At 49.7% G+C, this 57,438-nt stretch carries 51 protein-coding genes and 2 pseudogenes; 42 read left to right on the forward strand and 11 right to left on the reverse strand.

Going from position 1 to position 57,438, the window contains the following annotated elements:
* The 8 genes from dcm to ACFFK0_RS29475 form a co-directional block, all read left to right on the forward strand.
* On the forward strand, window positions 1–1,483 hold a 1,483-nt coding region (dcm, locus tag ACFFK0_RS29440; protein ID WP_377474799.1), incomplete at its 5' end, for a DNA (cytosine-5-)-methyltransferase.
* Window positions 1,476–1,931: a very short patch repair endonuclease gene (locus ACFFK0_RS29445; RefSeq protein ID WP_377474801.1), complete on the forward strand. Its 456-nt coding sequence runs from the start codon at window positions 1,476–1,478 to the stop codon at window positions 1,929–1,931. The genes dcm and ACFFK0_RS29445, both read left to right, overlap by 8 nt.
* A gap of 28 nt (window positions 1,932–1,959) precedes the next feature.
* Window positions 1,960–3,174 carry a type II restriction endonuclease gene (locus ACFFK0_RS29450; RefSeq protein ID WP_377474803.1) on the forward strand — a complete coding sequence of 405 codons (1,215 nt, stop codon included), beginning with the start codon at window positions 1,960–1,962 and terminating at the stop codon, window positions 3,172–3,174.
* Between the two features lie 233 nt (window positions 3,175–3,407).
* Window positions 3,408–4,385, forward strand: coding sequence for an AAA family ATPase (locus ACFFK0_RS29455; RefSeq protein WP_377474805.1), 978 nt, complete (start codon window positions 3,408–3,410; stop codon window positions 4,383–4,385).
* A gap of 7 nt (window positions 4,386–4,392) precedes the next feature.
* Window positions 4,393–6,972 carry a S8 family peptidase gene (locus ACFFK0_RS29460; RefSeq protein WP_377474807.1) on the forward strand — a complete coding sequence of 860 codons (2,580 nt, stop codon included), beginning with the start codon at window positions 4,393–4,395 and terminating at the stop codon, window positions 6,970–6,972.
* 247 nt (window positions 6,973–7,219) lie between these two features.
* The gene (locus ACFFK0_RS29465; RefSeq protein WP_377474810.1) at window positions 7,220–9,004 is read left to right on the forward strand and encodes a GmrSD restriction endonuclease domain-containing protein; all 1,785 of its coding nucleotides are present in this window, start codon (window positions 7,220–7,222) and stop codon (window positions 9,002–9,004) included.
* 366 nt (window positions 9,005–9,370) lie between these two features.
* Entirely contained in the window at window positions 9,371–9,997 is a 627-nt protein-coding gene (locus ACFFK0_RS29470) for a type 1 glutamine amidotransferase family protein (RefSeq protein WP_377474812.1), read from the forward strand.
* A 129-nt stretch (window positions 9,998–10,126) separates the two neighbouring features.
* Window positions 10,127–11,071 (forward strand): helix-turn-helix transcriptional regulator, encoded by a 945-nt coding sequence (locus tag ACFFK0_RS29475; RefSeq protein ID WP_377474814.1) that lies wholly within the window; start codon window positions 10,127–10,129, stop codon window positions 11,069–11,071.
* Window positions 11,072–11,367: 296 nt separating this feature from the next.
* Here ACFFK0_RS29475 and ACFFK0_RS29480 read toward each other — a convergent pair whose 3' ends face one another.
* Window positions 11,368–12,168: an NADH:flavin oxidoreductase gene (locus ACFFK0_RS29480; protein ID WP_377474892.1), complete on the reverse strand. Its 801-nt coding sequence runs from the start codon at window positions 12,166–12,168 to the stop codon at window positions 11,368–11,370.
* 152 nt (window positions 12,169–12,320) lie between these two features.
* On the opposite strand from ACFFK0_RS29480, the gene ACFFK0_RS29485 reads away from it, so the two are divergent.
* The 4 genes from ACFFK0_RS29485 to ACFFK0_RS29500 all read left to right on the forward strand — a co-directional run bounded on the left by ACFFK0_RS29485 (window position 12,321) and on the right by ACFFK0_RS29500 (window position 15,703).
* The gene (locus tag ACFFK0_RS29485) at window positions 12,321–13,025 is read left to right on the forward strand and encodes a LysR substrate-binding domain-containing protein (protein WP_377474816.1); all 705 of its coding nucleotides are present in this window, start codon (window positions 12,321–12,323) and stop codon (window positions 13,023–13,025) included.
* A 239-nt stretch (window positions 13,026–13,264) separates the two neighbouring features.
* Window positions 13,265–13,720: a MarR family winged helix-turn-helix transcriptional regulator gene (locus ACFFK0_RS29490; RefSeq protein ID WP_377474818.1), complete on the forward strand. Its 456-nt coding sequence runs from the start codon at window positions 13,265–13,267 to the stop codon at window positions 13,718–13,720.
* Between the two features lie 86 nt (window positions 13,721–13,806).
* Entirely contained in the window at window positions 13,807–14,790 is a 984-nt protein-coding gene (locus ACFFK0_RS29495) for an aldo/keto reductase (protein WP_377474820.1), read from the forward strand.
* Between the two features lie 34 nt (window positions 14,791–14,824).
* Window positions 14,825–15,703 (forward strand): SDR family oxidoreductase, encoded by an 879-nt coding sequence (locus tag ACFFK0_RS29500; RefSeq protein WP_377474822.1) that lies wholly within the window; start codon window positions 14,825–14,827, stop codon window positions 15,701–15,703.
* A 251-nt stretch (window positions 15,704–15,954) separates the two neighbouring features.
* Here the strand turns inward: ACFFK0_RS29500 and ACFFK0_RS29505 are convergent, their stop codons facing one another.
* The gene (locus tag ACFFK0_RS29505; RefSeq protein WP_377474894.1) at window positions 15,955–16,839 is read right to left on the reverse strand and encodes an SDR family oxidoreductase; all 885 of its coding nucleotides are present in this window, start codon (window positions 16,837–16,839) and stop codon (window positions 15,955–15,957) included.
* Between the two features lie 181 nt (window positions 16,840–17,020).
* Here ACFFK0_RS29505 and ACFFK0_RS29510 point away from each other — a divergent pair, with 181 nt between their 5' ends.
* From ACFFK0_RS29510 to ACFFK0_RS29560, 11 genes and pseudogenes are all read left to right on the forward strand, one after another.
* On the forward strand, window positions 17,021–17,662 hold the full coding sequence (locus ACFFK0_RS29510; RefSeq protein ID WP_377474824.1) for a TetR/AcrR family transcriptional regulator: 642 nt from the start codon (window positions 17,021–17,023) through the stop codon (window positions 17,660–17,662).
* 537 nt (window positions 17,663–18,199) lie between these two features.
* A pseudogene (locus ACFFK0_RS29515) lies at window positions 18,200–18,499 on the forward strand (ATP-binding protein); the annotation flags it as partial.
* A 169-nt stretch (window positions 18,500–18,668) separates the two neighbouring features.
* Window positions 18,669–19,778 (forward strand): GGDEF domain-containing protein, encoded by a 1,110-nt coding sequence (locus ACFFK0_RS29520; protein WP_377474826.1) that lies wholly within the window; start codon window positions 18,669–18,671, stop codon window positions 19,776–19,778.
* Between the two features lie 291 nt (window positions 19,779–20,069).
* Complete coding sequence (locus ACFFK0_RS29525; RefSeq protein ID WP_377474828.1) at window positions 20,070–20,237, forward strand: hypothetical protein; 168 nt, start codon at window positions 20,070–20,072, stop codon at window positions 20,235–20,237.
* Window positions 20,230–20,703 (forward strand): EVE domain-containing protein, encoded by a 474-nt coding sequence (locus ACFFK0_RS29530; RefSeq protein ID WP_377474895.1) that lies wholly within the window; start codon window positions 20,230–20,232, stop codon window positions 20,701–20,703. The genes ACFFK0_RS29525 and ACFFK0_RS29530 overlap by 8 nt, the downstream gene beginning before the upstream one ends.
* The gene (locus ACFFK0_RS29535; protein WP_377474830.1) at window positions 20,684–21,127 is read left to right on the forward strand and encodes a MarR family winged helix-turn-helix transcriptional regulator; all 444 of its coding nucleotides are present in this window, start codon (window positions 20,684–20,686) and stop codon (window positions 21,125–21,127) included. Before ACFFK0_RS29530 ends, ACFFK0_RS29535 begins: the two co-directional genes overlap by 20 nt.
* A gap of 208 nt (window positions 21,128–21,335) precedes the next feature.
* Window positions 21,336–22,007, forward strand: a complete 672-nt coding sequence (locus ACFFK0_RS29540; RefSeq protein WP_377474831.1) for a TetR/AcrR family transcriptional regulator — start codon at window positions 21,336–21,338, stop codon at window positions 22,005–22,007.
* The gene (locus ACFFK0_RS29545) at window positions 22,004–23,416 is read left to right on the forward strand and encodes an MATE family efflux transporter (protein ID WP_377474833.1); all 1,413 of its coding nucleotides are present in this window, start codon (window positions 22,004–22,006) and stop codon (window positions 23,414–23,416) included. The genes ACFFK0_RS29540 and ACFFK0_RS29545 overlap by 4 nt, the downstream gene beginning before the upstream one ends.
* 421 nt (window positions 23,417–23,837) lie before the next feature.
* Window positions 23,838–24,476 (forward strand): CGNR zinc finger domain-containing protein, encoded by a 639-nt coding sequence (locus ACFFK0_RS29550; RefSeq protein ID WP_377474834.1) that lies wholly within the window; start codon window positions 23,838–23,840, stop codon window positions 24,474–24,476.
* Between the two features lie 143 nt (window positions 24,477–24,619).
* Window positions 24,620–25,537: a pyridoxamine 5'-phosphate oxidase family protein gene (locus tag ACFFK0_RS29555; protein ID WP_377474836.1), complete on the forward strand. Its 918-nt coding sequence runs from the start codon at window positions 24,620–24,622 to the stop codon at window positions 25,535–25,537.
* Window positions 25,538–25,625: 88 nt separating this feature from the next.
* Complete coding sequence (locus ACFFK0_RS29560; protein WP_377474838.1) at window positions 25,626–25,991, forward strand: hypothetical protein; 366 nt, start codon at window positions 25,626–25,628, stop codon at window positions 25,989–25,991.
* Between the two features lie 119 nt (window positions 25,992–26,110).
* Here ACFFK0_RS29560 and ACFFK0_RS29565 read toward each other — a convergent pair whose 3' ends face one another.
* Entirely contained in the window at window positions 26,111–26,989 is an 879-nt protein-coding gene (locus ACFFK0_RS29565) for a DUF2935 domain-containing protein (RefSeq protein WP_377474840.1), read from the reverse strand.
* Window positions 26,986–27,945, reverse strand: a complete 960-nt coding sequence (locus ACFFK0_RS29570) for a DUF2935 domain-containing protein (RefSeq protein WP_377474842.1) — start codon at window positions 27,943–27,945, stop codon at window positions 26,986–26,988. The genes ACFFK0_RS29565 and ACFFK0_RS29570 overlap by 4 nt, the downstream gene beginning before the upstream one ends.
* Window positions 27,946–28,158: 213 nt before the next feature.
* Between ACFFK0_RS29570 and ACFFK0_RS29575 the strand changes: the two genes are divergently transcribed.
* The 3 genes from ACFFK0_RS29575 to ACFFK0_RS29585 all read left to right on the forward strand — a co-directional run bounded on the left by ACFFK0_RS29575 (window position 28,159) and on the right by ACFFK0_RS29585 (window position 31,213).
* Window positions 28,159–29,484 (forward strand): hypothetical protein, encoded by a 1,326-nt coding sequence (locus ACFFK0_RS29575; RefSeq protein ID WP_377474844.1) that lies wholly within the window; start codon window positions 28,159–28,161, stop codon window positions 29,482–29,484.
* Window positions 29,485–29,955: 471 nt separating this feature from the next.
* Entirely contained in the window at window positions 29,956–30,747 is a 792-nt protein-coding gene (locus ACFFK0_RS29580) for a hypothetical protein (protein WP_377474846.1), read from the forward strand.
* A gap of 4 nt (window positions 30,748–30,751) precedes the next feature.
* Window positions 30,752–31,213, forward strand: a complete 462-nt coding sequence (locus ACFFK0_RS29585) for a hypothetical protein (RefSeq protein ID WP_377474848.1) — start codon at window positions 30,752–30,754, stop codon at window positions 31,211–31,213.
* Between the two features lie 138 nt (window positions 31,214–31,351).
* On the opposite strand, the gene ACFFK0_RS29590 is transcribed toward ACFFK0_RS29585, so the two are convergent.
* Together ACFFK0_RS29590 and ACFFK0_RS29600 are read right to left on the reverse strand one after the other, a co-directional pair.
* On the reverse strand, window positions 31,352–32,170 hold the full coding sequence (locus tag ACFFK0_RS29590) for an Ig-like domain-containing protein (protein WP_377474897.1): 819 nt from the start codon (window positions 32,168–32,170) through the stop codon (window positions 31,352–31,354).
* Between the two features lie 60 nt (window positions 32,171–32,230).
* A pseudogene (locus tag ACFFK0_RS29600) lies at window positions 32,231–33,685 on the reverse strand (lamin tail domain-containing protein); the annotation flags it as partial.
* Between the two features lie 301 nt (window positions 33,686–33,986).
* Between ACFFK0_RS29600 and ACFFK0_RS29605 the strand changes: the two are divergent.
* Complete coding sequence (locus ACFFK0_RS29605) at window positions 33,987–35,189, forward strand: macrolide family glycosyltransferase (protein WP_377474850.1); 1,203 nt, start codon at window positions 33,987–33,989, stop codon at window positions 35,187–35,189.
* 2 nt (window positions 35,190–35,191) lie between these two features.
* On the opposite strand, the gene ACFFK0_RS29610 is transcribed toward ACFFK0_RS29605, so the two are convergent.
* Window positions 35,192–35,569, reverse strand: coding sequence for a CcdC protein domain-containing protein (locus ACFFK0_RS29610; RefSeq protein WP_377474852.1), 378 nt, complete (start codon window positions 35,567–35,569; stop codon window positions 35,192–35,194).
* Between the two features lie 180 nt (window positions 35,570–35,749).
* Here ACFFK0_RS29610 and helD point away from each other — a divergent pair, with 180 nt between their 5' ends.
* Window positions 35,750–38,170 (forward strand): RNA polymerase recycling motor HelD, encoded by a 2,421-nt coding sequence (gene helD, locus ACFFK0_RS29615; protein ID WP_377474854.1) that lies wholly within the window; start codon window positions 35,750–35,752, stop codon window positions 38,168–38,170.
* A gap of 65 nt (window positions 38,171–38,235) precedes the next feature.
* Here the strand turns inward: helD and ACFFK0_RS29620 are convergent, their stop codons facing one another.
* Both ACFFK0_RS29620 and ACFFK0_RS29625 read right to left on the reverse strand, forming a co-directional pair.
* Window positions 38,236–39,807: a type 2 periplasmic-binding domain-containing protein gene (locus tag ACFFK0_RS29620; RefSeq protein WP_377474900.1), complete on the reverse strand. Its 1,572-nt coding sequence runs from the start codon at window positions 39,805–39,807 to the stop codon at window positions 38,236–38,238.
* Between the two features lie 105 nt (window positions 39,808–39,912).
* Window positions 39,913–42,234, reverse strand: coding sequence for an AraC family transcriptional regulator (locus tag ACFFK0_RS29625; protein ID WP_377474856.1), 2,322 nt, complete (start codon window positions 42,232–42,234; stop codon window positions 39,913–39,915).
* 216 nt (window positions 42,235–42,450) lie between these two features.
* Here ACFFK0_RS29625 and ACFFK0_RS29630 point away from each other — a divergent pair, with 216 nt between their 5' ends.
* Window positions 42,451–45,039 carry an S-layer homology domain-containing protein gene (locus ACFFK0_RS29630; RefSeq protein WP_377474857.1) on the forward strand — a complete coding sequence of 863 codons (2,589 nt, stop codon included), beginning with the start codon at window positions 42,451–42,453 and terminating at the stop codon, window positions 45,037–45,039.
* 90 nt (window positions 45,040–45,129) lie between these two features.
* Here ACFFK0_RS29630 and ACFFK0_RS29635 read toward each other — a convergent pair whose 3' ends face one another.
* On the reverse strand, window positions 45,130–46,473 hold the full coding sequence (locus ACFFK0_RS29635) for an aminotransferase-like domain-containing protein (RefSeq protein WP_377474859.1): 1,344 nt from the start codon (window positions 46,471–46,473) through the stop codon (window positions 45,130–45,132).
* A 166-nt stretch (window positions 46,474–46,639) separates the two neighbouring features.
* Here ACFFK0_RS29635 and ACFFK0_RS29640 point away from each other — a divergent pair, with 166 nt between their 5' ends.
* Entirely contained in the window at window positions 46,640–47,587 is a 948-nt protein-coding gene (locus ACFFK0_RS29640; RefSeq protein ID WP_377474861.1) for a DMT family transporter, read from the forward strand.
* A 163-nt stretch (window positions 47,588–47,750) separates the two neighbouring features.
* Window positions 47,751–47,981 (forward strand): hypothetical protein, encoded by a 231-nt coding sequence (locus ACFFK0_RS29645; protein WP_377474863.1) that lies wholly within the window; start codon window positions 47,751–47,753, stop codon window positions 47,979–47,981.
* 112 nt (window positions 47,982–48,093) lie between these two features.
* On the opposite strand, the gene ACFFK0_RS29650 is transcribed toward ACFFK0_RS29645, so the two are convergent.
* Entirely contained in the window at window positions 48,094–48,834 is a 741-nt protein-coding gene (locus tag ACFFK0_RS29650) for an SDR family NAD(P)-dependent oxidoreductase (protein ID WP_377474865.1), read from the reverse strand.
* A gap of 122 nt (window positions 48,835–48,956) precedes the next feature.
* Here ACFFK0_RS29650 and ACFFK0_RS29655 point away from each other — a divergent pair, with 122 nt between their 5' ends.
* The 11 genes from ACFFK0_RS29655 (at window position 48,957) to ACFFK0_RS29705 (ending at window position 57,353) form a co-directional block, all read left to right on the forward strand.
* Window positions 48,957–49,907, forward strand: coding sequence for a LysR family transcriptional regulator (locus tag ACFFK0_RS29655; RefSeq protein ID WP_377474867.1), 951 nt, complete (start codon window positions 48,957–48,959; stop codon window positions 49,905–49,907).
* A gap of 4 nt (window positions 49,908–49,911) precedes the next feature.
* A complete protein-coding gene (locus tag ACFFK0_RS29660) occupies window positions 49,912–50,376 on the forward strand; it encodes a MarR family winged helix-turn-helix transcriptional regulator (RefSeq protein WP_377474869.1) in 465 nt (154 codons plus the stop codon).
* 52 nt (window positions 50,377–50,428) lie between these two features.
* Complete coding sequence (locus tag ACFFK0_RS29665) at window positions 50,429–51,247, forward strand: alpha/beta fold hydrolase (protein WP_377474871.1); 819 nt, start codon at window positions 50,429–50,431, stop codon at window positions 51,245–51,247.
* 80 nt (window positions 51,248–51,327) lie between these two features.
* On the forward strand, window positions 51,328–51,969 hold the full coding sequence (locus tag ACFFK0_RS29670) for an HlyD family efflux transporter periplasmic adaptor subunit (RefSeq protein ID WP_377474874.1): 642 nt from the start codon (window positions 51,328–51,330) through the stop codon (window positions 51,967–51,969).
* A gap of 11 nt (window positions 51,970–51,980) precedes the next feature.
* Window positions 51,981–53,564 carry a DHA2 family efflux MFS transporter permease subunit gene (locus ACFFK0_RS29675; RefSeq protein WP_377474876.1) on the forward strand — a complete coding sequence of 528 codons (1,584 nt, stop codon included), beginning with the start codon at window positions 51,981–51,983 and terminating at the stop codon, window positions 53,562–53,564.
* Window positions 53,565–53,578: 14 nt separating this feature from the next.
* Window positions 53,579–54,124 (forward strand): NAD(P)H-dependent oxidoreductase, encoded by a 546-nt coding sequence (locus ACFFK0_RS29680; RefSeq protein WP_377474878.1) that lies wholly within the window; start codon window positions 53,579–53,581, stop codon window positions 54,122–54,124.
* A gap of 17 nt (window positions 54,125–54,141) precedes the next feature.
* Complete coding sequence (locus tag ACFFK0_RS29685; protein WP_377474880.1) at window positions 54,142–54,684, forward strand: hypothetical protein; 543 nt, start codon at window positions 54,142–54,144, stop codon at window positions 54,682–54,684.
* A 25-nt stretch (window positions 54,685–54,709) separates the two neighbouring features.
* On the forward strand, window positions 54,710–54,883 hold the full coding sequence (locus tag ACFFK0_RS29690; RefSeq protein WP_377474882.1) for a hypothetical protein: 174 nt from the start codon (window positions 54,710–54,712) through the stop codon (window positions 54,881–54,883).
* A gap of 264 nt (window positions 54,884–55,147) precedes the next feature.
* Complete coding sequence (locus ACFFK0_RS29695; RefSeq protein ID WP_377474885.1) at window positions 55,148–55,624, forward strand: hypothetical protein; 477 nt, start codon at window positions 55,148–55,150, stop codon at window positions 55,622–55,624.
* Window positions 55,621–56,817 carry a LuxR C-terminal-related transcriptional regulator gene (locus ACFFK0_RS29700; protein WP_377474887.1) on the forward strand — a complete coding sequence of 399 codons (1,197 nt, stop codon included), beginning with the start codon at window positions 55,621–55,623 and terminating at the stop codon, window positions 56,815–56,817. Before ACFFK0_RS29695 ends, ACFFK0_RS29700 begins: the two co-directional genes overlap by 4 nt.
* 80 nt (window positions 56,818–56,897) lie before the next feature.
* Window positions 56,898–57,353: a DUF2269 family protein gene (locus ACFFK0_RS29705; RefSeq protein WP_377474889.1), complete on the forward strand. Its 456-nt coding sequence runs from the start codon at window positions 56,898–56,900 to the stop codon at window positions 57,351–57,353.
* Window positions 57,354–57,438 lie beyond the last annotated feature (85 nt).

The following is a 57,438-nucleotide window of genomic DNA, read 5'->3' on the forward strand; positions in this document are numbered from 1 at the left end:
TCTACTAGGCCCTGGATTCTGCCACCTAATTTTCAAAAACGGAATTATGCAAAATGCTCATATATATACAGCTTATTTATTCCTTCTCATGTCTGATTTTCAGTTTGCGAAAATGTGTTCGTTCGTGGTATGCTTATGTCAAAAACGTTCCCCTGGGAATATTTTTGACAGGGAGGCTTACTTTATTATGAAGACTTGCAAAAACACCGATTTCGGTTACATAAGAGAATTGGCAGGGTTATCAATCAAGGAAGTTGCACAACTCCTTGGGAAAAGTGAACGGACAATCTATCGCTGGGAAAATGGAGAATCTACTCCAGACAGCAACATTCTTAAAGAATTAAAAACGATATACGAGGTTCGTTCGGGGAATATGTCCGGTGGCTCCGCAAACTTCAGATTCATTGATTTGTTTGCCGGTATCGGCGGATTAAGAAAGGCATTTGAATCTATTGGCGGAAAATGCGTCTTTACCAGCGAGTGGGATTTGGCATGCAGAAAAACCTATCAGGCAAACTATACCTGCGATCATCCGGTTCATGGAGATATTCGTGAAATCGACCTTGATAACATGCCTGAATACGATGTGCTGCTTGCCGGTTTCCCCTGCCAGCCTTTTTCTATCGCAGGGGTATCCAAAAAGAATTCATTAGGCAAGCCTCATGGGTTCCATTGTGATACTCAGGGGACTCTATTCTTTGATGTTGCACATATGCTGGAGCGTCACCGGCCTAAAGCATTTATGCTTGAGAACGTCAAAAACTTGGTTAGCCATGATAAAGGAAAAACCTTCAAAATTATCATGAGAACACTTAAGGAAGAGCTTGGATACCACGTTGATTATCGGATAATAGATGCCAGATTTTTTGTACCGCAACATCGGGAGCGGATTTTTATTGTCGGGTTCCGGGAAGACGTTGGCTTTTCGTTTGACGATCTGAAACTGCCAGATACAAGCCCTAAACTTGGAACAATACTGCACCCTGAAGACGGTACCGAACAGCCGGAACCCCCCTATACGGAAGGTATAACAGCGACTGTTGCAGATAAATACACTCTGAGTGACAGGCTTTGGCAATACCTTCAAAACTATGCTGAAAAGCACCGGGCCAAAGGGAACGGATTTGGATATGGATTATTCGGGCCTGAAGATGTTGCCAGAACTTTATCCGCTCGTTACTATAAGGACGGCTCTGAAATCCTGATCAGACAGGAAGGGAAAAACCCGCGGAGATTGACCCCGCGTGAATGTGCACGTCTAATGGGTTTCGACAAGCCGGGTCAAAGTAAATTTGTTATTCCTGTTTCGGATACACAGGCATACAAACAGTTTGGGAATTCCGTTGCAGTCCCAGTGGTTGAAGCAGTAGCCAGACACATGCTCCCTTATCTTCACGCTACACTCGGAACGGGGGTTCCTGTTGGAATTACAAGAAAGCCGGAGCAACTCACATTGTTCGAAAAGGAAGCAGCATATGTCTGATATTGTTTCACCAGAAGTTCGTAGCCGGATGATGGCGGGAATTAAAGGGAAAGATACGAGACCTGAAATGATATTGCGTCAAGGGTTACATAAGCTTGGCTTTCGTTATCGCCTTCATGACCGACGATTACCGGGGACGCCTGACATGGTGTTCCCCCGATATCGGGCGGTCATTTTTGCTCACGGATGCTTTTGGCATGGTCATGAATGTTATTTGTTCAAGTGGCCCTCTACTCGTGAAGAGTTCTGGCATGAGAAGATAAGTCGAAACAAGGAAGTTGATGCAACCAACATATCCCGACTTCAACAGTTGGGTTGGAGAATCGGAATCGTATGGGAATGTTCTTTGAAAGGAAAATACAGAATCAATAGAGAAGAAGTAATAGAACTTTGTGCCCAATGGCTTACGTCAGACATTCAGTCAATCGAAATCGGCGGGCAATGCTGACAAAACACGAATGTGAGGATGTTATCTCATGCAGAGAGGATTTCTTTCGCAGTATTTTGAAGGGGTCGCAATCAAGCGGCTCAGTGCGGTCGAGGTCAATACATCTGTGTCTAACCAACATGAGTTTAACGGAAGCAGACCTCTGCGTAACTTGTTTGGTGATGAGCGTAGAACTCACAATGCCCGTTTTCTCTGGTTAGCTGGTGAAAATGAGGGCATTTCTTCGGACGGCAGGATTACTTGGTATGATGCCAGAGAAAATCATCCAACACGTTCCGAATATCGATTGTATTTTAACAGTAACGATGTAATGGATGCGGCCAAGGAAAACGATCTGTTGATTGTTGCAAAAAGGCCTGACGAGGAAATCTACATGATTGTGGTTCCGGCTGACAGTACACTTGAAAACCAGTTACTCTGGCTATTCGGTATCGAACAAATCGGATTCAATTTCAACTTTCAGGCAATCGAAGATGGACATAACCCTGAAGTTGATTATGCTGTTCGGTACATTCTGGAAGAGCTCGGTATTGAGATCGAAGAACCCGATACTGATTTTCTGGATACTGTACTCGAACCTTATATTATTACTGGGCGGTTCCCAACTACGTCCGAATTCTCTACACTTGCTCGACGGACGTTAAGAGATGTTTCACCTATTGAGGAACCGGATTCGACACTGTTGAAATGGATGGAGCATGAAGAAAAACTTTTCAAACGTTTGGAGCGTCATATTATTTCCAAGAAACTGGAACATGGTTTCCGCGATGACGAATCAATAGACGTGGAAGGATTCCTTCAGTTTTCTTTGAGTGTCCACAACCGGAGAAAATCACGGGTAGGCTATGCCTTGGAAAACCATATCGAAGAAATTTTCAAAGCCCACAGTGTTACTTATTCACGTACTGCGATAACCGAAAACAGATCGAAACCGGATTTTCTGTTTCCCGGGATCGATTTTTATCACGATCCTGCCTTCCCGCCTTCACGTTTGACAATGCTCGGTGTCAAATCAACGTGCAAGGACAGGTGGAGACAGGTGCTGGCCGAGGCGAATCGCATTCAGACAAAGCATCTCTTTACCCTTGAACCCGGCATCAGTGAGAATCAGACCGATGAAATGCAGGCAAATAATCTTCAATTGGTATTGCCGCAACGGTTACATGAGACTTACAAACCCAGTCAGAGAGGTTGGTTAATGAACATGCAGTCATTTATCCAACTGGTAAAGGATCGCCAATAAGAATTTTTATGGAAAGGCATGCTAATGGCATGCCTTGAATTTTATGAATTACTGATCAGATAAGACAGTATAGTTAAGGGAACGACTACAAAAAATGTTCTTTGTGAAGGAAATGAAAAGTTAGTGTCGAAAATAAAAGGGTTGCCGTAGTCGATTCTGGTTTGAAGCCATTGAATATAAGAGTTTTGTTATCCCCATAATGTAAGCAGGTCGGATTAAAAGGGGTGTGAGGAATGGCACGTGCCGATTTGCTTTTAAAATTAGTGGTAGCAGGAAAGAGTGGAGACTCCAAGTTATTCCAGCAAACCGTGGAAGCACTGATTGCTGAAGAAAGAAGTAAACAGCATCATGTATTGGCTGATCGTTTAGCTGAAAGTCTGCGATCGGCGACTCCACCCAAACAATCTCCTTCATTTATTAATGATAGTATAAGGAATTTTGTTCATGAGATTATTCCAAACAGACATCTCGATGATCTTATAATATCGGACGCTGTACTTGAAGCTTGTAGGGAATTGATTGAAGAACAGCATCGAAGCGAGCTGTTACGTTCATATAATCTGGAGCCACGTAACCGTGTTTTATTGACAGGGCCTCCGGGGAACGGGAAAACGTCCCTTGCTGAAGCAATAGCAACATCTTTGATGGTTCCAATGTATACAATAAGATACGAGGGTATAATAGGTAGTTACTTGGGTGAGACGGCCTCAAGACTAAATAAAATGTTTGAATACATTCGTTCAAGGAAGTGCGTATTATTTTTTGATGAATTCGATGCAATCGGGAAAGAAAGAGGAGACGAACACGAGACAGGCGAAATAAAACGAGTAGTCAGTTCATTGCTTTTACAATTCGACGAGCTTCCAAGTCATGTGGTTGTAATAGTAGCAACAAACCATCCTGAATTACTCGACAGAGCGGTATGGCGGCGGTTTCAACTGAGATTATTGTTGTCAAAGCCAGAGCGTCAGCAAATCGAGGAATGGTTTAAGAGATTTCAAAAAAGATTTGAACAACCTCTTGGTCACTCACTTAAAACATTAAGCGAGAGATTAACAGGTCTCAGTTTTGCTGAAGTTGAGGAATTTGGTCTGGATATTCAAAGACGTTATATATTGTCGATGCCTGCTTCTGATCTAAAATCTATCATCCGAGATCGACTGAAACAATGGGAAGCAAAATATAAGCTGAAGTCAGAAGAGTCGGAGTGATAACTGCATGGTTGAAAGACCCTTGTTAATTTTCCCCCGTGCAAGCAATGCGGAGAGGGAGAAGAGAAACAACAAATTTAAGCCCGCTAAAGCGAATGTTCCTTCAATAGAGAGACAGACAGAACGATTGGAACCCAAGTTTCTCAGGATTGAGCAGGCATTTGAAAAGCAAAGGGCTACTATTCAAAAAAGTATAACAGGAGCTTTGCCTGAGCAAGCCTTGGTCTTGGAAACAGTAAATACCATAGATGATTTTATCAAGGCTGTTCAAAAAATCGATGGACTTGAGTGGTTGACCGAATGGGAAACAGATATTGCACCGGATGAAGACTTCTTTTTTCAAGACGAGAAAGGCATTCTGTCTGATAAGGTAATTGGTGGACGCCTTTTTTTGGTTATGTCAGATCAGCAAGCCATGAAAGAATTGCGATCATTATGGAAAATGTATCAAAATCAGGAGACCTTCCCCCGGGGCAAAACCAAATGGAGAGATTTATTCAAACAATTAAAAGAAATTCGTCCTTGGAGTATAAGTGATCGATTCCGGGATACAGGCTTCTTGGAAGATTGGGAGGAACGAGTTGCCGCTGCTCAGGAAACTATCAGATTTGAGATTGAACTTTGGTATAGAACTAATGATGAGAAGCGACGCGAGGCGTCCCAAAGCATACGAGCTCTGATTAAACAAGCAGAAGGTAAAGTAATAACTGAATCTGTGATTCCTGATATTTCTTATCATGCGATACTCGCTGAAACCCCAATTACGTTATTTAATGATCTAAGTGATAATACAGAAGTTCAATTTATCCGCTCTGATTACGTTATGTTTTTCCGCCCAGTTGGACAGGCCATGATGGTTATTCCAGAAGCAGAAATATCAGATGGCACGTTTGAAGATAAATCTAGTCCGATATACGATAAGCCGGTTATTGCTTTATTTGATGGCCTGCCACTGGAAAACCACGAATTGTTGCGGGGCAGGTTGATTGTAGATGACCCTGACAATATTGCAGACCGATATCGTGCTCATGAACGTGTTCATGGTACTGCTATGGCTTCATTGATAATTCATGGCGAGTTAGACAGGCAGGATGATCCGATTTCACGCCCACTTTACGTTCGACCAATCATGGCACCAGATAACAGAGACTGGAGCGACACAAGAGTTGAATGTATTCCAATAAATGAGTTGCCTGTTGATTTGATCCATAGAGCGGTCAGAAGGTTGTTTGAAAGTATTGATGGACAAGCTCCGGTCGCTCCAACAGTAAAAGTCATTAATTTTTCCATTGGAGATGGAGCCAGACCATTCGATTACACAGTGAGCCCATGGGCAAAATTATTAGACTGGTTGTCGTACAAATACAAAGTTCTGTTTATTGTTAGTGCTGGTAACTTCACTGACGGCATAGATATTGATGTGCCGAAAGAGCAAATAGCAACATTGACACCAGAAGAGTTGTCGGAAAGAGTAGTGAAGTCTGTTTATAATAATGCTCACGAAAGAAGAATCCTTACTCCATCTGAAGCGATCAACTGTATTACGGTCGGTGCATTGCATGATGACTCATCTTCAATAACTTATATGGGGCCCAGAAAAGATCTTCTAACTATCCGACCTATTTTGAGTCCTGCCAGCAGAGTTGGATTGGGTTATCGACGATCAATCAAGCCTGATATTGTCATGGATGGGGGGAGACAACTTTATTCCGATGACTTCAGGGGAATAAACCATTTTGTGGTTAATGCCTCTACCCTTGCTCCGGGCCATAAAGTTGCTCACCCCGGTAAACAAGGTGAATTATCTTCAACCATTTATATGCGAGGAACAAGCAATGCAACTGCACTGGCAACCCGGACTTCATCACAGATTTATGATATGATTGATTACCTGAAGCAATCCCAAACTGGTGGGGAAACTATCTCTGATGATTTGATTGCTGTATTGATAAAATCATTGCTGGTACACGGAGCCAGTTGGGGTGATATGTATCAAACATTTGAAAGAATGCTTGGACCTGAAAGCAGTCGCATCAAGGATAGAGTAATTCCAAGACTTATAGGATATGGATCAGTCGATCCAACAAGAGTATTGGAGTGCAACGCTCAGAGGGTCACTTTGTTTGGAAGCAATTATTTAAAAATGGACGAAGCACACATCTATACTGTGCCATTGCCACCTTCATTAAGTAGTAAAAAAATATGGAGGAGATTGACCATAACCTTGGGATGGTTTTCACCTATAAACGCAAATGCTCAAAAATATAGACAAGCTCACCTTTGGTTTGACCCGCCGAGAACAGAGTTGAATGTTGATCGATTTGAAGCTGATGCAACTTCAGTTAAGCGGGGCACCATCCAACATGAAATTCTGGTCGGAGATCAAGCTACGCCATTCATTGACGGCGATGTGTTGGAGATTAAAGTAAATTGCCGGCAAGATGCGGGTGGGCTGAATTCGGAAGTCCCCTATGGCTTGGTTGTTTCGTTGGAAGTAGCTGAAGGGGTCGATGTTCAGGTTTACGATGAGGTACGAAGCAGAATCCGTCCAGCAGTACAAATTCAATCAAATCCAGATTCACGGTAAAGAGAGGGAGAACGATCCCTCTCTTTTCATTCAGATGCATTTCCACTGAGTCAGTTTACCCTATCAATAGATACGGTGAACCGTACCATAAATAATGGATAATTTGGGGTAACTTTATGCATGTATCTTTTTTCAGTAGTTCCAAGATAAAAAAGGGTATTCGAAAATTATCGCTAATTATTATTGTAGTTAGTCTACCCCGATTACAACACAAACAAAGTGTTGATTACTATTTTGGAGGTTACGAATGGCCACACAACCCATAATTAATGGAAAAGTAGTTGAACGTTCATATGAAGATTATCGTAATAATTTTTACCTGGTTAATAGAAGATATCAAAGAAAGCTTGTATGGAGCGTGTCGGAAAAAAGAGCATTTATTGATTCCTTGGCCAACGGGTATCCGGTACCATTGTTCTTATTTTCAATAAATAAATATAAGGACATTGTAAGAAACGAAATAATTGATGGGATGCAGCGTTTAAACGCTATTTTTTCATTTATAGAAAACGAATACCCTCTTGAGAATGGGCATTATTTTGATCTCACGGCAACCGCGACAACAAAAGATTTGCTAGATAGGGGAATTTTGGAACAAAAGGAACCCATTCTTGATCGTTCAGTATGTGTCAGGATTGTTAGTTATGAGTTACCTTATTCAATTTATAACGAAAGTGACCCCAATGTTATTGATGAAGTATTCAGAAGAATTAATTCTAATGGCCAGCACTTATCCCGGCAAGAAATAAGGCAAGCAGGAGCTACTAGTGAATTTGCTGAATTGGTAAGATTGCTTTCAACACAGATTCGCGGCGATGTCTCCCATGATGATATTTTATTGCTCTCACAAATGAAGGGTATAAGTATCAATCAAGATACAAATGGTTCAGGAATAAATGCAGATTCTGTATTCTGGGTGAAGGAGAATATAATAAATAAAGAAGACTTACGTCAATCGATGGATGAGGAACAAGTAGCAGATTTGTTAGCCGCAATGGTTTTAAATCCATTACCCCCGTCAAATGTAAGTGTATTGGATGAATACTACGGGTTTAGGAATGTTGATTCCGAAGTAAGAGGAAAAAGGTTAGAAGAAGCTGTGTTAGCAGTAAATCCTGAAAGACTTTCAGAGCAATTTTTATATGTGCTTGATGAGATTAAGAGGATTTTCCACAATCGTCCAAAAACAATAATTGGACATGTTGTTGGTCCAAGAATTTATAAGGGGCCAAGATACTTTCAAGTTTTGTTTTTAGCACTTTATGAATTATTGGTAAAACAAGAGAAAAAGATTATAGATTATGATCGTTTGTATAATCAACTTGATTCTATTAGTAGCCGAACAATGAATATTGCTTCAGGTGGGGGTTGGTGGACCAGTAGGGAAAAAACTGACCTAGTGGCGGCGACTGTTGGTGTTCTTGCCTCTAGTTTTGTAAGTCGAACTGATGGTGACCCTATGTATTATTCATATACCACCGAGGTTGAAACATTGCTCAAACAATCTAATACCGAAAATAGCCAATACGATTTTAAACAAGGTATTTATAACTTAGCCACAGGGGAACGCAACGATGATCTAATAAAGAAAATATATAAGACTCTTACAGCAATGGCCAACGCTGGGAAAAATGCAGTGGGATATGTTCTTGTTGGTGTGGCTGACAATGTTGAAGATGCAATAAAAATATCAGAAAGATATAAAACTGATTATATAAAAGTAGGCTCTTTTTATATAACTGGTGTCGATGGGGAAGTAAACGAGTTTAATAAAGGAAATTATGACGACTATTTTGCATTATTCAAAAATGCTATTAGCACTATGCCTATATCTGAGCATTATAAGAGACAAATTGGATCAAAAATAAGAATGGTTAACTATTATTCCAAATCTGTTGTTATTATCAAAATAACTTGTGATAATGGAGCCGCGATTTTTGAAAATGGATATTACACTAGATCAGGTGCAAGTAATGATCCAGTTCCTGTTTCGCCGGAAAGCATGCCTTCCTTCTTTGCTCGATTCATATAGAACGGCATGAAAGCATTAATACATCACCCAGCGATTCCATACTTCCTCCCGAGCAATAAAATTATCGGGAGGTCCTTTTTTTATACGATTAACTTTATAGCATCCTAAGTTGGTCACAAGCTGATTGTTCTCAATAGAATTAGCTGATAAACCCGTTACGCTGAACCGTACCATAAGTAGAGGCAAAATTTTATTGAAAATAACTTGCGAAACTCTTTGAGTGTCTACCCTTATTAAGCAATACTCAAATTTAATAGCTTCGCTGACAGTAGATGTCAGCGAAGTTGTTTTATAATGATGACAATCATTGATTACCGATTGATAGTTGGTATCACTGATGAATCGTACAATAGGGAGAAATTGCAAATGAAGAATACAGTATATCTTTATGTGTTTAACACAATGGCAGACTGGGAAATAGGTTACTTAACTGCCGAACTGAACTCGGGAAGATATTATAAAAAGGGGCTGGCCCCATCCCAAATAGTCACCGTTGGAATGGAAAAGACTCCTGTAACTACAATGGGCGGATTGAAAATACTGCCTGACATTAAACTGGATGAGTGCAGCATTGAAAGCACAGATGCATTGATTTTACCCGGTGGAGATACATGGACAGAAGCCATTCACCAACCTATCTTAAAAATCGCTCAGAGGTGTTTAAAGGAAGGTATATTGGTTGCAGCGATTTGTGGTGCAACAATGGGACTTGCCCAGGCAGGATTGCTGAATTCTCGCCCGCATACAAGCAATGATCTGGAATACCTTAAAATGATCTGTCCTACTTACACAGGTAAAGAGTATTACAAAATGGAGTCTGTTGTAACTGATGGAAAATTGATCACTGCATCTGGAATAGCCCCGTTGGAATTTTCTGTACACGTCTTGAAAGCTCTGGGCGTGTTATCTTCACAAACATTAGATGCCTGGTATAGTCTTAATAAGTCTCAAGAACCCAAACACTTCTATGAGTTGATGAATTCAATCCAGTAAGGGTTTAAGCATAGGATTGAGGATTTGTCAGAAGTAGAAAGTAGATTAAATACGCAAAGCTCAAATCAGTTTCATTTTTTCGAGAAAAAGAGGGTGCTTCCGATAGCGAAATGGGATAACATGCTCTCGATGCTTTGGATACTTAGAACCGGAAGGAAGCTCACCGCCACGCAGATCGCGGACAGTTTGGAGATCAGCGTTCGCACCGTGTACAGATATATCGACGCATTATGCGCCAGTGGTGTGCCGGTCATCGCGGAATCGGGCCATGACGGTGGCATTCGTATTCTGGAAAGCTTCAAGGAGACGCCATTATTCTTCAACTCCGTAGAGGTGAAGGCGCTTGTGGATGCGTTTAAATTTGCGCAAGGCGCTGGTTATCCTTATACAGAGGAGCTGGAAAGCGCGCTGAAGAAGGTAGAGAATGGGTTGCACGAAGAGCAGCGCCACGATCTGTCCCGTCGGTCGAATGGCTTGGATGTGATTTCTCCGTCGCGTCTACCTTCCGTCGTTCCGTTGTTACGTGACCTAGAGCAGGCGGCGAAGGACGGGTTAACGGTTCGCATCACCTATCGCAAAGCGAATGCGGAGAAGGACGACGGACGAGAAGTTGATCCGTACGGGCTGGCTTACGACCGAAACGAATGGTACGTTGTCGCGTTCTGCCATCGGTCGCAGGCGGTGCGGACGTTCCGCGTGGACCGCATTGCGCGGCTGGAGCCGACTGAAGCATGCTTCGAAAAGCCGGAGCGTTTCTCCGCGTCCGTCTATTTCAGTGACCAGTCCGAACGGGAACGGGAGGCAGACGGACCAATGACGGTCATCCGCATCGAGGGAGAACCCGACACGCTGAACGCGGTTTGCCGCCACTGGCATATGCGCCACTATTTGACGGAACGAACCGATCGGGAGGTGTGGTTTTTGCTCGACGTCCCGACAATGAACAAGTACCTTCCGATGTATCTAATGACGTTCGGCACAGCCATTCGCATTCGGGAGCCGCTGGAACTGAGGCGTCAGATCCAGGAGTTGGCCTATGGAATCGCCAAACATTACGACGAAGATTCCGATTGAACTTCACTGGCTAAGTTCGAACCTAGTTCTACTTCTACAGAAGGACGTAGTTGTCATGAAGTCTATGATGATAAAATGAATGTAAATGTTGCATTGTATGCTGAACAATGACAATAAGCGTTTTATAAGAAGTTCTAGGATGGAGACTGTCGCGTGCATGGTGGCTGCTCCATCCTTTTTTTCAATTGAAGGCGAAATTCGCCGTTAGCCCGTTACGGTGAACCGTACCATAAGTAACGGCAAGTTTTACTCAAATCTTTCAATGTGCCTGTAGCAGCAAACGGGAAATCAGAAAGTCAGAGGGTGTCGACGACGAGTTCTTCTTCCTTGATCGTTGCGATAGGGTGCAGATAACGATGGTCGAAAGAGTTTAATTTGTTTCCTTCCCTCACTTTGTTCACCCAGTCCGGATTAACGAGCGCGCTCGTTCCGATTGCAATCAGTTCGGCGTCGCCTTTCTCCAACAGATCTTCCGCTTGTTCTGGTTCACCCAACTTGCCATTCGCGATAACTGGCAGGCCGCTGAATCGTTTAGCCAACTCGGCAAGGGTGGATCCGCCTTCCGCAAATGCCGGTGCAAATGCCTTATATTCAGTAGTATGGATGTAGCTTGGAGAAGCTGTTTTCAATTGCTCGAAAATAATCCTGGCATCCTCTTCTCCATTTGCCCATTTGTGGTGAAAATCGTTCACTTTCCCTTGCGAGATTCGAACGCCAACCAGATAATCAGGACCAACGAGAGAACGAATAGCTTCTAATGTTTCCACGACGACACGGATTCGCCGCTCCACGGAACCGCCGTAAGCGTCTGTTCTTTGATTCGTATAATCCGTAATGAATTGATCGAGAAGGTACCCATTGGCAGCATGGACTTCAACGCCGTCAAATCCGACTTGCTTCGCGCGAAGAGCCGCTTGTGCGAAGCTATCGATCACACCGCGGATCTCCTCGGGGGTCATCGCTTTTGGAACAGCGAATGCTCCGCTTCCGCCGTGTTCTTCCAGCATCGTTCCAACAGGCTTCACAGCGGATGGAGCGATTGACGTAAATGCGCCATGTTGGACGAGCGCCCCTACATGCATCAACTGAGCGACAATTTTCCCCCCAGGATACTCGCATCAAAATAAATAATGGACATTGGGGAAGAGGTAGTTACGATGGAACTAACCGATCTGCGTATGGTGCTGGCCATTATGGAGGAAGGCAGCATCAGCCAGACCATCCGTGCGGGTCGCTTAGGATTGGCGTAGTGGAAACCATTGCCTCCTCCGCTCCTTTTATCCATGCGTTGTCCGTGTTTCAACGTAAATATCCCGAGGTTTCACTATCCCTGGTCAACGGAACGTCGCCGAAAAATTACGAAATGGTGCTGGACCGACAGCTTGACGGCGCCTTCCTCACAGGCGAATATGATATCTCTTCACTGCAAGTCGCCTATGAGATTGAAGAAGAAGTTCTCTTATTAACGTCTGTCTTTGGAAAGGAAGATCACTCCTATCCGGAAGTGGCGAATGCGACCTGGGTCGTGTTTCCGAAGGGCTGCCCATTGCGTAAGGCTAATGAAGATTGGCTTCAAGGCGAGGGGGGATCGTTTAGGAACATGATCGAGGTGAGCACGTTGGATACGATGCTGAGTTGCGTGCGCGCAGGCATCGGGTATACGTTCCTAACCGAATCCGTCGTGGATACAGATGATGAACAGCTTCATATACATCGGGTTCCCGAACCGTACCGGTTCCTGACTACGCGGTTGGTTTCTCGAAAAGAGCGGTTCCCCAGCAAAGCCTTTGCTGCATTCGCACATTGCGTTAGGACGGCGGGAATTGGATGTAGTCATCCGACAAGCCCCACCAAAAACTCCACCGATCCAAGCATTAATGGAGTATGTAATGGAAGCAACTCTGATGAAATAAGGGATGGGAGGGTCATAGTACAGAAACCGTCGAGCATATGAGGCAGCGATACGAAACCCTACCAAGGAAAACACAATGGAAATCCAAATATTTCATTATTATTGGAGCAGTTACAAATAATACATGTATCGCAATCATTATGGCAGTGCCTTCTTGTCATTAAGGTGACACCGCGAATTAACATCGTCAACAGCACAACGGCACATCTGACACTTGCCATTGACAAAATTAAAAACCCCATTTATAGTGTAGACATCTACACGAATCCAAGGAGAACATTATGCCGGACATTTTCGACATGTACCCCTATAGCCTATACATTAAGCTTATCGCGCAACGGGTCCGGGAAATCATTGACCAGCTTCTGAAGGATCATGGCTTGAACAGCTCACAAGCGATTCTCCTATCGCATATTCATCAATCACTAGAGGAGCGTATAGAGATCAACCGAAAGTTTCTTGAAAAAACGATGGCCCTTAGCGGTCCGTCTGTGACAAACTTATTGAACGGTCTGGAGAAATCCGGATTTATCACTCGCAGCAGCAACCCTGCCGACGGACGAAACCTCCGTATCGATATAACGGCCAAAGCCAAACAATTTCTTAGCGAGAGGAGTGATGCCTTCTCGAAATCTGAAGAATTGATCACGCAAGGGATGTCTGATGCCGAAAAAGCCATGTTTGTTTCTCTGCTGACCCGTGCTTTTGAAAACGTCGAAAAACAGCCGCCGAAGTGATGCATTTGTCATCTATTTTTATATTTTTTTGTATAAATGAGTAGATGACTACATAATTTCAATTTTATAAAGTTTAGGAGATGACCATGATGAATGATCAACAAAACAGACTGGAGCTATCCAGAATCGGACTTGGCTGCGGTCATATGTCAAATGCCAATGAAGCTGTCAAAAGTGCTGGCATTTCCGCCATTCATGCCGCCTTTGAGAGTGGAATCAATCATCTCAACACAGGCGACTTTTACGGTGCAGGCCAAAGCGAGATGGTCATCGCCGAAGCACTGAAGGGGTACAAAAGGGATGACTATTTCATATCGCTGAAGTTCGGGGCATTGAATACGCCGGAAGGCTCCTTGTACGGACTGGATGTCTCCCCCCATCATGTTAAGAACTTTCTCGCCTACTCGCTTAAACGCCTCAATCTTGACTATATTGATCTTTATCAGCCCGCAAGAATCGATCTGGGTATTCCTGTTGAAGAAACGATCGGCGCTATTTCCGAACTGGTTAAGGCCGGCTATGTCAGGCAGATCGGAGTCAGCCAGGTCGACACGGAGACGTTGCGAAGAGCGCATGCCACGCATCCGATCAGCTGGGTAGAAGTCGAATACTCCCTTTTTAACCGCGGCATCGAGAAAGATATTTTGCCGACTGCAAGGGAATTGGGTATCGGCGTTGTTGCTTTTGGGGTGTTGGCTCATGGTCTTCTTGCCGGCCATTGGACAGACGAGCGAATCCAAAAGAGCAAAGGCGGCTACGTTCCGTTGTTTTTTGAAGAGAATATAGGAAAAAACGTGGCCTTGGCTCAAAAGCTGGGTGAGATCGCCGCAAAAAAACAAATGACGTTATCTCAATTGGCATTTGCATGGATGTTATCCAAAGGTGAAGACATCATACCGCTTATCGGTACCGTATCACCGGCTCATCTTCAAGAGGCTTTGCTGTCACTTGATATTCATCTGACCGAAGACGATGTCAGAGAAATTGAAGATGCTATACCAGAACAGGAGATCGCCGGTGCTTCTTTTCCCAATATGCAATTTAGAAACGGGAAGACGGTTCGCGTATAAGCACTATCGTACAAATGAAAGGATGTTGTTTGCCATGATTATCGTTACCGGAGCCAACGGGAAATTGGGGCGGGCCGTGGTAGAACAGTTGCTTATGCGTGTTCCTGCCGAGCAGATCGGTGTCAGCGTCCGCGATCCGAATGAGGCACAAGAGCTTCGGGAACGTGGAGTTCGTGTCCGTCGGGGCGACTTCGACGATGCCGAGAGTCTGCACCACGCCTTTGAGGGGGCGTCGCAGGTTCTCATCGTTTCGACCGGCATCATGGGCAAGGATGATATACCGCACGGTATTCAGCAGCATCAAACCGCGATTGACACGGCAAAGAAGGCAGGGGCTAGTCGGGTGGTATACACAAGTCACATGGGATCTTCCCCAACATCACACTTCGCCCCCATGATTCACCATGCAACTACCGAAAAGCTGCTGGACAATTCAGGAATTGCCTTCACGTCGCTCCGTAATGGCTATTACGCTTCAATGGCACTAATGATGATCGGTGGAGCAATAAAGACAGGGGAATTGATCGCTCCTGAGGACGGTCCAGTTGCCTGGACTGCCCACTCCGACTTAGCCGAAGCTGCAGCGGCGATCATAAGTGATCAGAAATGGAATGGTATGACCCCCAATCTAACGGGACCCGAAGCCATTGACATGGAAGGGATTGTGACAATCACGTCCGAAGTCTTGGGGCGGATTATCCGTCGAATTATTGTGTCAGACGAAGAGTTTCGGGAGCGCATGATGTCTCAGGGTGTGCCGGAAGCGAGTATAAATATGCGGGTGGGAATGTTTCTAGCGAGCCGACAGGGCGATTTCTCGCAAGTCGATCCTGCTCTGGCTCATTTGATCGGCCGGCCTCCGAAAAGTTTTAGAGAGGTCTTGAAAGAGTCGATTACTCATCAGCAAGGTTGATTGCATTAAGAAATGAGGCGTCCTGCATCCAATTGGATTCTCCAGACTGTCGACAAAGTGTCGGCAGTTTTTGTCTATTTACAATTCTTGATCCTATTTCGCCGTTAACTCCGTTACGGGGAGTATCACAAATAACGGCAAGTATTTAGGCGTGGATTTCACAAATAAAGAAGCTCGCTGTCACCGCAGCGAGCTTTGTTCTTCATATGTCAATCTAAGTCCAATAACTATAAATGGATTGCGAAGTTATTTCAGCTTTTGAAGTAGTGGCCCTGTTCAAGGTCCGCGATCAGAGAAGGGTACACCGGCTGCCATCCTAAGCGTTCCTTAGTCAGCGCGCTCGAGGTTGGATTATCGGTGGAAGCGGCGAAGGAGAGCCACCCGAAGTGAGCGTCTGCCTCTTCACGGGTTATGCTGAGCACAGGCAGGTTCAGATGACGACCGATGACGCCGGCAATATCCCGGAAGGGCACTCCCTCGTCGGCGACCCCGTGATATATGGCTCCCGTGTCGCCCTTCTCAAGCACCAGTCTGAAGAGACGTGCCGCATCCAACCGATGCACTGCCGGCCAACGGTTGCGTCCATCTCCCACATATGCCGAAACCCCTTTTTGGCGCGCGATCCCGATGAGGGTCGGTACGAAGCCCTGCTCGCCCTCGCCATGGACGGACGGTGCGAGGCGGACGATCGATGACCGCACTCCTTGGCCAGCCAGAACAAGCGCCGCTTCCTCAGAGCGTCTCGGCGTAGATTGCGTCGACGCCTGCTCCTCCGTCCCGAGAATTCCCGGCAAGAGCATCAACGTACCCGAGGTGGCCACGAATGGCTTCCCGGTGCCTTTGAGCGCCGCTCCCATTGCCTCGATCGCCAGACTATCGGCTGCTGCGGCTGCCTCGAAGCTGGCGAAGTCGTGTTTGAAGGCCAAGTGGATGACGCCGTCCGATGCCCCAGCGCCTTCTCGCAGGCTGTCGAGGTCATCCAGGTCGCCGTGGTGTACTTCGGCACCGGCTGCCGTCAACGCTGCGGCGGACTTATCAGAGCGGGCGAGTCCAACAACCTGATGCCCAGCATCGAGAAGTTCGCGTACGACGGCAGAACCGATGAACCCCGTTGCACCAGTTACAAATACACGCATCGTATTCATCCTTTCACCCCAAGGGTATGATTAGGTACAGGAAAGATTATACAACAAGCAATCAACGAAGTAAACTAATTTAACTAAAATCGTTAATTTAATAAAAATTATTAATGGAAAATTGTGATATCATCAATTTTGCTATACTATTGTGGAGTAAGCATCAAAGGAGGCTTAAATCGTGAGGAAACCGATGAGCGCCAATCACTACTTGAACAAAATTAAGCCGATCGTTCGAAAAACGAAGTTTAGCCAATTGAGAATAGACGATATCGCAAAATATATGGATATTAGTAAAGTGACGCTATATAAACATTTTTCATCCAAAGATGATATCATCGAACAGGTTGTCGAATATGAAATTCAGTACTTGCAGCAGGCTGATCTCGTTGTAAATGATGATTCCCTCTCTTATGTAGATCGCTTCCAGAAAACATTTCTGCAGTCGCTGCTGTGCGTTGTTTATTTATCTGATCTGTTCCTGCAAGATCTCAAGGAATTCTATCCGACGCTTTATGATAAGCTCGTTATGGCCCAACAAAATCGAAATAAGAATTTACAGGCTTTTTTTGAAGCCGGGATGGATCGGAAGGTTTTCAACAGAATGAATCCCGTGCTGCCCTTGATCCAAGATGACGCGACACTGCGGCGCTTCATGGAACCGACTTTCAGTATTCAATGGTATGATCTCACGTTGAAACAAGCGATAATCGAATATTATAAGATGAAACAGTATCAAATGATTAGGCCGGAACATCTGGATGCGATTGACGATTCCAATTTTGAGAGACAGGTAGCGGAAATTTTACTAACAATTTCGTGAGCACGTTGTTATCGCTCTCCCTGGACGGAGTCATTCAGTCGATTAATGATAAGCTCTTGGAGTGGATCGTTGCAGAGCGTATCAGTACTGAGGGTCGTCGAGTGGAAGCAATTCTAACGGAGTCAAGCAAGCTCTTCTATCAAGTTTATATTTTTCCTATGATGAAGATGCATGGCAAGGTGGAGGAGATGTAATTCTCTTTGAAATCCGGTGACGGATCCGAAGTGCCTGTCCTTTTCAATGGAATATGCTGCGAACGGGACGGAGTAATGGTCATTGATTGTATCCTTATCAGAACAGTGAATAGACACAAACTCGAGCATGAGCTTCTTCTTGCGAAGAAAGCGGCACAGCAGGCCAAGCAATCGAGCAGGTTTGCACACTTATGGATTCGCAGGTGCATTTGCACAATATTGAAGTGGAAGTGAACTACGAACAAAATGTGCCTACTTTCATACAATGTGATATAAATCAAATGAAGCAAATATTTATCAATTTTCTTAAAAACGCGATAGAAGCGATGCCAATCGCGGGCAAGTTATGATATCGGTTAATAATAGCGGTGAAAATAGCATTCTCTTACGCATTACTGACCAGGGTGAGGGCATTCCAGCAGACAAACTGAAGAGAATCGGGGAACCTTTTTATACCACAAAAGAAAAGGGAACAGGGCTAGGGCTTATGGTCTGTCGTAAAATCATTGAAGATCACCAAGGATCGTTGAACATCACAAGTAGATTGAACGAGGGAACTACGGTTGAGGTGATTTTGCCACAAAGGGAAAAGGCACAAAACTTTTTACCGATTGATAACGCTCTCAAGCAACTTGACCAGTAAACTAATCTCTTGACGAGCACCTAAAACAAACTGATATGACTATTGCGCCTAACGTATAAGTATTTATAGTTGATTCCGCATGGGTCCTATTTCCAATTGGCGGAGTCACGTATCGCCTGTTATCATGGATGTTACATACACGAAGACAACGAAGAGCAGGGATGATGTGATGTCTAACCAACATGACCTAGGCAGTGTAATATGGAAGCGGAAAATCCTCCGCATCTATCGTATATTCATCTTGTTCTATCTGATGGGGGAAGCGGCTTCTTTCGCGGCAGGCTGGGAGCCGGGCCTAAATTATGTCATCACATATCTGCAAGATAGCACCATGATCCCTGTGTCCACGATGTTGATAACGCTGCTGGTGTTGGAATTGTTATGCCGGTATACCAATAGGAATTTGGATTATATCTTTATCTTGGCCGCGGTGATCTTGGCCGGCTCGCTTATCATTACCAATCGGCACATTCCCGTCATGCAGTCGACGATCTTGGTGCCTATCGTGTTATCGGTGCTTTACTTTGACAAGGTAAAGATCCTCGTCACTACAGCGGTCAGCTTGGCCTTCATGCTCACCTTCTATGGCCTCGCGAATCAGAAAACTGCGGCTGAATTTGGACCGGCGCCTTTCTCAGCAATCGTGATCTGTGTCATCATCCTGGCCTGCTGCGCTGCCGGATTGATTGTCATTAACCGGGGAATGGAGCTCTTGGAAGAGCTTCGAGAGAAAGTGGTCTGTGAGATCAAGCTCCGGGAGGAGAAGGCCTGGATCGAGGAAATGTCTAGGACCGATGCGTTAACCGGACTTGCGAATCATAAGTCGTTTCATGATTATCTTGATCACATTATCGATTCTGATGAAAGCACCCCTGCGCTGCACTTGGCCCTTGCGGATATTGATAATTTTAAGGCGATCAACGATACGTATGGGCATTGGGCCGGTGACATCGTGCTTAAGCAAACAGCGGCCCGATTAAAGGAAACGCTGCAGTCCTCCGCACTGCTCTCGAGGTACGGCGGCGAGGAGTTCGGTATCCTGTTTCAAGGCATGTCGGATGAAGAAGCAAGGGACAAGCTTGAGGCAGCACGCATTGCTGTAGCCTCCATTCGTGTAGCGGAGATCCAGCATCAAACGGTCACCATCAGCATCGGGCTGTATCGGAAGCGCGTAACGGACTCGAAGGAAACTCTGTTTAAGCGAGCCGATACGGCGTTATATGAAGCCAAGCGCCCTGGAAAAAACAGGCTATGTGTGGGCGACGGAACAACAGCCTAGAAAGCGAAGAAGCCGGAAGTCCCTATGTATCAAGGGGTTTCGGCTTCTTTTATATATGGGGCTCGGGCCAACTAATTCCATATTTTTGGAAGTATTTGAATTAGCTTTCACTCCATCACCTGCGGCACCAGGTCCATCAGCTCGCCGCCGTTCTACCAGATGGAAGGGCACCCCGCCGCATAGACGACTTAAGATAGAGACAGTAGATTTATGGCTGCTCAAAAATTAATATTTACACATATAATATAAATGAATATAATATGTACATATACAATTGAAGGGGCGATGTAGATGTGGCAGGTTGAGCATTTCCTTACGAAAAAGGTCAAGGCGGAAACGATGTGGGGGCTGTATAGCGATATTACGACCTGGACAACTTGGGATAAAGGGTTCGTAAGTGCTACGCTGGAGGGACTAGCTGCTTTGGCACTGGAGAAGGAACGTGTGTGTGGTGAGTGAAGTGGCGAAAAAATCCTGCCGGTATTGGATTGGCGTCGTCTCCGCCTCTCATGTGTCTCGAGGGGTGAAAGGCGGGTTTGCCCAGCTCTGTCATGGGAAGGCAGCGCCCCTTAAACGGATGCAAGCCGGGGATTGGCTGATTTATTACTCGCCTCGCACGGATCTGCGGAACGGGGAGCCTCTGCAGGCATTCACGGCGATCGGACAGGTGCTGGATGACAAGGTATATGAATACCGGATGTCTGATTCGTTCATACCATTTCGCCGTAACATTCGCTATACTGACTGTAAAGAAACGAAGATCAGCTCGCTGCTGGAGCAGCTTAGCTTCACGCGTGGCGAGAAAAATTGGGGCTACCGGTTTCGGTTCGGCCACTTTGAGATCTCGGAGCAAGACTTTCGGGTCATTGCGGAGGCCATGTTGAACAGCACGGAGGGAAAGACACATGAGCTCGGAATTCAATAACGCAGAGGAAAGTCCCGGCTTTATACTGTGGCAGGTCACGAACCTATGGCAGAAGGCGATACGGAATGCATTGGATCCCTTTGAATTGACCCATCCGCAATTCGTGCTCCTTTTTTCCTGCAAGTGGCTGATTGAAAAGAACGATCACCCGGGCATTACTCAGGTTCAATTAGCACAACATGCACAGATGGACGTTAATGTCACGTCGCAGGTGCTGAGGACGCTGGAGAAGAAGGGCTATATCGAGCGCCGGCCCCACCCGACGGATTCCCGAGCGAACATGATTTCCGTCACGAAGGCGGGGGACGAGGTTGCTTCGCTGGCCGTTCAGGCCGTAGAAAAGGAGGATAGGGACTTTTTCTCCGGCCTTGGTCATGAGATAGGACAGCTGAATCGACTTCTGCGTCAGCTTGCGAAGCGGTAGCCGACGACCATCACATATGCAGGGAAAATCATTGTCCAATGGCGGTTCCATAGAACGCTTATCGAGGCCATCCTTTGAGGATGGCCTCAAAACTTGCCCTTACGAATAGCGCGGTGAACCGTATGTTTATGAATCTTGACATCCATTGTATTGACCGTATAATCAAGAATAGAATGAACGTTCATTCTATTCTTGAGGAGGGAACCAAATGTACAGAACATCAAAGGAAACACAGGAGCGTAAGGACGCCAAACGTCAATTGATTCTGGATACGGCGGCGAAGGTTTTTGCGGAGCGGGGGTATCATCATACGTCGGTCAAGGATATTGCCGGTGAGGCGGGGATCTCGGTGGGCAGCTTTTACTTTTACTTTAAGGGTAAAGAAGAGTTGTTCGTAGAGCTTTATGATTCTATCGTGCTGGCTTTTCAGCAGACGACGGACATGGTGCTGGATATCCATAACTTTTCCCTTCCCAAGAACATGACGAGGGTTATTACCGCAAATTTATGGATGTACCAAAACAGGCGGGATATCGCCAGGGTTATGTTAATTGAGGCAGTAGGTTTAAACCCGGCGTTTGAAAAGAAGCGGGCTGAAAGCATTCAGGATTCATGCAGAAGTATGGAGGAGTGGTTTAAGCGTTTCAAGATTAACAATCCTGTACGGATTCCCAATGAGCGAGTCGCTGCGTTAGCCTTCGAGAGCACTTTTCATTATTTAGTCGTTGATTGGCTGCAGAGCGATGAAGAGCGCAAACTCACAGATTCGGCCTATGCCCTCTCCATTTATAATCTACAAGCGTTGGGAATCCAATTCCAGGAACATGAAATACAACGCTATGTGGAAGAAACCTTGAGCATGCTGGAGGAACAAAAGTGAAGTCGAAACGTCAATTTGGCAAAGATTTTACGTCGGGCAGCATTCCCAGGCACTTGGTTCAGTTCGCTCTGCCTATTCTTATCGGAAATTTGCTTGCGACCGGATACAGCGTTATCAACATCATTTGGATCGGAAGGCTGCTTGGCACAGAGGCGGTTGCGGCTGCTGCCGTTAGCCTGCCCATCTTTCTGGCAATGGTTGCGCTAAGCTCCGGTGCGACGTTAGCGACTTCAATCCTGGTCTCCAGAGCTTATGGAGCGGGAGATCATAAAAAAATTCAGCAAGTGGTGAACAACTCATGGTCGGTTGCCCTAATTGCGATCGTACTTGTAACGGCAAGCGGGTTGCTGTTCGCGGATACGTTGTTAAGACTCCTTAGTACGCCTGCTGAGATTATGGGAATCGCATCCGGTTATTTGAAGCTTACCATGCTGAGTTTTGCCTTTATGTATATGTCTTATCTGATTGCATCGGTTCTCCGGGGAATCGGTGATACAACCATTCCGCTAATGTTTATTGTCCTTTCAACGGTTGTGAATGCGGTATTGGACCCGCTGCTGATCATTGGATTCGGTCCGATTCCTTCGTTGGGGTTAAATGGAGCGGCGGGTGCGTCTATCCTTGCAACCGGAATATCCGTGGTACTCGGTTTTCTTTATGTGAGATACAAGTATAGAGAAGGGCCGATCAACCCAACCCGTCTGCTCTTTGAGAGAGCAATAATCATGGATATTATGCGGATCGGGCTTCCCTCTTTTGTACAGCAGATGTTAGTCTCGTTGGGCTATGCGGTTATTACGATATTCGTCAATGGCTTCGGCGCTGCGGCAACGGCTGCGTTCGGGGTAGCCGGCAGGATTGATTCCATTGTGGCCATGCCGGCAATCGCTGTCATGATGGCTGCATCCACGCTTACGGCACAGAATTTGGGGGCGGGGAAAGCAGACCGCTTGAAGCATATTCTAGGCTGGGGCATCCTCATTAATATTCCGGTCATTGCTGCGATTTCTTTGTTATGCGTAACGTTCCCCGAAGCGATATTGCAAGTATTTGTAAAGGATGAGGATGTTGTAAGCAAGGGTGTTGAATACTTAAGGCTAGTCGGATTCGGATATTTGTTCTTTATCGTGTTCTATGTCTCGAACGGTATTATCAATGGAGCGGGAAAAACGATCTCAACCATGATCATATCGCTAATTTCTTTATGCCTTGTGAGAATTCCGCTTGCAGCATGGCTGTCCAATACCGAGCTTGGTATCCGGGGCGTTTGGCTTGCTATCGTTCTCAGTTTCGCGGTAACGACAGCAGCAAGTCTATTATATTATTTCTCGGGAAAATGGTTGAAAGGTGTGACCGCAGTACATGATAAGCAAGGTGAAGAACATCCTCTGTCTACAACTTCCGATTGAGTTCACAATAAACGGCCAAAGCCAGGTTATTCGCCTGTATTGTTAAGCGGTGGCGAGGAACGAATTCTTGTAGATGATCGCAGGCGATGCAGTCGTAATTGAAGAAGATGAGCTTTGTATTGCTAACCCGCAGTACACGGTTAGAATTAGTGGAGGCTATAGCATCGGTTCGACGATTGTTGACCTACGAAATAAAAACGTTACTCTGCTATCACGGCGGGTGCTTTCGAGGCAACGTGAACGATGCGTTACAAAACCTGGTGGAACGCTATTCCGAAGCAATGTGACTCTTGCGGCCGGCAGGTGCCTTAATGAACCCGCTGCCGCATCTTTACTCACTACGCAACCATACAAACAAGAATGGTGCTATAATTTGTATACGGTGACGACGTTATTTTTGTAAAGATGAAGGAGTAAGCAGATGCCGAAGAAAATAGCCCCCAGCTTTCTTTTTATTGGAAATCATCCCGTCTTGGACTTTATCAATACGAAGATCGCCGTAGACGGTAAGCCGGTTGATTTACTTGAATCGTTCCCCAATATGCTCGATTGGTTGTACAAAGCGGGCTTTCTTAATGAACAGGAGAGGGGACAATACGAACAAAGCTGGGGAAATAACGACCAAGGGTTCTATGCATTAGAAGCCGCAAGAAAGCTGCGAAGTACGCTGCTGACGATGATCGAGCTTTGCAAGAGTGGAGAAAACATGGAAATTCCTCAGGATTACCTGGAAACTATAAACGACTTACTCCATGATCAGGTTATTACAATGAAGCTTGTATACACAGACCATGGTTTCGTTACAGAGAGGCATGTGAAAATTCAAACGCCGACCGATCTTCTTGCTCCTATTGCCCGGGCAGCTATGGACTTATTTAGCAGAAACACGTTTTCCTTGATTAAAAAATGCGGCAATCCGGAATGTGTGCTGTACTTTTACGATAATAGCAAAAATAGCACACGCCGATGGTGCAGCCAAAAAACCTGCGGTAATCGGATGAAAGTGATGGCCTACCTTGAACGACAGCGGAATGAAATAGGAACGGAGAACGAGTCTTAGAACCTCTAGGGCTCGTTTTTTTTATGTCGTAGGAGGAGGATGAAAGGTTTTATTAATACCCAAAATAGATGTTTACAGGTTAATGAAACAGTGGTATAGTAACCATAAAGTGGTTTTGGTGGTTAATAAAAGAGGTGACGAAGATGACCGACGTATATCATTCGGGTGAGCTGAGCGTTCAAAGGTTAGCCGGTGCGGAAATTGCAGCACAGCAAAACAGCAGAATTGTGAGAACCAGCATCCCCAAAGGTGCCGTTGCCTTCTTGAAAGGTCAAGCTCTGATGATTGTGGCTTCCGTTGACGAGAAGGGAAGGGTGTGGAGCTCGTTCTTGACCGGGGATCCCGGTTTTATCGATGTGGAGGATGAGGTAACGATTACGATCCACTCCGATCCAGTTAAGAATGACCCTTTACTTCGGAATCTGGCTTCGAGCCCCGAAATCGGTTTGTTGGCGATTGATTTCAGCAAAAGAATGAGAATGAGAATAAATGGAACGGGATACTTCGAAGGGGGCCGGCGGCTAGTAGTAAAAACGGAACAAGTTTATGGCAACTGTCCGCAGTATATCCACAAAAGAACCATGTCTCCAAACGGCGTTTTTCAAAGATTGCTGAAGTCTGAGCAACGTGGTCCAGGTCTAACTCCCGAACAACAAGTATGGATTCGAAATTCGGATACATTTTTCATTGGAAGCAGTAGTTCCGAAGGGAAGGCGGATGTTTCACACCGGGGAGGGCCGCCGGGATTTATCAAGGTAATCGATGAAAGGACGCTCCTCTTTCCCGATTATTATGGCAATTCGATGTTCAATACCCTTGGCAATATTTACAGCAATCCAAGTTCAGGGCTGTTATTTATTGATTTCAATAATGGTCACTCGCTGCAGCTAACCGGAAAATCCGAAATTATTTGGGACGTGAATACATTGACCGAGTTTCCCGCGGCAGAACGGATCGTTCGATTCGAGATCAATGAAGTTCTGTTTACCGAGAACGGTACGCAACTAGGTTGGAGCTTTGTCGAGTTTTCCTCTACCATTCCGACGTTGGTAATTCTATGAGGAGGTGCTGCGGATAGGAAAATTAGCAAGTGTTCGTTACTCAGAATCGAAGAAAATGTCATAAACGACAAATTGAGGAGGAAGTTAGATGGTAACTAACAAGTATGTAATCATTATTCAAGCGAATCAACAAGATGTGGGTAAAGCGGTTCATGGATTGTTATACGGACAAGAACTGCACGACGAGGGTTTCGAGGTTGAAATTCTTTTTGACGGATTGGGAACACAATGGCCAAATGTATTCAATAGGGCGGACCACCCCTTCAATCCATTATTTAAGCAGGTGATGAAGTCAGGCATCATTAAGGGCGGCTGCCAGGCCTGCTCCGGATTTTTTGAAGTAGCGGAAGAAGTTCAGTCAGCGGGTGTTCAGCTGTTGGGCAATGAAACGACGGGGGGACATATTCCTTTTGCACAATATATCAAAAATGGATTTATCCCCGTTATTCTTTAAGCGAAAGCTGGCATGATCCGAAGGCGCACTCATCTTTCCGATAAGCTAACATGTAAAAAAACCGCTCGTCCGGTGACCGGATGGGCGGTTTCGATGGGGAGGCAAGCCGGGTACTATCCTTACAGGCGCGACTCCAGCTTGTCGATAATGGACAGAAACTTCGCCGCTTCCCTGGTTACATGAGAGGCCAGCTTCGGATCCAGGATACTGCGTACCTGGCAGTTCTCGATCAGTTTGGTGGCCTGTTCCTTGAAGGCGCGAAGCTCCAAAGCAGCCCCCTTGTAGATCGTCAGCTGATCACGCATGACTTCCGTGGAGGGAGAACCGAAATCCAAATTTCGTGCCTGGTAAACTAACAGTTCAAACTGTTTGCCGAAATCGCGGGAGATATTGATTAGCGTTTCTTCTTGCGGATCAAGCAGATGGGCAATGAACTTGGAATGGTCCGCCATAATCTGCAGGAAGAAGATATTCTCGTCAATCACGTCGTCGGTGACGGGGTGCTCGCGCCGGCTTTGAATTTGCTTAAGGGTCTTTAGAAAATAGACCGCTTCTCTTCTCACATGGTCAATCAGCAAGGGAAAGTTAAACCCTCTTAATTTGCAGAACGATTCTTCCATCACATTTTGCTTAAACAGGGCGATCTTGTGGGTCAAAACAAGCGTATCTTCATTAAGCTTGCTTATTTGTACCGGATCAGCAGGAGTCTTATAGGCAAGATCCAATTGTTTCTCGAAGATGGTCTCAAATTGTTCGGCCTGCTTAATCAAACGCGTAGCATCGGGTGGAAGGCCGGCACGTAAGAAGAAGGCGTGTTCCATCATGATACGCAGCCAGAACTGGTTTTCCTCCAAGGAACGGTCGATGTATTCCTGATCGCTTAGCGTCGTGGAGCCCTGTTCCTCGATGTTGTCGTAATCGGAGTAAATCGACGTAGGGTCGGTAGGGTCCCCCAAATCAAGTTTTGGTAAAAATCGGGGCAGGATGATCGTTGTCACGGTTCATGTCTCCTCCGGTCAGCGCTGGGAGTGTTCTTAATGCGTGCTTCCATTCGGTCTAATACACTTAGATACTTACCTGCTTCTCGAGTTATATGTCCGATGATGTTAAGGTCGGCGATACCCCGGATCTCCTTCTCCTGGGTCAGCCGGTGAATCTCCTCCATGAACCCATGAAAGAGCAGCGTTGAACCGCGGAAAATGGTCAGCTGGGAGAGAAGTGCAGTCTTTGTGGGAGGCTCGATTTCCAAATTTCTCGATTGCATAGTCAACACTTTAAACTTATTGCCCATGAGCCTGGCCAAGTCGAGGATGTCATCCTCGTCGGGGTCGAGAAAGTGAAGGGCGAATACTCCATGCTCGGCCATGATCTTCAAGAAAAACTCGTTATCCTCGACTAGCTCCTCAATTAGCGGGCGTTCCACTCTGCTGTTCAACCGTAAGAGCGTCTTGATGACATAGAGCGGCTCACGCCGGATGTGTTCAGCCGTCTTGGTCCAATTCGTGCCCCGAAACTCGCCGTTGACATTGCGCTCAAACACCTTTTGTTTGTAATCCATAGCTCGTTTCAATAAATCGACACTGTCAAGGTTCAACCGTTCAACATCCGCCGGGTTGGAAGGGGTTCCCCGAAGGGCCCGGTGCAGCTGTTCGGCGAAGGCTTCCTCAAATTCCTCGGCTTGCTCCAATAAGGCCTTTGCCTCATTCGGCAAAGTGATCTTAAGGAAGAAGGCATGCTCCATCATAACCCGCATCCAGAAGCGATTCTCTTCTAGGGAATTCTCGACAAATTCTTGATCGGTCAGTCTGCGCCCTCCGCTCAATCTCTGGAACAAGTCATCCTGGGCAGGCTCTACCTCGGAACGGGGCAAGGCTCCCATTACGCGATCATCCGCGGAAAATTGAGCCGGCTCTTCAACTGCACCCGGCGCTGCGTCTTGAACAGACGTCTCCATTGTTACCTACTCACTCCAAATTCCATATTTTTACCACAACGTCATGTTGCCCTAAGGAACAGGAAGTATTCTTCATGCCTGCGAATCATCATGGTGTCCTCTACGACTTGTAATAAACATTAAACTGTGGATTATCGTTGAATTGGATATTTACCCATGCGTTTTGTTCTGTAATGAATAGACTATGTTGAAATACCCAAGGGGAGGGATTGAATGGGCAGAATTCAAGGACTGCCAGGACTGCCGGGACCCCAAGGACCGCAGGGACCCCAAGGACCGCAGGGGCCACAAGGGCCGCAAGGACCACAAGGACTACAAGGACCGGCAGGTCCTCGTGGGGAAACCGGGCCACAGGGGGCGGCAGGACCAGCAGGCCCACGAGGAGATATCGGGCCGCGGGGTCCCGCAGGTCCGGGTTCTATATTTTCCAGTCAGGCTAATGATACGGTTTCTCTACTACCAACAGGTACGGTCGTCTCTCTGGAGCTTCCGCCGCTTACCGCTTCAGAAGGGGATAGAATTAAACTGGATTCAACGGCGGCAATCACGTTCGGAACGGGCAGCGTTACAGCCTATAGTTTGAATGTTTCTTATGTTTTACGGAGAACAGGGTCATCTCCTGCGATCCTAACAAGCGCCTCCATTACTAGAAGCAGATCATTTTCTGCGGCGGTGACCTCTCAAGATACAGTGTTCCCTACAATTACATGGGTTGATATGCCTCCTGCCGGTACCCATACTTATCGCATTGAAATAAGTGCAACAACGGCGGCCAATATTTCATCTTTACAAGTCGGCAACCGAAATTTGAATGCAATTGCCCAAATTGAGACAGATCCATTCAATATATATGTCCAAGCGGGAGCAGTAGGAGGAAATGGCACTCGGGAACGTCCTTTCGGTACGATATCAGAGGGGATAAATGCTGTTGCACCCAATGGTACGGTTCATATTTTAGCAGGCACTTATGTAGTTACATCACAGATTGCGGTGAACAAGCAGGGAATCACGTTGTTGGGGGAGCCTGGGGTACTAATCAGATCCGAAGCAAATATCATACCTTTCCTCGTAGTAGGCAGCAATATTACATTGGACGGCCTCACGATAACGAGCGATGTTCCTTATGCAAGAGAATTCATTCAAATTGGCGGGAGCAATAATCGGTTATTAAACAATACCATTTACGGACCTCTACAGCCGCTGCCGATGTCAAATTGGGTAGTGAATCGTGCTGTCGTTACACAGTCCAATAACATGACGAATTTACTTGTTCAAGGTAATAGATTCTATTCCTTACGCACGGGGATGTATATAAACCCGGGTACAACCGGCAATATTTTGAATAACGTTGTCTATAATACGAAAGGCGGCTTTCTGGTCGATAGAGCAACTTTTGTGCTTCAAGGAAACTCATGGGGGACGCCGCCTAATGAATTTGATATTGTGCTGCTGCCGGGGACGGCGTTTGGACCACCGTATGACCCGACGACAACATTAAGTGCTCAGAATAATAACGCTACGATATCGGATCAGAGATAATTATCTTTCGCCAGTGATGAGTCTCCAATAGTTGCCCTCTTTAGCAGCCGGCCAATAACGATCGGCTGCCTTTTCATTAGGAAGGGCAATACAGATGCATAAATGGCAAATTATTTTTAGGGCGCCAAGGTTAGTATCATCCCTTTGCCTACACATATGGTATCACAACCGATGTGGTGTTTGACCTGCACTAAGATCTCCATGGTTATTTCTCCCCGGGCTTTCAGTGGCTATCTTTGTTAGCAATTGTTATGTATTTTCCCTCGGCAAGCTTTCTTTTTGTGAATTATTTCCTAACCGGACGGGGCTCTCACTTGGCATTGAATGGATTATTTTGCAGACCGAATTTTTTTATTACAACGATTGGAAGCTGTGGTATTCAGCAATACTATATCCAATTATTTTCTTGATACTTATCGGTAATTTGAAGCTTGTCAGAAAGCTTATACAGCATAGTTAATGGAGGACACCTTGAATAATTACAGAAATGCCGAAAATAAATTCCGCCGCTACAAAGCCCATGTTTCCATTGCCGGTACCACCCAGTTTCATATCCGAAATCCCTACGCTATCGCTTGGTGGTCCGCCGCTTTTCCGGGTTTTGGACATTTACTATTAAGCAAATATTTGCGCGGGCTTTCCTTATTTATCTGGGAAGTGATTGTGAATTATAACGCCAAGATTAATCTGGCCATGGTGTTTTCGTTTAGCGGAAATATAGATTCAGCCAAAGAGGTGCTGGACCCAAGATGGATGCTGATGTATATTCCCGTGTATTTGTTTGGCATATGGGACAGTTATCGGACCTGTGTCGATATGAATAAAGTGTATTTGCTTGCGGAGAAGGAGGATGCACCGTTTAATTCGTTCACCATCGGGGCCATGGAAATCAATTATTTGGACAAGCGCAAGCCCGGGATGACCGTTCTGTGGTCCTTATTCATGCCAGGCCTGGGGCATCTGCATATTCACCGCGTAGTCACCGCTTTTTTCGCGCTCGCTTGGACAATTGTGTTTCTATATTTCTCCAAGCTGCTGGTCGCCGTCCATTACCTGTTTCATGGGCAAATTACAGAGTCGACAGCGGTGCTTGACATACAATGGCTGCTCTTTATGCCTTCCATGTGGGGGTTTGCAGCTTATGACTCGTATATAAACACCGTAGAAAACAATAAGCTCTTTGACAGTGAACAAAGAAATTTTCTGATCAAACATTACCAAAAACCAACATTCCGGGTGAAGAAGGGCAAGGTTGTGAGATAAAACGATGGTACAGATTTTTTCGACCTTTGAGCACTCCACCAATTTAGAATTGGCCATTATGGAGCTGGAGAAAAACGGTATTGGGAAAGACCATATTTTCGCCGTACCCTTAACAAACCGCAAAACGGAGAGGCGATTGTTTGACAGCATTCACAACGCAGACGGCATTTCATTGACTAGCACGGGAGCAGCTCTCGGAACTGCGCTTGCTGTCGTTGGGGCCAGTGTCGGGTACAAGCTGGCATGGGGGCCCATTTACTGGGGGCTGATCGGTGCGGCAGGCGGATTTGTCTTTGGGGTTTGCATCGACTTATTCTATTACAAAGTCATCAAAAAGCAGCAGCGTCTGCTGCGCGGAAAAAATTCAGAGGTTATCCTCGTGATTGAGTGCGAGGAAGCAAAAGCGGATACGGTGGAAGCTGTGTTATGGCATCATTTCGCGATCGGGACAGCACGGGTAGTGTGAAAAAGGGGCGCCCATCGTCACAAAGCCAAGTGGTTCGCCGACCGTTACGCCATGGAAAGACAGGGAGGGGCCCCGAGGTACCTATTGAATCAAAAGGCAAAGGGAGCTAGCTGCTCCCTTTACCTCACTTCGTCTCAATTAGTTTACGATACGTACGTCGTCGATGTTTAACCGCTGTCCGGATGTTCCGGACACGACGATGCGGAAACGGACGGAAGAAGCTTCATTCACGGCAATGATTTGCTCCGTCAGCGTTGCCGACGCTGTGACAGCCGCAGTCACATCGGTCCAAGTTGAACCGTTGTTTACCGATTTTTGCAGCTTCCATGTTGCACCGGAATCGCTGCCGAAGTTGGCCACGAAGAATTTGACCTCCTTCGCGGAGGCTGCGTTGAAGTTCATATCGAGGGAGCCGGAGGCTCTGATTCGGGCTGACTGCAGGCCGTTCTTCTTGTCGGTGCTTAAGTTACCGATCAGTGCGTTGTTAAACGCCCAGGAACCGGTAGACAATGTAACGCTGCCGTTCGCATAAGCGCCTTTGGTTCCGGACTCAAACGTTTCGTTCAGCAATACGGTCGATGCCGCGGTGACCGTAATGGCGAAGGTATCGCTCACGGTCCCGCCGTGGCCGTCATTGGCCGTAACTGTAATGCTGGACGTACCGACGGATACCGGAGTGACGGTGAGCTGCTTGCCGCTTACGGACACGGTGGCGATGCTTGCCTGGCTGGAAGCGGCGGTCAGTGTCAATGTGTCGCTGTCCGCATCCGCGAATGTATTCGTCGCATCGATAACGACAGCGCTGCCGCCTGCTGCAGCCGAAATGTCCGCAATCGGATTCGTTACGGTTGGAGCGTTATTGCTGCTAACTACCGTATGCGTGCCGAGTCCCGACGCATAATCCGTCGCATACGTATCCCATTCCGTGCTGTTGTAGGCAGTCGTGCCGGAGGTCACGGTGCTTTTGCGGGCAAGCGTCTTATCCGTGCCGAAAGCCGTCCCCGCCGTTCCAATGACATCGACGATAGTCCCATTTTTCTTCAGCGTTACGGCATCGTCGCCGTTAAAGACGATGCTGCCGCTGGTTGCGTCCGCAGCACTAAGAATGGACGAGCCTGCGCTCGAATGCGCAAGAACATAAACATCTCCGTTCGCTAGCGTGCCGCTTAACGGAATGGCGGTGCTCGAATTCGACTGCGTAATCGTATAAGCGGACAAGTCTACGGAAGCGCCGGTTCCATTGTAGATTTCAAGCGCCTTGTTGAAGCCGGAGCCTTCTACGTACTCGGAGAAGAACAGGTCACCTGTGGCGCTGCCGCCGCCATTGCCGCCCCCGTTGCAATATCCGTAGCCGAAGGAGCCCGGTTTGAACGTGCAGGTGTCCCACCACTTGTAGCCCGCTGCGGGCGCAGACCACGGCTCGGCCTGAGGCTCTGTCGAGGACATAGGGTCTTCCATGGCCAGCAGTGTCGTAACCGGGTCGAGCTGCAGTCCGCTTACCTGACTTAAGCTGGTATACGATTCCTTCGTGGTGAGCCAGTTCACCATGTTGACAAGGAGAACGCCGTCGTTCTGTTCTTTAAAGCCGTCATACGTTTTCTTCGAACCGCCCGTTTCTTCACGAAGGTATTTCGGTGTCGCATCCTCCACTGGTGAGGAGTCGCCGATGAAGGCAGCTTTGCCTGCGCCGACCTTCGAGACCGCGGCATAAGGCCCTTCATTGCGGCCTCCGCCTTCATATACGCCTTGATCGACCGCGTTCGCCCATTTAGCAGTGGTAGCAGGCAGATAGACGATGCCCTTCGCCTTCTGCGGATCGGTGATCGCGAGCGTCGAGCCTGCGTGCATGGCAACGGCAGATACTCCCTGCGTAATGTTGAATGCTTGGGAAGGGGCTACAATATCAGTGGCCGTAACGTCGCCGATCGCATTGTAGCGGAAACGAACCCCAAAGTTGGAGCCGAGCCAGTCGGAGCTGGCCACATCCTGCATGGCTGCAGAACCGGCCTCTTCCGTGCTCATGCCTTTGGCCGGGTTGCTCCACGCGCCTCGGCGGTATCCGTTGAACGCTTCGGAGGAGTCCCAGCGGTTTTTGTTGCGGTCGGCATTATAGTGGTCGGCGATAAAGAAGATGCTTCCGCCGCTTTGGACGTATTGCAGCATGGCGGCCTGTTCGGTAGTCTTGTAAGGAATGTTGGCTTCGGGGATTACGAATACATCGTAGCTGGAAAGGTCGGCATACGTAAGCGGAGTCGTTTTGCGGAGCTCCTTGACATAGTAACCGTTGTTCGCCAGTGCGTTTGCAAAATCCGAAAATGCGCCGTCAATGACCCAATCCGCAGCACCGGCAGTCTGGCCGTGTGTGTTGTCAAACAAAACCTTCTTCCCGTTGGCGGTTCCAACAGGCTGCAGCTCGGGAGCCGGATCCAGCTGGCTTTCCGCGCTTGCCGCGGGGACTAGGCTTCCCAGCATTAGCGAGGCGGCGATCAGCGAGGCGTAAACCTTGCGGTTCAAGGTGCGAACGTACGATTTCAAATCATTTTCCTCCTTAGTTGATAATAAGTACTGCGATAGATACAATAAACCACCTTCCGAGATGCGGGCTTGTATGCCCGAAACCCATCATCGCACAGATTCTGTTAAAAATGTGTTAAATTATTAATAAATTATAATAAACAAGCCCGGAGAGCCGGTGACTGGGAATTGGATGATTGGTCGCAATGATAAATAAGGGACAGACCCTTAATTTTATAGAACCGAAGGAGCGGTAGAAATGGCGCGCGTGTTATTCATTAACGGCGGATCAGAGGGGCATATCAATCCAACGATTGGCGTCGTGCAGGAGCTGATTTCGCGTGGGGAGGAGGTTGTGTATTTTTGTATCGAAGCTTTTCGGGAGCGTATGGAGAAGACAGGAGCTTCCGTCCGAACATTTGATGGTCAAAAATTGATTAAAGCCTTTGTCTCGGGCGGAAGAAGCTATTTGCTCGAAAGAGTCAACGGTCTTCTACTTACGGCAGATATCGTCATACCAAGCGTTCTTGAACAGATTCAGGGAGAGCATTTTGATTACATTATCCACGATTCCATGTTCGGCTGCGGCTCTTTGCTGGCGCAAATGCTCAAGCTTCCTGCCATCAGTTCTTGTACTTCTTTTGCGCAGACGAAAGAATCGTTCGATAAAACGCTGGAACCATTCTTTACGGAAGTCCCGGCAGAAATCGTTAAACCGATCGCCGATACATTTCAAAATCTGACGGCCCTGGCGAAGATTCGATTTGATGTGGAAATCCATTCTCCTTACGAAGTGTTTTGTAATCCTGCCCCGCTAACCATCGTTTATACGACAAGGGAGTTTCAACCTGATGGAACATCGTTCGGCCAGACTTATAAATTCGTCGGTCCATCCATCTCTTCACGATTCACGAAGGAAAGCTTCGATTTTCCTGCCATCAAGGGGACAAACCCGACATACATTTCGCTCGGCACCGTGTTTAACCAATCGATTGATTTCTATAGGCTGTGTTTCGAGGCATTCGGGAATACCGACCAAACGATCGTCATGTCGGTGGGGAACAGGGTTCAAATTTCCGATTTAGGGGACATTCCTCAAAACTTCATCGTCAAAAATTACGTTCCACAGACGGATGTACTGCAATATGCCCAGCTATTTATTACCCATGGCGGGATGAACAGCACCCATGAAGCTCTCTATTACGGGGTTCCGCTCATCGTTATCCCGCAAAGCGCCGATCAGCCGATCATTGCCGGGCAAGTCGCTGCTATTGGAGCGGGCATCTCATTACAAAGGCAAAGCTTGACCGCCAATCGGCTGCGTGAAGCCGCAGATCATGTGCGCAGCAGTTTCTCTTTCAAGAAAGCCGCTTCCGGCATGGGGGAATCCTTTCGGCGGTCGGGCGGGTATCGCCAAGCCGTTGATGAGATTTTCGAATTCAAAAGACGGCATCACATGTAAAACTAAAGTTTGGCGGTCCGGCTCACCAAACGGCGGAATTTGATAAACGATACGATCCGCCAAGGAATAATATAGCCGAAGGCCACCGTCATGAATAGGGCTGCTTGCCCTTGGGGGTCCATGCCCTGCAGCTCTTGCCGAAGAAGTAACCGGATGAGAACAATACCTGCAAAGGCGACGACAAATCCCCAGTTCTTCTTGGCATAAACAAGGTTATCTTCGCGAATCTCATAGCTCGTGGTCCAAATCAGCGGGATGGATAACACCACACCCAGACCAAAGGCGGCTCCATAAGCCCACATAGGGACAGTGAGATCCGGGTTGAAGTCGGTTGGATAAATTTGTAAAAACAAAAACCCGGCGATTCGGCCGGGTTTCACTTTTTATGGAATTGCGCACAGAGTGACTCTGTGGTATCATGAAAAAACCACTGTGGTCAATTTCGAAAATTGAACGTAATTGCCGCATCTTATCTTCACTATAATCTTATCACACGCCATCGCGGTTTGTCAAACGTTCTTTTTTCATCAGTGAAAACGGGAAGGAGCGTATTCAAGAGCATGATCAACGAGAAGGATTGGAAGCAAGAGCAGGAGCGGCTGGAGCAGGTGACGGAAAAGCTGCAGGAGAGAATCGCCGAGCTGGAGCCGGAGGTGGCCGGCTTGCGGAATCAGGCGGGGGACATCCGCAAACGATTCTGGGAAGAAGTGACGGTCAACACGAGCACCCAAGAGGATTTTGAGGAGACCTTCTACAGTATTAAGCAGCAAGAGGCGTTGTTGTCGGAGCGGGAGCGCAGTTACCGGCTGCGAATGCAGCAATGGAAAGGCATGAAACGGCTGCTGAAGTCGCCGTACTTCGGGCGGATCGACTTCCAAGAGGATGGCTTGGGCTTCAGCGAGCAGGTCTATATCGGCGTATCGTCCTTCGTCGACTCGGATGGCATGAGTTTTCTGGTCTATGACTGGCGTACGCCTATTGCGAGCATGTACTACGACTATTCCCCGGGCAGAGCCGCTTACGACACGCCGGGCGGACGCGTTGAAGGGACGATGGAGCTGAAACGGCAGTACCAGATCCGCGACGGCCGGCTTCTGAATGTGTTTGACACCAGCGTAACGATTGGCGACGAGCTGCTGCAGCAGATGCTCGGTATGGGTGCGGACTCTCAGATGAAGAGTATCGTGGCGACGATCCAGAGGGAGCAAAATGCCATTATCCGCGACGACACAAGCCGGATGCTCATTGTGCAGGGGGCGGCCGGCAGCGGGAAGACGTCCGCGGCGCTGCAGCGGGTGGCGTACTTGCTGTACAAACACCGGGAGCGGCTTAAGGCTGACCAAATCGTTCTGTTCTCGCCGAATCCGATGTTTAACAGCTATGTGTCCACCGTTCTTCCCGAGCTCGGCGAAGAAAATATGCAGCAGACGACCTTTCAGGAATATCTTGAATACTGGCTGGGGACGGCGCTTCGTCTGGAGGACCCTTTCGATCAGATCGAATACGTGCTGACGGAACAATCCACACGAGAGTATGAGGCCCGGTTGCAGGGGATCGAATATAAGGCGTCCGGAGCGTTCCTTCAAGCTCTCCGGAATTATGCGGAGTGGCTCGGGCGGGAGGGCATGCGATTCCATAGCATCCGCTTTCGGGACCGCGATTTGATCACTGTCAAACAGATGGAAGACCAGTTTTACAGCTATGATCCTTCCATCCGCTTGGCCAATCGCGTCGACTTGCTGCAGCAATGGCTCTTGCAGGAGCTGACCTTGCTGGAGCGCAAGGAGCGGGAAGAGCTCTGGGTGCAGGAGGAGCTGAATTATCTCGATAAGGAGCAGTACGTCGCCGCGTATAACGAGCTGAACAAAACGATAGGTGTCTTTGCCTTCGCCGAGCAATATGAAGAAGTTCAAGAGGCGCTGAGTAATAAGATCCGGCGGGACGAAAGGGACTTCGACTACGCCGAGCGGGAGGAAGAGGTGCTGCGCCGCATGGTCGTGAAGGAGCACTTTCAACCGCTGAGGCGGAGCGTGAAGCGGAAGGCGTTTATCGACACGGTTGGACTGTACGCCCAGCTGTTCGGCGATAAGGATGTTTATCGGACGATGACGAAGGGGAGCGAGGTGCCGGAGCACTGGCCGGACATCTGCAAGCAAACCAAGGAGCAGCTTGATCGGCATGAATTGTTTTATGAGGATGCGACACCGTATCTGTATGTCAAAGAGCTCGTCGAGGGCGTCCGGATGAACACGGAGGTACGGCATATCTTCGTCGATGAGGGACAGGATTACTCGATGTTTCAATACGAATTTCTCAAAAGGCTGTTTCCTCGGGCCCGCATGACGGTATTGGGCGATTTCGGGCAGGCCATCTTCACGCAGTCGACGCAATTGGACGGAGAGGACTCCCCGCTCACCCGGTTATACGGCGAGTCGGATACCAGGCTGATTCGCCTCGTCCGCAGTTATCGGTCTACCCGCGAGATCGTGGAGTTTACGAGGTCGCTGCTGCCGGGCGGCCGGGAGATCGTGCCCTTCGAAAGGAGCGGGAAGAAGCCGCTTCTTTCCAGGGCGGACAGCGGCGAGCAATTGGCGGCGCGAATGGCGGAAGACCTCGCGGCGCTTCAGGCGGAAGGCTTCGCCTCGATCGCCATCATTACGAAAACATCCGCCGAAAGCTTGGAGGCATACAACCTATTGACCGCGCAGGGATGCCCGTCGCTGCGGCACATTACGAAACAAACGCCGACTTTCGAGAAGGGAACGCTGGTCATTCCCGCGTATCTCGCGAAGGGCGTTGAGTTCGACGCCGTTCTGATCTATGATGCTTCTTCGCGGACGTATCATCGGGAAAGCGAGCGCAAGCTTTTTTATACGGCATGCACGCGTGCCATGCATCGGCTTCTGCTATACGCGACAGGAGAATGGACGCCATTCGTTCAAGCATTGGATGCTTCATTGTATGAGGTAAAGTGCATCTAATCCGGTAAAATGCAGCCCGGTACCGCACCGGTACCGGGCTTGTTCTATCCCATGAAAATGAAATATTAATTCTCGGCGTTGCCGTGCTGCCGATACCAATCATTGGCTTCCTGCAGCACTTGGGCTCCGCCGGTATTCATAAACTCTTTGACAAAATCATGGAAATAGTCTACAGGCTTTTCGCCGGTGATGATGGAGAAATAAGCTTTATTTTTCAGCTTGATCAGCTCGGGTCCATTCTTGATTAAGGAGGGAGTGGCCACTTCCAAAGCATTGTAGATGCCGTCCCGATCCAGGCCCAAGGTCGAAGCCCATTGCTCTCTGCGTTCCGCAGGCTTCGAGGGCACGGTCATGCCGATATTGGCGCCGATCGTGTTCTGAAAGCTGAACATATTGTCGTAGGGAGGCAGCAGGATGAAGTCGTTCTTCGAGGCGTCCGCCCATTTCCAATGCTTCCCCTGCGTCCCATAGATCATCGACGTATGGATATCCGGATCGGGGTTGGCGCTGACGTAGTCGAGTATCTGAAGAATCTTCTCCATTTTGCCCGGTTCCTTGGCCGCGTCGGCGCCGATCGCCGTGAAGCTCATCAGCATATCGTAGGCTTTGGAGCCCCGCTGGCCGCCCGGTCCGCTGATCGGCTGGCCGAACACAATCCGGGCCCCCGGATTCTTGGCGGTAAGCTCCTTCGCATTAAAGGAGGCTTCTACGGGAGTCTCGCCGCCGTTCGAATTCCATACCTCGTAATCGCCGTTCTGTATCCAATGATAGTAGTTGCCCATGGAGGTCATGCCGATTTTGCCGTTGATGAAGGGATGGGACAGATGCTTGTAGCCTCCCTTATTTTCCCCGGTAATAAATTCAGGATCGATAATGCCGTCCCGGTACCATTGGCGCAGATAGTGCAGGGCCTCCGTCATTTCCGGCTGAAGGGCTCCGATGACCAGATTCCCGTCCTTCACATTGAAGTAGAGCTGATCCGCGAAGACGATTTGCCCGAACGCGCCGAAGACGACATTCATGCCTTCACTGGACAAGCCGTACGTATCCTTGATGCCGTTGCCGTCCGGATCCGCATTGGCGAATGCGTAGATGACCTTCTCGAAGTCAGCAAGGGTTTCGGGAACCGGCAGGCCCAGCTTATCGAGCCAATCCTTTCGATAGACCACGGGGATGCGATAAATATTCGTCGGGTTGATGACAGGGATGCCGTAATAGTTTCCATCGATCTTACCGTAGTCTTGGTAGGCGGGAGCGAAGTCCCGGATGGCCTTCATAATGTTCGGAGCGTTCTTGTCCAGCATGTCCTCGGGAATTTCGGCCAGCATGCCTTGCCGTTGATATTTCAGAAGGTCCTTGGTCTGGCGGATTCGGAAGAGATCGGGAATAGCGCCCTGCGCCAGCTTCATGTCGAGCAGCGCTTCATAGCGGTTGTTCTCCAGATTCCACACATTCAGATCGACGTTAAATTGATCTTCCACATACTTGACCATCTCCGCATTCTCGGGAACGGGGAGATTCTGATGCATCGTCCAGGAAATCCGGTATTGCGGAGCGGCCGAAGCTGCTTGGGCATGCCCTTCGTCAGCAGCATACAAAAGGCCCGACTGGATGCCGCAGCCGCTTAGGATGCCCATGGCGAACACCGGCAGCAGGACTGCAAACGAGCGTATTCCCTTTATCTTCACCTTGCAACCGTCCTTCATTGATAAATTCTTACCGTTCAGGGGAAGCCCGATTGACTACACCTGATTAACCGAATTCCGCAAATAATCCTTGGGTGTACAGCCGTGCAGCTCCTTAAATTTCTTAATAAAATAGGCCGCAGTTCCGTAGCCGACCGAAATCGCGATTTGTTCGACGGTCAGCTTGTTGTTTGCGATCAGCGCCTTGGCCGCTTCCATTCGCCGGTTGGTGACATAGTCGGTATAGGTGACGCCGAGCTCCTCCTTGAAGAGCTTGCTCAAGTACTTCGGACTAATGAACACTTGAGCCGCCACGACATTCAGAGAGAGATCCTCCGACAGATGCTCCTCGATATATTGCCTCGCGGCCTCAATGCTGGAGACGGCTCTGTCGCTATTGCGCTTCTCCATCTGCGCGATGAAGGCCGTGACCGACTCCGTCAGCCAATCACGGAAATCGTCGATGTTGGCAAGCTTGATGTATTGATTGTACAGATCCAAATGATCCTGAGCCGGATGCTTATAGCGCACGCTCTTCAAATAATCGGAGTAGACGAATACGGTATTGGATAGAACAAAATGGCAATAGTCGGCGGGATATCTGCCTTCCCGTATCGCCATGACCAGCTGCTCGACTGCCATGGCGATCTCTTGCAGCTGACGGCCGGGCAATTTGTCCCTAAACCTCGTGAGCATCGATTGGGGGATTTCGTCCAGGCTGTTCTCGCGGTCCAGGAGGCGACGATCGTTCAGAATCGATAGCTCCGGCAGGAAATACCCGTATTTCATTAAGGTCCGAGCTTCACTGTAGCTCATATGGACATCGCGCAGCTCCTGCACCCAAGACCCCCAAGAAACTTGAAAATCAAGCTTGAGCTGCCGCCGGCCCTCCGTTAACACATGAAGGGAGAGCTGCTCCAAAATCGCGTCATCCACTTGCCCGGCACAAACGATGACGACGATCTTCTTATCCGGAAGCTCTTCCGCGAGCAGATGGCAGTCCGGCAGTGACGCAGACTCCAGCTGGCTCATGATCCCATTGACCGCATCCTGCATGTCCCGGGAGCTTAATCGGGCAAAAGCCTCGCTCGAACCCAGGAGGATGCAGCAGTAATGAGAGTACTCCTGAGGAATCTCTAATAATGGGAGCGATTCAGCCCATTCCTCGCGGCTAGAGCTGCTCTGGAGCATATTCAGCACGATATTATGCCGGATCACGGTGCTGTTGGCCTGCAGCGTCTCCTCCAGGCTGCTGACTTTATCGTTTAGCCTAATGAAGGCGTTGTCGATCAGCCTGTACTCATTCGTTACATGTCCAAGAGCAGGGTCGGACAGGTGCTTGATTTTCCCGACGAGCCGTTTGACCGGACTGTAGTTCGCTTTGGCCCATATTCGGGATAACGCGATGCCGATCAGGATGGCAAACAGACAGATGCCGAGGATCAGCTTTTGCACGAATATCGATTTTTCATAGAAGGAGTCGGCCGGTGCGGCGCTGTAAATCTTCCAGCCGGTCGATGGCAGCGTCCGGTAGGAAACGACATAGGAGTCGCGATCGATCGTATCGCTGAAGCTCCCGGACGCGGTATCCGACATCAGCGCCTGAGTGATGCTTGAGCCGTAGTCGCTGCGCTGGCCTAAGGTACCTTTATCGGAGTCGCTGATTTTGCTGCCGAACCGGTCCAATATAAACGTGCTCGCGTACTGCGACGGCATCATATTGTGAATAATCCCGCTGATCGCGCTCTCCTTCACATCAATCGCAATCAACAGGTCATGGCTTACGCCGTCGGCCTGCAGAGGATAGCTGTGCGTATAGGTAATCAAAGCGTTGCCATTGTCGCCTGACAGTCCGGAGAAAATATCTTGCGGAACCGTACGGGTCGGCGTCCACAGGCTGCTTTGCTTATTGCTTCGCATTTCGCCGATCCACTCCGCAAGAAAGGCGGAGCCGCCGCCTTGATCTGCCTTCAGGATGAGCCCGTAGACCGACGACAGCAGAACATGCTGCCCGGGATCATAGAGATGCACCGCATGTACGATGTCCGAGTTGCTCGTTACTTTAGACTTCAGCAATTCCTGCAAATCGATCACCCTGCTGGGGCGGCTTGGCAAGGAAGGGTCGGCCAGCCAGCGGACATCGACGGTTTTGTCGAGAGCGATATCCAGGTAAATCTGCTGAACCCGCTGCAGCACCGTAGCTTCTATCGTTTGAACGGTGTGCTCCAGGATCAGCTGATTCTTGCTGCGCAAGTCTTCCTTGTAATTGTTTGAGAAATAAATATAGAAGACGGAGCAGAGCAAGAGTACGATGACGAGCACGATAGATATATAGGAAACGGCCAGGTTGGCAAAGACGGAGTTCCATTTTCGATTCAAGTTTACCCGCCTCCCGCTGTCATAGATTTCGCGATATCGTACCGCTTATCTCCATGAAACCATACTTACGTAAAGCCAATGTTAAAATCGCCGCTTTCCGATCAAGATGATCCCAAACTGATAGAAAAGGGAAATTGTTATATTGTGGCGCAGCATGGCCCGGTGCTACATTGATTCCGAATCGGAACCTCAAACAAACAGAGGAGTGGACAAGTCTTGAAACTGCAAACGAAAAGAAAGCTCGTATCGGCAACACTAGGTGTGTTACTGCTTGCGAATCCCATCGGCGCAAACCTTGCCCATGCATCGACAGCCGTTTCCTCCATCGATCTGCCGGCAGCCCCGGAGTGGGGACATTTTGTAGACAATTACAAGAACAATACGTCCGTGAATTTGGCGGTCTATTCGAACCCTGCGATCGGCGTTCTGTCCCAGTTCCTGAAGTTGTGGACCCCCGGGACGGCTTGGGATAACGGCACCAAACTGAACAGCGATGTGCTGGACGCCAACATTCAATATGTCGCCGATCTGGCGGTTACCCGCACGGCGGAAGAGGAAGCGAGGGCGTACTTCGACGACCGCAGAAACCAAACCTATGGGGCGATAGACGGTCTAGGTTCTTTGGCCGATGTGTACCGCACCAAGACAAATACTTACACCACGATTACGAGCATCCCGGCCGATGCAACAACGAAGAAGTACGACGACGGCAACAATCAAAATAAAGGCGGCGATTCGGCCTCCGAGCTCGGCAAGATGGTCGACTTGATCGGCACGCTGCGGGGCAATTACGCTTCCACGAACCCGGCTAAAAATTATTACAGCTATCCGCGGCCATGGCGCTGGAAGGATACCTCCATCATTGTGCCTGCGCTAGTTCCGGCGAGAAGCAGCAATCCGGCCACGGACGGCGGCTTCCCAAGCGGCCATACGAACGCTTCGTATCTTGCCGCTTATGCGCTGGCTTATGCGGTGCCCGAGCGGTTCCAGGAAATGCTGACCCGGGCTTCGGAGATGGGGCACAGCCGGATCGTAGCGGGCATGCACTCGCCGTTCGATGTGATGGGCGGACGGGTTATGGCCACGGCCCTGGCGGCAGCTACCCTGGCGGACCCGGCTAACGCCGCGCTGAAGCGGGAGGCTTATGACCAGGCCCATAACATCTTGTTGAAGGAAACCGGCACAGCGGAGGATCGGTTCAGCGATTATGCGGCCAACAAAACGCAATTTAACCAGCGCTTGACCTACGGATTCAGTCCGATCGGCTCCACGACGGAAGCGATGGTCGTCCCGAAAGGCGCCGAGGTGCTGCTGGAGACTCGCCTGCCATACTTGAGCGGCGATCAGCGCCGTGAGGTTCTGGCTACGACGGGCCTGCCGTCGGGCTATCCGCTGCTCGATGACCCGGAGGGATGGGGACGATTGAATCTGTTCGCCGCGGCGGACGGGTACGGAGCATTCCATAGCGACGTTACGGTGACGATGGATGCCTATAAGGGCGGCTTCTATGCATCGGACCGCTGGCGCAACGACATCTCCGGCACGGGCAAGCTGACGAAGGAAGGCACCGGCACGCTGAAGCTGCTGGGCAGCAATACGTATTCCGGTGGTACCCAGGTTAACGCAGGTACGCTTGAGGCCGGTTCGGCCACGGCATTTGGCAGCGGCAATGTGGTAAATACAGGCGGCACGGTGTCGGAACATGTGTACGGGAAAATGACCGTCGGAGGAGGCTTTACCCAGGCGGCTGGAGGTACGCTGGAGCTGAATATGGCCAGCGCTAGCGATGTGCTTGAGGTCAAGGGCGCGGTAAACGCGAACGGCAAATTGCGCGTGAAGTTTGCGGACGGCTACGTGCCGAACATCGGCAGCATTCCCTTGATAAGCTCCGGTGCTAACCAACGGAGCGGGGAATTCTCCTCTGTGGAAGTTGAGGGATTGCCGAGTCAGTATCGTGCCCAGGTGGTCTATGGTTCGAGCCAGGTTGTACTGGCGGTATCGATTGCGACGAATACGACGGATGATGACGACGACTCAACGGGTTCGACGAATAACGGCCCAACAAGCTCCACCACGAACAACTCGACAGGTACAGTAACTCCGACACCTTCTAAGGACGAGACTGCTAACGGCGGTACGGAGAAGCCTTCGACCGCGGTGAGTCCATTCCAATCGGCAGTGGTGAGCAAGGACGCGGTCCTCAAAGCGGTTAACGACTCCATTGCCGCAACGAAGAATGAGAACAAAACGTTCAGCGATATCGTGAATCACTGGGGCGCCAAGACCATTGCGGCAGCCGTGAAGCTGCAGATTGTCGACGGGTACGGGGACCGCACGTTCCGCCCGAACGCCTCTGTCACAAGAGCGGAATTTGCCGTCATGATCACCCGCGCATTCGGGTTGGCAGCAAGCCCTGTATCGGCCGGCTTCGCGGATACGTCCTCACATTGGGCCGCTGCTTCCATCGGGGCATTGGCGGGCAAGGGAGTCGTGACCGGCTATGAGGATGGCAGCTTTCATCCGGATGCTGAGATCTCCCGCGCCGAGATGGTCGTAATCCTGTCGCGCATGCTGAATCTTAGCGTGCTCTCGACCGGCACACCGGCCAGCTTTGCAGACGTGAGCGGCGGACACTGGGCCGCGAAGGAGATCGGGCAGGCGTCGGCGGCGAATTTGGTGCAAGGGACTGGCGCCTCTACATTTGCTCCGGGCAATCATGCTACCCGCGCAGAAGCGCTGACGCTCATCATCCGCGCTTTGGAGAGTGACAGCTTGGTCAAGGAGTTAATCGAAGGACTCATGTAACGGTAACGATACTAGGGTAACGAGAGCGAAATGGTTCGTTTAACGACGGACTATTTCGCTCTTCGCATCTATTAATTAACGTAGCGATATCTACCTCCCAAGCTCCCTCTTTACTTCCTCTATAATTATCCTCACTCCCTCTTCGATTCTTTCCGGCTTGACCTGAGAGATACTAATTCGCAAAAACTTTTCCCGCTCAAGCCAGTTCGTCAAGTAAAACGGTTTACCGGTCACAGCCATCACATTCCTCGCCGACAGCCGCTTCATCAGCCGGTCCAAGTTAACGGGCTGCGGCAGCTTAAACTGAATATAGACGCCGGAGTCGACCCCCGACAATTCCACCCATCCCTCGCCGTTGTAACGGCTTACCGCATCGTTTACCGCCCGGACCCGCGCCGCGTATTGGCTGCTGATTTTTTTCTTATGCCGTTCATACATGCCGTTTTTGATATATACATCGAGCGCCGCCTGCGACAGCAGGGAAGTATCGGTATACCCTTTGCAGGCGTGGAATGTCTCCGCCAAACGTTCGGGAAGCACGACCGCACCTAAGCGCAAGCCCGGGAAAATAATCTTGGAGAAGCTCTTCACGTAAACGACATGCGATGTCCGGCTATAGGCGTAAATAGGCTCAAATGCCTTGTCTTCTCCTAAATCGCCCATGTAGTCGTCTTCAACGACGTACACATCGTATTTGCCCGCCAGCTCGGCGATGGACTTCCGCTCTCCAGCGTTATACGTGGTGCCTAACGGATTGTGGTATCGGGACATGGTGTAGAAAAATTTGATTCCGCCGTTCTTGAACTTCCGCTCCAGCTCCTGCAGATCAATCCCGGCTGCATTGCGCGGAATTCCGACTACCGGAATGCCCTCCGCCTCAAGATACCGCAAGTAGATATTGTAACTGGGCTGCTCAACCAGAATGGTTTCTTTTCGGTTTGGAAACGGCATCTTGGACAAAACCTCCAAAGCCCGTTGAGCCCCCGAGGTAATCATGATCTGCTCCATCTTGGCAAATACCTGATCATTCGCCAAATGGGACACCAGTGTCTGGCGCAGCTTCGCCATCCCTCTCGTATTCCCGCCGGTAAACAGTTGCTGCTTATACGTATCAATCGCCTTGTTCAAGCAATGCTGAAAGTCCAAATAAGGAAAAACGTTACTATCCGGCATTGCCGATGAAAAGTCAATCTTGCCGTCATCCTTGCCGGCGGATTCGGCTTCCGGCTTGTCAACGACATAGTACCCGCTCTGGGAAATCGAATAGATGGCGTGGCGCTTTTCCAGTTCCGCGTAAGCCCGGACGACGGTACTGACGCTGCAGCCGTACCGTTTCGCGGCATCGCGGACGGAGGGCAGCTTTTGGCCCGGGCGGTAGTGCCCTTCATTCATTTTAAGTTCCATATCGGACAGGATAGACATGTATCTTTTCACGCTGCACCCCCTTCTTGCCGTTCTCATTATACTTGATATAAATAACTGTATCGATACAGTTCCGGAAATTTGATGTTGCCGGCAGCTGCATCTCGTTTTACCATTTGCAGTATTAGCTCCATGTTCGCGAACATGAATCGATTTTTTAAGGAGGGCACGTGCTTCGATGAATCCATCCGGATTGAAACTTGCTTATCTGTGCGCGGTTATGAATGCCATAATCATGGGATTTTCATTTTTGTTTACCAAGATTGCGCTCGAATTCGCTGAACCCTTGGATACGCTGACATTCCGGTTTGCAGCATCATTCGCCGTAATGACCATTCCCGTTCTTCTGGGCAGGGTTCGTTTGAATTACCGCGGAAAGAAGCTTTACAAGGTGCTGCTTTTGGCTGCTCTGTATCCGCTTGGGTTTTTCACGCTCCAAGCCTACGGTCTTCAGCATGCGACATCCGGCGAAGGGGGCATTTTGTTTGCTTTCACGCCGGTTTTAACGGTACTGCTGGCTTTCCTGTTGTTGAAAGAAACGACCACCATCCTGCAAAAGCTATCCATCTGTTTGTCGGTCAGCGGAGTCCTGTTCATCTTTATGATGAAGGGCAGCGGTATCGATTGGTCCAACATGACGGGAATCCTTCTCTTGTTCTTGTCTTGCGTGGCAGTGGCAGGGTACAACGTGCTCGCAAGGCGGCTGCTCAAATCGTTCACTCCTGCCGAGATTACGTATGTCATGCTGGGGGTTGCCTTGCTGTCCTTCCTTTCCGTTTCGCTGGCCAGACATGCAACCGCAGGAACGCTCGATCAATGGTTCTCTCCGCTTGCCAGCGGCCCGTTTATCGCGGCCATCCTCTATCTTGGCATCTTGTCCACATTGGTTACGGCGCTTAGCTCAAACTATGCTTTGTCCAGAATCGAAGCATCCAAAATGAGCGTATTCTTCAATTTATCGACCATTGTGTCTATCGCTGCCGGAGCGATTTTGCTTGGGGAGGAAGTCCAAATGTACCATATCGCCGGTTCCGCGCTGATTATTGCCGGAGTCATGGGAACCAATCTCCTCGGGAAGAAAAGCGGGAGGCAAGTTCAAAGCACAAATCGTGCAAAAGCCGGATAAGGCTAGGACAAGTCGAACCCAATTTCCGATTGACCCTGACACTGAGGTAAGGGTTTATACTGGGATTATCGCGAACGGCAAGAGAAAGTACTGCACAAGATGGGAAGCGGCGAAATGAGCAGATATATGAATGTATAGGATCTGCTAGAAAGGAAGGTGCGTTATGGATATTACCCCGCAAGAGGAAATCATGATTAAGGCTCTCCGTGAGGCTGCTTTTCCTCCCTTATTTGTGCTCATACGAATTAGAAACGAAATTTCAAACGACACTGCAAATGTCGAAGAGGGCCGGAGAGATGAGGTCGTAACAGCATTAGAAAAATACATCGGCCCACTATGGGAAGATTATCACGAGGGGAATAGGGCAAAAGCCAACATGGACGATAGTGAATAAAATGAACCGGGAGCTGCATCTGACGCGGCTCCCGATTTTACGGCCAAGGCGAGGAAGAGGTGATGTGATCGGGGCTTTCTTCGCCTTGGCTGTCAAGCCGGAAAGCATGCTTCTACAAAGATTGTCCGCTGTCCACCGTGATCATCTGACCGGTCATTGCTTCCTGTTCCAAGGCGGCACAGATCATGGCGGCGATATCTTCCGGCGTCGAAATTCGCTGTAATAGAAGCTTGGGGGCAAGCCGGTTCATATGATCTTCCTTTCCGGCCCACCACCTCGTCGCCACGGCTCCCGGTACGATGCAGTTGACCCGAATGTCGGGGGCTAAAGCTCGCGCTAACGATTTCGTCAAGCCGTGTACGGCTGCTTTCGATACGGCGTAAGGAAGCGAAGAGCCTAATCCGGTCAGTCCGGCGATGCTGCCTACGTTAACGATCGCCCCCTGTTGATTTTGTTTCATGTAAGGGGCGACGGCTCGCGCGCAGTAAAACATGCCTTTCACATTCACATCGAACAACTCGTCCCAAACTTCACCGGTTGCCGCTTCCAGGTCGTCCATCGGAATATGCCTGGTTATGCTGGCGTTATTGACGAGCAAATCCACCGTTCCGAATTGCTGTACGATACTTTCGATCATGGCCCGGACTTGGCTGTCCTGCGACACATCGGCTTGAACGGCTGCAGCCCGCCCGCCATCGGAGCGGATGCATCGAACGGTTTCTTCCGCATCGGATTGCGAACGCGAATAATTTACGATAACGGCTGCTCCCCGCTTGGCCAGCATGAGGCTTGTCGCTCTGCCAATCCCCGTACCGCCTCCCGTAACCAAAACCACCTTGTTATTGATCTCCATGCTTCATTCACTCCCTATAACGTGATTGATTGGTCTCATTGTAAATGATCGATTGGGATTTGTATAATTGAACTAATTGAAGAATGGATTCAAAAATTTTGAACTGGATAGGGGGGCGCAGGGTGGATTATAAAACATTAAAAACGTTCCAAACGATCGTAAAATACGGCAGCTTTGTCCGTGCGGCCAAAGAAATGAACTATGTGCAATCCACGGTTACCATGCAGATGCAAAAGCTTGAGTCCGATTTGGGCGTCGAGTTGATCGAGCGGGGGAACGGAAAGGAGATCCGGCTTACGGAGGCCGGAAGATTATTTCATGACCAAAGCTTGCAAATCGTAAAGAATATGGAGCAGCTGCAAACGAATATGTCAAACTGGAAGTTAGGGGAAACGGGGCATCTTCGCATCGGGGTCACGGAACCAACCGCTAGTTATCGTTTACCTGGACTATTGAAGGAGTTTATGGCCGAATATCCGAAAATTCGTATTTCCCTGGAAATTGCGAATACCCCGGCACTGAGCGAGCGAACGCTCAGAGGAGAGCTGGATTTTGCGCTTTGCTCGGCGCCGGATTTGGGGACGGAGCTTTATTTTGAACCTTTATTCAAGGAAGAGTTCGTGGCGCTGCTGCCTGAACATCATCCGCTGGCGCTGAAAGCGGTTCTCTCGCCGGAAGACTTGCGGCCATATCGTCTGCTCATCACATCGGCAACCTGCCCTTACCGCAGGAGGCTGGAGATGGTTATGCAGGAAACGGGGAACGTTGCTCTCGACACTATGGAGATAGGGAGTATGACGGCCTTAAAATTTTACGTCGAGAGCGGGTTAGGCATCGCACTGATCCCGAGGATTATCGCGGAAACACAGTCTGGAGGAACGACGATACGATCCATAGAAAGAAGCCTTATCGACATGACATTCGGGATGGTTTGCAAAGCGTCGGCTTACCCGCTGCAATGGGCCGGTCAGAAGCTATATCAATATTTCACGATGCATCTGAGAGAACGAGGACAATCCGTTGAGAACCTCACTGATTTTATCGTTAATGTAACCAAAGGAGGTGAATTGTGACGGTTTGTCATTTGACATTAGTTTGATATCAAACTATAATACGGGTATGGAAAGCAGAGATATCATTTCATTAATTGCCAAGATTAGAGAGAAAGTGAACCGGTTTATTGTTGCCGAGATGGTGAAGTATGGGATCGAAGATGTCGGCACTTCCCACGGCGACATCCTCTATGCGTTATTCAAGAGCCACAGGCTCACGATGGCCGACGTTTCCAAGAGAATTAACAAGGATAAATCTACGGTTACGGCACTTGTCGACAAGCTGGTTCGGCTCGGATATGTGATCAAGGAAAGGGATAGAGAGGATACGAGGGTTGTATATGTTGCGTTAACCCGGAAGGGAATCGAGTTGAAGCCGGTCTTTGAATCGATATCCAAGGACATGTTGGACATGTTTTACTCCAACATCTCTGATAAAGAAAAAGAAGACCTGCTTCACATTTTAAAAAAGATAGATAACAATTTATAAATTTTTTTTGGGTAAATAGTTTGATATCAAACAAAATGAGGAGTAGATCACCGTGAGAGATTTCACGAAAGAATGGCCCGCTCATACGGAGAAGTACATTGGGGAGAACGATTTATTCTTGGAGATTTTCGAAGGGGAAAGCCTGCCGGAAGTAACGGCAGAAAGGCCGCCGCTGCTCTTTATACACGGTGCCTTCGCAGGAAGCTGGATGTGGAGCAAATACATTCCTCATTTTATTGGCGGCGGGTGGAAGTGCTACGTCATGAACTTGAGAAGTCATTACAAGAGCAGGGTACTGGATATGACGAAGATCACGTTCGAGGATTATTTGGAGGATATCAAAGAGGTCATCGCGGAGTGCGGTGTTCCGCCGATCCTAATCGGATTCAGTATGGGCGGGATATTGAGCCAGAAGCTGGCCGAAACCGCCGGGATCGCCGGTTTGGTGCTGATCGACTCCGTCATAAGCAGAGAAGTATTTGAAGCCGTACCTTACAAAGAGCTGGACCCGTTGACAACCGGTGCCGTAGTGCCGGCGCCCGCCCGTGAAGAGCATTCCAGCATAGATGAGACGGCGGAGGACATTGAATTTCAAAGGAAGTATTTGACCATGGAGGCATCCAAGGCATTTAACGCATTTGTTTTTTCAACCGAATCCATGGGAATATCGATAAATGCCGGTGCAATCACTTGCCCGTGCTTGGTGATTAAAGCAGTTAACGACGACGATGACGACCGTCGGGGCAAGGTGACGGCGGAGCACCTCCGCGGGGATTATAAGGGGCTCTGGAATACTACTCATACAGGCGTTCTCGTAGGGCAGAGATATAAGGAAGCGGTGGACGCCATCCTGGAATGGTTGGGACGTTAAGCAGACCATGGACATTTTTGAATAATCAGCATTCGTTTACATCAAGCTACGGTAAGAAAACCGTACACAGGAGGACGACCATGAATCCAAGAATGCTGCTTGTCAATCTCTTGCTGATTCTGATCATTATCGCGGGTTTAGGAGCAGGTGTTTACTATTACAATCAGAGCGTCAATTATATCAGCACGGATAACGCCAGGGTGGACGGCCAGCAGATTGCCATCTCGGCGGTTGCCTCCGGTCGGCTGACCGACTGGAACGGCCAGCTCGGCAAAACGTTCGCGAGCGGAGAGCGGATCGGCAGCATTCTCCCGGCGGGAGCGACGGCGAAAGTGGATATGGATTTTCCTGCTGCCGGAACCATCGTACAGCAGTCCGTCGTGCCGAACTCGTTCGTCGCGGCGGGAAGCGTACTTGCCCGAGCTTACGACCTGAATAACCTGTGGATCACAGCGAACATCGACGAGAAGAGGTACAACGATATTAAGCCGGGACAGACTGTCGATGTATATGTCGATGCGTTTCCCGGCACGGTTCTCACCGGCCGGGTCGATAAAATCGGTCAAGCTACCGCAGGGTCCTTCTCGCTGATGCCGACGTCGAATACGACGGCGAATTATACGAAGGTGGCTCAGGTGCTGCCCGTCACGATCGTGTTAGACGGATATAAAGGGGTAGCTTTAGGTCAGGGAATGAGCGCCACTGTCCGCATCCATATCTAGGGGGTGCTCGGGTGGAACAAATCCATGTAGGCCGCACGCTGGCCGTATTGCTGCTCGGAGCCTTCATCTCGATCTTGAATCAAACCTTGATCAACATCGCTCTGCCGCATCTTATGTCGGACTTTAATATGTCGGCGACAACGGCCCAATGGCTGTCCACCGCTTATATGCTCGTCAATGGCGTGCTGATTCCGATTACGGCTTATTTGATCGCCACATACCGCACGCGCACCTTATTCTTAGCGGCCATGGTGTTCTTTACTGCAGGCTCCGTCGTATGCGCAATCTCCACCGGATTTACGGTGATGCTGATCGGACGCATTATGCAGGCGGTCGGTACCGGGATTTTGATGCCGCTGGTGATGAATGTGTTTCTGACGATCTTCCCTCCCGAGCGGCGGGGGGCGGCAATGGGGATGATGGGCATCGCCATGATCTTCGCGCCCGCGGTAGGTCCGACATTAGCCGGGTGGATTGTCCAAAATTATTCCTGGCACATTTTGTTTATTATGATGATCCCGCTGGGGATTATCGATATTGTGCTCGCCGTCAAATGGCTCCGAAATGTCGGTCAGCAAACGTTCCCTAAGTTTGATACATGGGGTGCGGTGACGTCGACCCTCGGCTTCGGCGGACTGCTCTACGGCTTCAGCGAGGCGGGGACCTACGGCTGGGGTAGTATCCAGGTGGTCGCCTTTCTGATATTGGGCGGCATCTTTATCGGCCTCTTCGTCTGGCGCGAGCTGACGGCCGATGAGCCGCTGCTTGAGCTGCGCGTCTTCAAGTACAATATTTTCACGCTAACGACGATAATCGGCTCCGCCATTAACTTGACGCTGTTCGGCGGGATGATTCTGCTCCCGATCTATCTGCAGAATATCCGGGGCTTTACGCCGCTGCAGGCCGGACTTCTGATGCTGCCGGGCGCGCTGCTGATGGGGGTCATGTCGCCGATATCCGGCGCGCTGTTCGACCGGATCGGAGCGAGACCGCTTGCGATCATCGGGCTGATCATTACCTCTATAACCACTTGGGAGTTCAGCCGCTTGACCTCAGATACAACGTATTCGCATATCCTGCTGCTCTATACCGTTCGCAGCTTCGGGATGTCGTTCATGATGATGACCGTCCAGACCGCCGGCTTGAATCAGGTGCCGCTTCAGCTCGGCTCCCATGCCACGGCGATGTCCAATACGATGCGGCAGATCGCAGGGTCGATCGGGACGGCTTTGCTGATCACCGTAATGACGACAAGAACGACGATTCATATGGGCGACTATGCGAACATGATCTCGGCTGCGAATCCGCAAATCGTTTCCTCGTTTCAGGAGCTGGCGGGAACGCTCGCCGGTGCGGCGGGGCTGCCCGCACAGGCCGGTCAAACGCTTGCACTGCAAGCTGTGTACGGGGTAGCGATGAAGGAGTCCACGATCAAAGGGATCAACGATGCGTTTCTGGTGGCGACATTGTTTGCGCTCATTGGGCTGGTGTTGTCCTTCTTTATCGGCAGAGTCAAAAGAGACAAGGTGGAAGTGCTGCAGAAGCCTCCGGCGCATAACGAGGAGCCGATCCTGCTGGAGCCGGCCAACACGTAAGGAGAGAGACCGACATGAAGATTTATGTGGTGTACGACAGCGAGGGCGGACATACCGAGGCGCTCGCCCGGTCCATCGCCGAAGGAGCGAAGCAGGTCGAGCGGGCGGAGGTTTGGCTGCATCATGTCAGGGATGCCGACATTTACGAGCTGGCGCAGATGGATGCGATCATCTGGGGGTGCCCGGGTCACTTCGGCACGATCAGCGCCGGGCTGAAAGCGTGGATCGACCGCCTCGGGTATCTGTGGGCCAAGGGGAAGCTTGTCGGGAAGGTCGGCGCGGTGTTCTGTACGACGGCTACGGTCCATGGCGGCATTGAAGCGACCATGCTGAATTTGATAACGCCGATGTTTCATCACGGCATGATCGTGGTCGGTCTGCCGGGCAACATTCCGGAGAACGCGCTGTACGGCTCGTATTACGGGGTCGGCGTCACCTGCCCGGTGGAGCCGTCTCCGGATGATCCTCCGAATTTGCCGACAGAGAACGATCTGGCGCTTGGCCGTGCGCTCGGACATCGGGTGGCGGAAATCACCAAGAAGTTGACGGCAAACAGCTAGGGATCGGAGGAATCGGAATGCTGTACGGTATTGCTGTTATCGTGATTGCGGCCCTAGTCGGATTGATCGTGCTCAACCTGAGAGGCGGCAAGCCGGCGAAAGGTCCGGCGGCACGCACAACCCCCGAGCCGGTTAAGCCGGAGCCAGGTAGGGGGCTGAAGCCGGAGAAACCGTCCGCGGGAGAAGCGAGGCAAGACGCTGCGGCCAAGAGCGCCGAGCCGGAACCCGCAGCCGCCGTGGAGCGGAATGTCCCGAAGGAGCCGGACCGGCCTGCGGAGGTTGTACATGCAGCCGGTGCTCCCGCGGCGGCGGCCAAGCTGACGGGCCGCCGCCTGGAGGCGGAGGAAGCGCCGCTGCCCCCGCGCTCCCGCAGGTCCGGCACCACCTCGCTCAATTGGGAGCAGAGCGATGAAGAGTACCGCAAGGCACTGCGCGGCTTTGCCGGCACCCCCGCCGCCGCTTCGCGGACGGCGGACGAGGGGGGAGCGGCAGCGGAGCCGCCTTCGGGCGTAGATGATGCCTATCGGGAAGGACTGCGTTCCTTAAGAAGACCCGAGTAGATAACGGGAGAAGGGAGAGGTGCTTATGCCGGATTTCTTTGCGAGCCAAGATGAAGCAAGCTATATGAGCGACGATGAGTACCGCCGGGCGCTCCGGCATTTTGCCGGGACTAACGCCGATGAGGCCGACAATGACATAGCCGCGGGAGCGGAGCTGAATGGAGTGCGGTCGGAAGCGCAGCAGCCGGGTGAAAGATAAATTCGTTTCATAGATGGACAAGACGACGCCACCCGGCTGCTCATGCGGTCGGGTGGATGTTTTGTTGCGGTCGATGGAACGTCGCTTTTTTACTTATCCGAGCCAACACATCGCGTCAACAGCACCTGAACACTAGCATCCTTCCTCCATCCGAACCAGCATGACTGCATGGCAATCCTGGACACTCCCCCAGTACCCAAACGGATACATTCCGGTATACAATAGAGAAAAACTTGGTCAGGAAGCGCGGTCAGGAGGACCAACATGATAACTTGGCCTGAAGAAGTGATCGGATTTTTACGGCGGCCTGTGCCGATTTTTCTACATGTGGCGGCGGCACGAATAGGGAAAGTACCGTTTACCTGCAGAGGGTATGGGTTCGCAGCGGAGCCGGAGTCGGGGCGGTTGGGGGTGTATGTCCTCAAGAGCCAGTGGCTGCGGCTGAACGCTTATATGGAGGGCGGCAGGGAGACGGCGGTGCTGCTTACTTCAGGGGTGGACAACGAGTCGTATCAGTTTAAGGGCACTTTGCAGGCTAGCCGTGCTCTTAACCGGGAGGATGCCAGAACCATCGAGGAGCAGCGGAAACGGGTCTACCAGTACGCGCCGCATCTCCTGCCGGTCTTGCACGTTTCCCCGTCCGGCTGTCTCGCGATCGAATTGCGGATAAGGGCGATTTATTCGCAAACTCCGGAGCCGGAGGCGGGAAGTCTGATTGCGGGAGAGGGGGCTGAAGCTTGATTACGCCTGAGCTGCTTACTCTATTCGAAGGGGCGTATCCGTCATGTCTGGTTACGTGTTCGGCGGACGGGATCCCGAACATGTCGAACCTCACCCGGGTTTGGGCGGAAGGGGCCGATCATGTGATGGTGGCGAACCAACTGCTCAATAAGACATATCGGAATATTACGGAGCACCCCCTGGCCCTGCTGAAAATGACCAACCCCCGCGACTTTGTCCACTGGGAGCTGTCGGTACGGTTTATCCGGTCCGAAAGCGAAGGAGAACGCTATGACCGAATTCTCCAGGATCTGAGGGCCGTCTCGTGGATGGCCGGGGTTCCGCTGTCCGCCGGCCTGCGCTCGGTTCTTATATTCGAGGTGCTGTCGGTTCGGCCTTGCGTGGAAGAGGCGCTTCATCTGAATCCTCCTCAGGAAGCATATGGCGATCTATTGAAGGTGCTGGCGGAGGTCCATACCTGGTCAAGGTTATCTTACTGGGTTCCGCAAGACGCGGACGAAGAGGTATCGCTGCAAGCATCCCGAGGGGTGACCGGAGCGGGAGTCGAGCCTTCGGCTTTCGAGGCCATGAAGCGGCTCGCGCTGCTGGTCCGAAGCGAAGGCCGACTCGTCCGGCTGCGCAACATTCGGTCCCAGCTGCGTTATCTCCATTCCATTCGAACGGCTTCACCCGAACAAGGGGCGCCTTCTCCTTCCGTGCCTGTGACGGGAGCGACGCCATCCAGCTACCTGGCCTTTCCGATCGAAGCGTCCGGGCAGGTCATCGGTATCGTCTGCTGTGAAGATACGGGCGGCCAAGCGGAAGCGTTCAGCGGGATCGAGGACGGCTATGTCGAGCTGCTGGCCGGCAAGCTCGGCGAAGCGCTGCTGGCCGTATCCACTATTCCGGAAGCGGAGCGCGAAGCGATGCTCCGGCAGGCGGCGGACCGGGCCAGGCTGCAGTGGGCCAAGGCGAAGGACCCGTTTCATACGATGCTGAGTGCGAGGGAACGGCAGGTAGCGGAGCAGGTCGCCCGAGGACTGACGAATACGGAGATTGCCAAACGGCTTTTCATTAGTCCGAGAACGGTAACCACGCATCTGGAGCGGATTTACCAGAAGCTGCAGGTGACCTCCCGGGCGGCGCTGACCCGGTATGTGACCGAGCATGAGCTGCTCGCGGAACAGGAGGAGAGGACTCCTAAAAATACGTAATTTCACCGATATGGGCGAGACCGGGAAACCGCTATGATGAGAACAGTCTTACTCACTCTCAGTAAAGGCGGTGTCAAGGAATGGTATGGCTCGTTATCATTCATGTATTATCGGCGGTGCTAGGGCTGGGCCCGGCGTTTGCGTTCCCCTGGATGTTAAGGGCGGTTTCCACGGTTAACGACATGTCCCGTAATTTGCAGCAGGTTGCGTATTTGGAGAAGTTTCCGAAAGTGTTTGGCTCGCTTGCGGTGCTCTCGGGGCTGGCGCTCTTCTGGCTCGGGTCCTATGGGCCGTTCATGCAGCTCTGGCTGGCCGGGACGCTCGCGGTGTTTATAGTTACCGAGGTGCTTGTGATTGGGTTTCTCAATCCGGCGGCGAACCGCTTGATGAAGCGGATTGCCGAATCCCCGTTGTCTCCCGAAGCTGCTCCTACGGGCGATTTGGCCGGGCTTTACACGCGTGTTCGAAGCTTGCATATATGGTCGGGAGTTCTTGGGCTGATCATTTTTGTACTGATGATTGCAAAGCCGCATTAAGGGGGAGAAGGACATGGACCGTGCTGTCAGTGTCAAGCTAGCGTGGGCAGTCATTTAAGATGCCTGGAACGCGAACCCCGAAGGA

The organism is Paenibacillus chartarius (assembly GCF_042432825.1).
GTDB classification, from domain to species: domain Bacteria; phylum Bacillota; class Bacilli; order Paenibacillales; family NBRC-103111; genus Gordoniibacillus; species Gordoniibacillus chartarius.

Excerpts from the sequence above, each read along its gene's own strand:
- ACFFK0_RS29490 (WP_377474818.1), top strand. The coding sequence starts at position 13,265 with ATGCCGGACATTTTCGACATGTACCCCTATAGCCTATACATTAAGCTT.
- ACFFK0_RS29705 (WP_377474889.1), top strand. The coding sequence starts at position 56,898 with ATGGTATGGCTCGTTATCATTCATGTATTATCGGCGGTGCTAGGGCTG.
- ACFFK0_RS29460 (WP_377474807.1), top strand. The coding sequence starts at position 4,393 with ATGGTTGAAAGACCCTTGTTAATTTTCCCCCGTGCAAGCAATGCGGAG.
- ACFFK0_RS29520 (WP_377474826.1), top strand. The coding sequence starts at position 18,669 with ATGTCTAACCAACATGACCTAGGCAGTGTAATATGGAAGCGGAAAATC.
- ACFFK0_RS29535 (WP_377474830.1), top strand. The coding sequence starts at position 20,684 with ATGAGCTCGGAATTCAATAACGCAGAGGAAAGTCCCGGCTTTATACTG.
- ACFFK0_RS29500 (WP_377474822.1), top strand. The coding sequence starts at position 14,825 with ATGATTATCGTTACCGGAGCCAACGGGAAATTGGGGCGGGCCGTGGTA.
- ACFFK0_RS29560 (WP_377474838.1), top strand. The coding sequence starts at position 25,626 with ATGGTAACTAACAAGTATGTAATCATTATTCAAGCGAATCAACAAGAT.
- ACFFK0_RS29450 (WP_377474803.1), top strand. The coding sequence starts at position 1,960 with ATGCAGAGAGGATTTCTTTCGCAGTATTTTGAAGGGGTCGCAATCAAG.
- ACFFK0_RS29525 (WP_377474828.1), top strand. The coding sequence starts at position 20,070 with ATGTGGCAGGTTGAGCATTTCCTTACGAAAAAGGTCAAGGCGGAAACG.
- ACFFK0_RS29640 (WP_377474861.1), top strand. The coding sequence starts at position 46,640 with ATGAATCCATCCGGATTGAAACTTGCTTATCTGTGCGCGGTTATGAAT.
- ACFFK0_RS29650 (WP_377474865.1), bottom strand. The coding sequence starts at position 48,834 with ATGGAGATCAATAACAAGGTGGTTTTGGTTACGGGAGGCGGTACGGGG.
- ACFFK0_RS29575 (WP_377474844.1), top strand. The coding sequence starts at position 28,159 with ATGGGCAGAATTCAAGGACTGCCAGGACTGCCGGGACCCCAAGGACCG.
- ACFFK0_RS29445 (WP_377474801.1), top strand. The coding sequence starts at position 1,476 with ATGTCTGATATTGTTTCACCAGAAGTTCGTAGCCGGATGATGGCGGGA.
- ACFFK0_RS29680 (WP_377474878.1), top strand. The coding sequence starts at position 53,579 with ATGAAGATTTATGTGGTGTACGACAGCGAGGGCGGACATACCGAGGCG.
- helD (WP_377474854.1), top strand. The coding sequence starts at position 35,750 with ATGATCAACGAGAAGGATTGGAAGCAAGAGCAGGAGCGGCTGGAGCAG.
- ACFFK0_RS29470 (WP_377474812.1), top strand. The coding sequence starts at position 9,371 with ATGAAGAATACAGTATATCTTTATGTGTTTAACACAATGGCAGACTGG.
- ACFFK0_RS29455 (WP_377474805.1), top strand. The coding sequence starts at position 3,408 with ATGGCACGTGCCGATTTGCTTTTAAAATTAGTGGTAGCAGGAAAGAGT.
- ACFFK0_RS29540 (WP_377474831.1), top strand. The coding sequence starts at position 21,336 with ATGTACAGAACATCAAAGGAAACACAGGAGCGTAAGGACGCCAAACGT.
- ACFFK0_RS29570 (WP_377474842.1), bottom strand. The coding sequence starts at position 27,945 with ATGGAGACGTCTGTTCAAGACGCAGCGCCGGGTGCAGTTGAAGAGCCG.
- ACFFK0_RS29685 (WP_377474880.1), top strand. The coding sequence starts at position 54,142 with ATGCTGTACGGTATTGCTGTTATCGTGATTGCGGCCCTAGTCGGATTG.
- ACFFK0_RS29670 (WP_377474874.1), top strand. The coding sequence starts at position 51,328 with ATGAATCCAAGAATGCTGCTTGTCAATCTCTTGCTGATTCTGATCATT.
- ACFFK0_RS29495 (WP_377474820.1), top strand. The coding sequence starts at position 13,807 with ATGATGAATGATCAACAAAACAGACTGGAGCTATCCAGAATCGGACTT.
- ACFFK0_RS29645 (WP_377474863.1), top strand. The coding sequence starts at position 47,751 with ATGGATATTACCCCGCAAGAGGAAATCATGATTAAGGCTCTCCGTGAG.
- ACFFK0_RS29695 (WP_377474885.1), top strand. The coding sequence starts at position 55,148 with ATGATAACTTGGCCTGAAGAAGTGATCGGATTTTTACGGCGGCCTGTG.
- ACFFK0_RS29605 (WP_377474850.1), top strand. The coding sequence starts at position 33,987 with ATGGCGCGCGTGTTATTCATTAACGGCGGATCAGAGGGGCATATCAAT.
- ACFFK0_RS29550 (WP_377474834.1), top strand. The coding sequence starts at position 23,838 with ATGCCGAAGAAAATAGCCCCCAGCTTTCTTTTTATTGGAAATCATCCC.
- ACFFK0_RS29585 (WP_377474848.1), top strand. The coding sequence starts at position 30,752 with ATGGTACAGATTTTTTCGACCTTTGAGCACTCCACCAATTTAGAATTG.
- ACFFK0_RS29475 (WP_377474814.1), top strand. The coding sequence starts at position 10,127 with ATGCTTTGGATACTTAGAACCGGAAGGAAGCTCACCGCCACGCAGATC.
- ACFFK0_RS29505 (WP_377474894.1), bottom strand. The coding sequence starts at position 16,839 with ATGCGTGTATTTGTAACTGGTGCAACGGGGTTCATCGGTTCTGCCGTC.
- ACFFK0_RS29690 (WP_377474882.1), top strand. The coding sequence starts at position 54,710 with ATGCCGGATTTCTTTGCGAGCCAAGATGAAGCAAGCTATATGAGCGAC.
- ACFFK0_RS29465 (WP_377474810.1), top strand. The coding sequence starts at position 7,220 with ATGGCCACACAACCCATAATTAATGGAAAAGTAGTTGAACGTTCATAT.
- ACFFK0_RS29555 (WP_377474836.1), top strand. The coding sequence starts at position 24,620 with ATGACCGACGTATATCATTCGGGTGAGCTGAGCGTTCAAAGGTTAGCC.
- ACFFK0_RS29620 (WP_377474900.1), bottom strand. The coding sequence starts at position 39,807 with ATGGGCATCCTAAGCGGCTGCGGCATCCAGTCGGGCCTTTTGTATGCT.